Here is a 57671-nt window from a genome sequence, read left to right as displayed (position 1 = left end):
GAAACGGTGCGAGCCTCGATGACATTCGCACGGTCGCGGCGCACCCCGTCGCCTACGGCCAGTGCCGCGAATGGCTCGATGAGCGGCTGCCGGGGCACGTGCACTTTCCGGCTGCATCGAACGTGCAGGCCGCCGCTGATTTGCTCGAGCGTGAGCAGATTGACGCGGCGATCGCCCCGCCGAGCATCACCGAACACTACGACGTGACCGTGCTCGCCGAGCACCTCGCCTCGAACCGCGACGCCGTCACCCGCTTCGTGCTGGTCGCGCCCGCGGGCCCGCTGCCCGCCCGCACCGGTGCCGACAAGACGAGCCTCATCGTCGAGCTGCCCCGCGACGAGTCGGGTTCGCTGCTCGAACTCCTCGAACAGTTCGCAACCCGTGGAGTGAACCTCACCCTCATTGCCTCACGCCCCATCGGCGACCGCATGGGCCGCTACCGCTTCGTCATCGACGCCGAGGGCCACGTGCTCGACGAACGGGTGGCCGACGCCCTGCTCGGTGTGAAGCGCTTCAGCCCCCGCGTCGTGTTTTTGGGCTCGTACCCCCGCGCCGACGGCATTCGCGCCATCGCCCAGCCGAGCACTGACGACGCGTCGTTCCGCGATGCGCGCGCGTGGCTCGACGGCGTGCTGGGGGCGGGTTCGCCGCGCGCCTAGGTGGCGCTGCGGCGCTGTCGCTGTCGTCGCTGTCGCTCCGCCGCCCTCGCTGTCGCCCTCGCTGTCGCTGTCGCTCCGCCGCTCTGTCGCTGTCGCGCTTCACTGCCACTTTGCGCAAGCCCGCGGCCGTTTCGTTGCGCCCGATGACACTGGCGGTGCTGGTTTGACGAAAAGCAGGGTGTTTCGCCGAAAACACCCTGCTTTTCGTCAAGTAAACGCCGAAGCGGGGTAGCGCGATGCCGAAACGCGCAGGTGGGGTGCCATCACACGCGACGGAGTGCCAGCGCACGCAGGCTGAGCGCCAGCACGCGCAGCTACAGACCGAAGCGGCGGATCAAACGCCAGCCCACGCTGGGTGGAGTGCCGAAGGGCGCGGATCGGGTACCAGCCCACGCAAGCGAGTACCGCCACGCACCCCGCAGGCAGCGCACCCGCTCTGCAGCGCGCCCACTCGGCCGTGCGCCCCGGAGGCGCCCGCCCATGCGTCGGCCGCCGCGCGCCCCCGCCGCCCCTACGCCGTCAGCTCCGCCCGCAGCACGTGCTTCATGATCTTGCCTGATGGGTTGCGCGGCAGCTGGGTGCTGAACACGAGCTCGCGCGGCATCTTGTACTTCGCGAGTTGGGTGCTCAAGAATTCGCGCAGCTCTTCGATGGTGAGTGAGGCGCCGGCCTCGGTTGCTTCGATGACGGCGACGAGGGTCTCGCCCCACTCTTCGTGGGGGCGCCCGACAGCGGCGGCATCGATGATCTCGGGGTGCTGGCGCAGCGCCTCTTCGACCTCGGGTGAGTAGACGTTCTCGCCGCCCGTGATCACGACGTCTTTGAGGCGGTCGACGATCGTGAGGTAACCGTCTTCGTCGATGCGGGCGAGGTCACCCGAGAGGTACCACTCGCCGTCGAAGACGTCGGCGGTGGCCTCGGGGTTGTTGAGGTAGCCCTGCATGCGGGTGCTCGAGCGAATCCAGATCTCGCCGACCTCGCCGGCTGAGGCGGGCTCGCCGTCTTCCTTCACGACGCGAATGTCGACGCCCGGCATGCCGCCGGCCCCGATCGCTCCAGCCTTCTCTACCTGCTCCTCGGGGTAGAGGGCCGAGCCGACGGGGCCCATCTCGCTCATGCCGTAGACCTGGTAGAAGTTGTCGGTGTTGTAAGCCTGCTGCAGCATCTGCACGGTCTGAGCGCCCATCGGGGCGCCGCCGTATGCCCACAGGCGCATGCTCGTCAGGTCGAAGTCGCTCAGCTGCTTGTCGATGGTCGGCAGCACCTTGAGCGGTGCGAGGTACGCGATGGGCGCACCGAAGAAGGCGGTCGCACGGTGCTTCTCGACGGTCGCGAGAAAGTGCACGGGGTGGTATTCCTTGAGCAGCACGATGGTGCCCGCGAGGTAGACCATCGAGAGCATCCAGTTGTTGAGGGGTGAGGCGTGCCAGATGGGCATCGCGATCAAGAAGCGGTCTTCGCGGCGCAGCCCAACGGCCGCGGTCGTGTAGGCGGGAACGCCCGAGAGGCCTGCGTGGGTGTGCAGGCAGCCCTTGGGGCTGCTCGTTGTTCCTGAGGTGTACAGCACCTGGGCGATCATGTCGCCGGTCACCTCGACGCCATCCCACGGCGTGGCCGCAGCGACGAGCGTGTCGAACTCGCCGCTCGCGTCGTCGGTCGTCGTGAGCAGGCGTGCGTCAGGCGCACCCTTCGTGATCTGCGCCTCGAAGTCGGCGTCGCCCACGATGAGGCGAAGCGATGCGTGCTCGGCCACGTACTTCACCTCGGTTGCGGTGAACTTGTGGTTGATGGGAACGAGGGCCGCGCCAGCACGCCAGAGGCCGAACGCCGCGATGATGAAGGCGGGAGTGTTGTAGGTCATGACTCCCACGCGGTCGCCGGGGGAAACCCCAAGATCGCGAAACACCTGCGCCGCGCGCTTCGTCGTGTCAAGCAATTCTCGGTAGCTGAGCGTTTGTAGATCGCTCACGATCGCTTCTTTCTCGGGGAAGGTACGCGCAGCACGTTCGAGCATCCAATTGAGATTCACGGTTTCCTCACTTCACTGTGGCGGGGCTTGTTTCACGACTTGAATCGTGGTTCAATGCCTATTGAATCACAATTCAATGTGAGAATCTAGACACATGTCATTTCTCAGAGGCGGCGACCCCAAAGGGCAGCTTGGCAACACCAGCCAACCCAAACCAGAACGCTGCGCAGCCCAGCACCGCACACCGAAGCACCGCAACACCAGCAACCGCGAGCACACCGACCAGCGAAGGGAGCACGGCATGAACACCCCCGTTCAGCACGACCGCCGCTCTGCGCTCGTGAAGGCCGCAACCGAGATCGTGAGCGAAGCGGGCTTCCGCGGCGCCTCGGTCAAAGCGATCACCGGCCGAGCCGGCATGAGCGCCGGGTTGCTCTACAGCTACGCAACCGACGCCGACGAGCTGCTCACCGAGGTGTTCCGCCGATGCGCTGGCCAGGAACTCGCGCACGTCGCCGAGGCGGTTGACGCGGCAGGCCCAGGCGGATCCTCCGCGCAACTCACCGCGCTCATCGACGCCTTCACGGGACGCGCGCTCAGGGGGCGCCGGCTTGCGTGGTCGCTGCTCGTCGAGCCCGTCGGCAAAGCGATCGAGGCCGAGCGCCTCACCTACCGGCTCAGCTACGCGAGCCTGCTCATCGACATCGTCGAACGGGGCATCGCCGAGGGCGAGTTCCCCGAGCAAGACGCGAGAGTCACCGCGGCCGGCATCGTCGGGGCCATCAGTGAAGCGCTCACTGGCCCCCTCTCGCCGCTGCCGCCCATCGATACCCACGACGCGAATATCGGGCGCGACGAAACGAGGCTCGTTTCGTCGATCCACACCCTCTGCATGAGGGCGGTCGGCGCAGGCGCCGCGCACACCACACAGCAAAGGAGCGAAGAGTGAACACTCACACCGTCACCAACCAGTCACCCGAGCGGGTAGGCCTCGACGAATACGAGGCCAACGTTGCGCTGCGGGAAGCCGTCGAACGCTATGACGCGGGCTGGGCAACCGAGGCTCTGCACGAGACCGGAACCCACGTCGGCACCGCCGAGTTCCAGGCCGATGCTCGCCGCGCGAACCGCAACGAGCCGGTACTGCACTCGCACGACCGCTGGGGCAATCGCATCGACGAGGTCGAGTACGACCCCTCGTACCACCGGGTTATCGGGGCGGCAGTCAAGGCGGGTGCGCACACGAGTGCTTTCGCCGATCCGCGGCCAGGCGCTGGCGTCGCTCGCGCGGCCCACTTTATGCTCTTCGCGCAGATCGAACCCGGCCACGCCTGCCCCGTCTCGATGACCCACGCCTCGGCGCCCGTCATCGCGCAGCACCCCGAGCTTGCCAAGCAGTGGATGCCGCGGCTGCTCTCGACCGAGTACGACGGCGCGCTTCGCCCGGGCAAACCCGGCGCGATCTTTGGCATGGCCATGACCGAGAAGCAGGGCGGATCAGACGTGCGCGCGAACACGACGCATGCCGAGCCCGCGGGTGATGGCAGCTACCGGCTCACGGGCCACAAGTGGTTCTGCTCGGCTCCGATGAGCGACGGATTTCTCGTGCTCGCCCAGGCGCCAGGAGGCCTCTCATGCTTTCTCGTGCCGCGCGTGCTCGACGACGGCAGCCGCAACACGCTGCACATCATGCGCCTTAAAGACAAGCTCGGCAACCGCGCCAACGCGTCGAGCGAGATCGAGTACGAGAACACCGTCGGCTTCTTGATCGGCGAAGAGGGCCGCGGCGTGCGCACCATCATTGACATGGTCACCCGCACCCGCCTCGACTCGATGCTCGGGTCGCTCGCTGGCATGCGCCAGGCCACGGCCGAGGCAGCCTGGCACGTGCGCAACCGCGCCGCCTTCGGCAAAACCCTCATCGACCAGCCGGCCATGACCGCCGTGATCGCCGACCTGCAGCTCGAGACCGAGGCCGCAACCTCGCTCGCCATGCGCGTCGCCCGCGCCTACGACGACGATGCCCCGGCCGAAGACGTCGCGTTTCGCCGCCTCGCCACCGCCGTCGGCAAGTACTGGGTGTGCAAGCGCGCCACGAGCCACGCGGGCGAAGCGCTCGAGTGCCTCGGCGGTAACGGCGCGATCGAAGACTTCCCGCTCGCGATGCGCTACCGCGAGCAGCCCGTCATGGCCATCTGGGAAGGTTCAGGCAACGTCATCGCCCTCGACGTGCTGCGCGCCATCGCCCGCGAGCCCGAATCGCTCGAAGCCTTCGACGCCGAGGTCGCGCTCGCCGCTGGCGTGAACCCCGTCTTCGACGAGCACCTCGCGCGCACGCGCTCGCTCGCCCGTGACATCGCGGCGGATCCGCAACCCGATGCCCGTGCCCGACAACTCGTCGGCGCGCTCGCGACCTTGCTCGAGGCGTCGCTGCTCTTGCGCACGGCCCCCGATGCGGTGGCTGACGCCTTCGTGGCTTCGCGCCTTGGCGAGGGTGCCGGGTTCGGGCACCTCTACGGTGCGCTGCCTCGTGGCGTCGATGCGGCGGCGGTGGCGGCTCGCGCGTAGGTTGCTGCGGCCGGCGCTGCGGCGCTACCCGCGGTGCGTGCGCTGCTGTCGTGCGGCGCTGCGGCGCTGCCTGCCGCTTCGAGGTTTACTTGACGAAAAGCAGGGTGTTTTCAGCGAAACACCCTGCTTTTCGTCAAGTGGACGCGGAAAAGTCGCACAAGACGGTCGGCTCGCGCAGTTCGCGCGCCTGCCGGCATCAGCGGCCTATCGGCCGACCTCAGCGGGCTGCCGGCCGACTTCACTCACCAGTCGGCCGACCTCACCGGCCCGCCGATGCCGCCTTTGGCGCCGAAACGGCACCCGCCCCAGCACCCGCCGCACCCGCATCAGCCCCAAACGCCGTCGTGGTCCAGTGCTCGGCGACGCGCAGCACGAGCGCGCCCGGGTCGACCGCGCCCTTGACCGCGATCGCGAGGCCGAGGTCGTCGCCGTCGAGCTGCACGGGCTCGACGCCAGGCACGGTGAGCGCGAACTTCTTGGCGCGCAGGTACACCACGTTCTTGGTGTCGTGCACGAGGTCGATGATGCGGCGGCCGGTGCGGGTTTTGCGCAGCACGCCGTTTTCCCAGCCGATTTTGTTCCAGATCTTGAGCCACGCGAAGGCGCCCTGGGGGCGAAGCGCGACGACGTCGAGCTCGCCGTCGTCGATGCGCGCGTCGGGAATGAGCAGCACGCCGCCGGGCAAGAGGCCGCAGTTGCCGATCATGACGGTGTATACCTCGAGTTCGCGGGCCGAGTGCCGATCGTACGAATAGTGAATGCGCAGCGGTTTATCGCGGATCATCGTTCGCAGCCCGCCATCGATATAGGCGAGCCACCCGACGGCCTTTTTCCACGAGCTGCGGGTTGCGCGAATGGCGCGGGCGTCGAGGCCCATGCCGGCGAGCACGAGGAAGACGTGTTCGTCTTCGCTCTCGTCCTGGCGCACGATTGTTGCGATTCCGAGGTCGATGGGGCGGTCGACGCCCTCGAAGCCTGCACGCACGGCCTCGTCGGTGCGGCCTGGGGCGAGGCCGACGTTGCGGGCGAGAATGTTGCCGGTGCCCTGCGGAATGATCGCGAGGGGCACCCCCGTGCCGCGGAGCGCTTCGGCGGCCGCGCGCACGGTTCCGTCGCCGCCCGAGGCGAAGACGAGGTGAGGTTCGCGGGTAAGTGCCTGTCTGAGCGCTTCCGATCCGCCGTCATTGGGAGTGGTCTCGATCCACTCGCTTGGAGCCCAGCCAGCACGCTCTTCTTCGACGCGCATGAGTGCCCTGAGTGCCGGGAGATCGGTTTTCAGGGGGTGAAAAAGCACCGTCGCTCGGTGCCTCGAAGAGGGCGGGTCGGCCAAATCACGCATATGGTCAACGTTACCCTCTCGCTCCTGTCAGATGCGACGGGTAGACTGGCGTGTGTGATTGATCTTCAGCTGCTGCGCAATACCCCAGAAGTTATTCAGGCGTCTCAGGCAGCTCGCGGTGCCGATCCGGCAATCGTCGAGCAGGCCCAGGCTGCCGACGTGTCGAGGCGAGAGGCGCTGACCGCGTTCGAGTCGCTTCGATCGCAGCAGAAGGCGGCTGGCGACCTCGTGAAGAAGGCCACGCCTGAAGAGCGCCCGGCCGCGATCGCCGCGGCGAGCGAGCTTGCGGCGCGCGTTAAAGAGGCAGAGGCGCTCTCGAAGCAGCGCGCGGCCGAGCTCGACGAGCTGCTCATGAAGATCGACAACGTCATCATCGACGGCATTCCCGCCGGTGGCGAAGACAACTTTGTGACCCTGCGCACGCACGGCGAGGTGCCACAGTACGACTTTGAGCCACGCGACCACCTTGAACTGGGCGAGATGCTCGGCGCGATCGACATGGAGCGTGGCACGAAGGTCTCTGGCGCACGCTTCTACTTCTTGCGTGGCGTTGGTGCCCGCCTCGAGCTCGCGCTGATGAACCTCGCGCTCGACAAGGCAATGTCGAACGGCTTCGTGCCGCTGATCACGCCGACGCTCGTGCGCCCCGAGATTATGAGCGGCACCGGCTTTCTCGGTGAGCACTCCGACGAGGTGTACCACCTTCCTGCCGACGACCTCTTCCTGACCGGCACGAGCGAGGTCGCACTCGCGGGCTACCACTCGGGCGAGATCGTCGACCTCGACGAGGGGCCGCTGCGCTACGCCGGCTGGTCGACCTGCTACCGCCGAGAGGCCGGCTCGCACGGTAAAGACACCCGCGGCATCATTCGCGTGCACCAGTTCAACAAGCTCGAGATGTTCGTGTACACGAGCCCCGAAGAAGCCGAGGCAGAGCACGACCGCCTTGTCGGCTGGCAGGAAGACATGCTGCAGGCCCTCGGCCTCAGCTACCGCGTGATCGATGTGGCCGCCGGCGACCTCGGCTCGAGCGCCGCCCGCAAGTACGACATCGAGGCTTGGGTGCCTACCCAAGAGGCGTTCCGCGAGCTCACCTCGACCTCAAACTGCACGACCTACCAGTCGCGCCGACTCAAGACGCGTTTTCGCGGCGAGAACGGCAAGACCGAGCCCGTTGCGACGCTCAACGGCACACTCGCAACAACGCGGTGGATCGTCGCTCTGCTCGAAACTCACCAACAAGCCGACGGTAGCGTGATCGTTCCCGAGGCCCTTCGCCCGTACATGGGCGGGCTCGAAGTGCTGCAGCCGATCACGAAGAAGTAACCGACCGCCAAGCGATTCAAGGAAACCGTGACCAAACACCTCATTGCTCTTGACCTCGACGGAACCGTCTTAAACCACGGCTCGCTCGGCCAAAACAGCCATGAGCAGCTTGAGATCGACGCGAAGTTGGTGAGAGCCATTCGCGAGCTTCACGATTCAGAGCACGAGGTGGTCATCGCGACCGGGCGTTCGGTCGACGCGACGCTGCCCGTCGTTGAAGCGCTCAAGATCGACCCGACCTGGGTCGTCGCTGCTAACGGGGCGGTCACGCTGAAGCGCGATGCGCTCGCGCACCGTGCCTACCGCCGCGAACACGTCGAGTCGTTTGACCCGCGCAAGCTCCTCACGACCATCAGCCCGCAGCTCACCGGCGCGCGCTACGCGGTCGAGAGCGCCGAGGGAACGTTCTACTACACCGAGCCGATTCCCGCGGGAACGCTGCCCTCAAAACAGCTGCGCGTCACCTTCGACGAGTTGCTCGAGGTCCCGGCCTCACGCGTGATCGTGGTGTCGCCAAATCACCGCCTCGAAGAGTTCATCGATGCGGCGAGCACCGCTGGCCTCAAGAACGTGAGCTACTCGGTGGGCACCGCGACCTGGCTCGATATCGCCCCCGTCGGCATCTCGAAGGCCAGTGCGCTCGAACGTATTCGCGGTATCGAGGAGGTTTCACTCTCGCATGTTTTCGCCGCGGGTGACGGCTCAAACGATATCGAAATGCTCGACTGGGCAGGCCGTTACGGCACCGCGATCGTCATGGGGCAGGCCGATGACCGGGTCAAGTCGCACGCGACCCGCGTGACCGGAACGATCGACGAGAACGGCCTGTTTACCGCACTCACCGAGTCGTTCCCCTGGCTCGCCGAGGGCTAACGCGGTTCACGACACGGGCGAATTATGCGTGCGGGCCGCAAACCCACTAAGATTGTTCGCGGAGGGTTGTCCGAGCGGCCGAAGGAACTAGTCTTGAAAACTAGCAGGTGAAAGCCTCAAGGGTTCAAATCCCTTACCCTCCGCCACAAGCCCCCGACCGGTGTTCAGCCGGGCGGGGGCTTCTTTTGTTTGCCGGGAAAGCCGCGATCCGCAATCAGAGAGGCAGGCAGGAGCGGGAAATTACGCAACATTGCCACTTTGCTCGGTGTGCAAACTCCTGAGAAATGGCCGAGGCGCGGCGAGATCTCAGCACCTTCATAGGCGAACAAGGTACATTTACGAAGGTTATCTACCATCTGCCCAGGAAGAAGTATGAAGAAAACCAAGAAAGCCCCGAGTTTTTTCGGGGCGAGGCACGGCGAGCTACGACGCTCAAGTGCCGTGCGCAATGTTTTCAAGGGGATCCTTACTGGTGTGCTCGTTCTCGGACTGAGCGGCGTTGGGGTCGCCGCCTACGCGTGGTGGGACATGGCCGGCAGGCTCGAAACAGTCTCGCTCTCGAATGGTCCCGACGGGGAAGCCCGCATTGACGGCTCAGCAATCGACGGAGACTTCGCGATCGCGCTCGTGGGCTCCGATACCCGTGACGGCCAAGATGCGGTTCAAGACGACAACGAGGGCGAACTCAACGACGTGAACCTCGTGCTCTACGTTGACGAGGCCCACAAGAACGCGACCGTGATCAGCGTTCCGCGTGACCTCATGGTTCCAACGCCAACGTGCCCGGGGCCCAACGGCGAGGCCGACTACTACCCTGCCGCGAGCGAACGGCAGATCAACTCGACGCTCGAAACGGGCGGGCTCGCCTGCGTCGTGCGCACCCTCCAAGACCTACTCGACCTTGAGATCGAGTTCGCCGGCGAAGTGACCTTCGACGGCGTGATCAACATGTCGAACGCCATCGGCGGTGTCGACGTGTGCCTCACCGAACCCATCGTTGACCCGAAGGCCGACCTCGACCTTCCCGCGGGCGACGTGACCCTCGTGGGCACCGACGCACTGCAGTTCTTACGCACCCGCCACGGCGTTGGCGACGGCAGTGACCAGAGCCGCATCAGTAACCAGCAGGTGTTCATGGCGGCGATGATGCGCAAGCTCAAGAGCGCCGATACGCTCGGCGACCCGACCAAGGTGTTCCGCCTCGCGAAGGCCACGGTCGAGAACGTGAAGCTCTCAGACTCACTCGTGCAAATTGATGTGCTGCAGTCGCTCGCGTTCGCGGTCAAAGACCTCGACCTCGAGAACATCAACTTTGTGCAGTACCCGACCTTCAAACACCAGTACGACGTGAACCGTCTCACCCCAGACTGGGCCGCAGCCGAAGAGCTCATGGAGTTCGTGCGCGCAGGCCAGTCGTTCGAGGTCGGCACGCTGGGCGAGGGCGTACATGAGGCCGGGGGCGAGGGCACCGACCCCGCAACCGAGGGCGAAGCGCCCGTGCCCGACGCGCCGGAGGCTGGCGAAGGCGAAACTTCGCCCGAGGGTGAAGCAACCGACCCCGCGAACGGTGGCAAAGCCAAGGTAAACGACAATATCTCAGGGCAAAACGCCGCACAGGTGACCTGTTCGCAGGGTCGCACCCAGTGGTGATCTAGCCCAAAAACTCCCTCGCGGGCGAAATCGATTTCGTAAGTGCTTCGTTTTCGCCTAAGATGGAAAGCGTGCATTTTGCACAAGGAGACGTGCCGGAGCGGCCGAACGGACTTCACTGCTAATGAAGGGTCGGGGTTAAACTCGACCGGGGGTTCAAATCCCCCCGTCTCCGCCAATAACCCCCGCCTGATCCCGCCCCGAGCGGATCGGCGGGGGTTTTGCGTTGCGCACGTGCGCCGCCGCCCGCCGGCCGGCCCCGCCTGGGGTTCCGGCTCCGGGTTCCGGCTCGCCCAGCCCCGGGGTTCCGGCCTCCGCGCCCCCGTGTGGTCACTTTCCCCCGCTGTGTGGTCAAAAAGTGTCGAAAACCATGTCGGGAATCGACACTTTTTGACCACAGGGTGAGGTGGGAGAGGAGCCGGGGACGAGACTGCGAGGATCCGCACAAATCTTCACCGCGCAACCCCGCGAAATGTTGGCCGTCAACCGCAGAGCTCAACCGAAAGCGGGGCTATCACTCTTTCGAGGGCTAAGATGAGCAGAAATAACCGCTTGCACAGAAGGAGCCTAGGCGATGGCGCGACCGAGTGTTGAGGCTGAACGCCGCGAGCAGATCATGGCCGCGACGAGGCGAGTACTCGTGACGCGCGGCTTGACGCTGCTGCGGGTTTCTGACGTGGCGAAGGCCGCGAGCCTCTCGCCGGGCATCATCCACTACTACTTCGACAGCAAGGAAGAGCTGCTGCGGGCCACGTTCGACGACGCGTTTCACTCGTCGCTCGACCGGCGCAAATCGATCATCGCCAGAGACGAGCCTGCCGACGTGAAGCTGCACGCGCTGTTGCGCACGTACGTTCCTCGGGATGAGCGCACCGTCGAGTCGTGGCACGTGTGGCTTCAGCTGTGGACGGGCGCACTGCAAGATCCCGACCTGCGCAGCATCAATGAGCGAGCGTACGGCGAATGGCGAGGGCTCATCGGGGCGGTCATCGCGCAGGGCATCGAGACCGGCGTGTTCGCGTGTCCAGACACGGCGCTTGTGGTGAACCAGCTCATCAGCATGATCGATGGGCTCGCGGTGCAGGTGCTACTCGAATCGGGCGAGATCACGCCCGACGAGATGGCGCGGCTGTGCGACGAGTACGTTGATACGCTGCTCGCGGTCGAGGCGGGGTAGCGCGCGAGCGAATTCGCATCGCGGCGCGAGTTCTTGAGGGCGGCGGATCACCCGCAATGCTGTGCTCGCGACTGCCGGTACCTACCTGAGCACCCGTGGAAGCGAAATTGTTTGCACTTTTGAGGTGAAATCAGCCGAAAACGGCCCGAAAGTGTAAACAATTTCGCGAGTCAACGCGCCCGCGGAGGCGCGGGGCTCGGCGGGCGGCAAAAATTTCAGGGCCACGCTCTTGACAGAATGCCCCCGCAACTATTTAATTAACTGAAGAGTCAAATAAGATTCAAATCCTGGGGCGCTAAGCCCCTCAGAGCAATGATGCCGAGCCAAGGAGAACGATGAAGTTTTCTGCAACCCCCAACGCGCCAGAAGCGGTGCGTCGTGGGCTTGAGTCATTCCACGAGCCATCGTCGGTGGCGGTCGTGGGCGCCTCGAACGATGCCGCCAAATGGGGGCACTGGATTGCCCGCGGTGCACTCACCGGGGTTGACCGCCGTGGGGTGTATCTCGTCAATAAGAGCGGCAATCAAATCGCGGGCTACGATACCTTCACCTCGCTGCAGGGGCTGCCGGAGGTTCCCGAGCTGGTCGTGGTTGTTGTGCCGGGGCACCTCGTGCACTCGACCATCACCGAGGCGCTCGAGATGGGGGCGCGCTCGTTTCTCATCATCACGGCGAGGGTTCCCGATGAGGCGGCGCTCGTTGCCCTGATGCGCGAGCACAACGCCCGCATGATCGGCCCGAACAGCCTTGGCATTTTCTCGGGAGCATCGCAGCTGCAACTCATGTGGGGTGAAATGATGCCGGGCTCGCTCGCCGTGATCTCGCAGAGCGGGCAGCTCGGGAGCGAGATCGCCGCACTCGGGCGCAAGGCCGGAGTGGGTATTTCGCGCTTCGTGTCGCTCGGTAACCAGAGCGACGTACATGCGGCAGACGTGATCCGCTCGCTTGCCAATGATGAGCAGACGAGAACCCTCGCGATCTACATGGAAGATTTCTCGCGCGGTGAAGAGATCTTTGCCGCGATTCGCGAGGTGCGCGAGCGGGGAACCGCCGTCGCAGTGCTCACGACCGGCAACAGCGACGCAAGCCGCGACCTCGCCCAGTCACACACCGGAGCCATGACCTCGGCTATCGAGCTCGTTGATGCGGCTTGCCGCCAGGTCGGCGCGGTGCGAGTGAGTACCCCGAGCGAGCTCGTGCGGCTTGCCGAGCTCGTTGAGAAGGGCGTCGTGTGCCGGGGCCCGCGAGTTGCGGTTGTGAGTGATAGCGGCGGCCAGGGCGGCATTGCGGCCGACGAGGCGGCTCGTCTCGGGCTCGAACTTCCGGCCCTCAGCGCCCAACTGCGCGAGCATCTCGCCGCGGTGCTGCCCGAGGGGGCATCGACGCGCAATCCCATCGATCTTGCCGGGGCAGGCGAGGCCGACATGACGCTCTACGCCAAACTCACGAACGTGCTCGCAGCGAGCGGTGAGGTCGATGCGGTCGTGCTCTCTGGCTACTTCGGGAGCTACGGCTTCGACACCCCTGCGCTGCTCGAGGCAGAGCTCGCGGTCGCGGAGCAGATGATGAGCGATGCGACGGGAGATTCCGCCCCCGTGCTCATTCACGCGATGGAGGCCCAGTCGGTCGTGTCGCAGCAGCTGCGCGCGAACGGGGTGCCCGTGACCGATCGCATCGAAGACGTGCTCTCGGCGATCGCGCTCTCGTGTACGGCTTCGCAGGATCCGCGGCCTGATGTGCGCGATCGTGACGCGAAGCGCATCACGAAGGGCGCCGACAATATTCAGGTGCGTGAAGAGCTCGCGGCCGCCGGCATTGAGTTTCCCGAGATGCGGATCGTGCGAACTCGCGATGAAGCGGCACTCGCTGCGATCGAGTTTGGCGCGACCGTGGTGCTGAAGGCCGCGTGGCTCGCACACAAGACCGAGCACGATGGCGTGCGACTCGGGCTCGATACCGGCGAGGCTGCTGCCGAAGCGTTTGAAGAGATGCATGAGCGGCTGGGCGATGGGCCCTACACGCTCGAACTTCAAGATACGCGCCTCGACGTGGCCGAGTACATTGTCTCGGTGCGCCGCGACCCGGGCTTCGGCATCGTCGCGACCGTCGGGACCGGCGGCACCGCAACCGAGATTTGGGGTGACATCGCGATCGAGCTCGGCCCCGTGAGCGTTGCTGATGCACGCGGCATGATTCTCGGTCTCACGAGCGCTCCCCTGCTTGGCGAGTGGCGCGGGCGCGATGCGCTCGACGTCGACGCCCTCGCCCGTACCGTGTCGGTGCTCAGCTATACACTCGCAGCATCACCCGATGTTGCCGAGATTGAGCTCAACCCGGTGCGGGTCGGCGTGAAGGGCTCGCTCGCCGTCGACTGCCTTGCTTTGCCAACCCTAGAACCCACCGAAACTGCTTAACACGCTCTGTAATGAAAGGATCCCTCATGGATTTGATGGATGTCACTCGCTCAATCTTCACGCTCACCGACGAGCAAGAAGCCATTGTCGAGCTGTGCGATACGTTCGCAAAAGAGAAAATTCGCCCGATTGCGAAGTCGGTTGATGAGGCTGACAGCGGCTCACCGGTCGACCTGTTTCAGGAGGCTGCGAAGGTCGGCATCACCGACTTCATGATTCCCGAGCAGTTTGGCGGTGGCGGCTACACCGACCTCTTCACGCAGTGCCTCGTGCAGGAGCGGTTGTGCTGGGGCGACCTCGGTATCGGCAACTTCTTGTGCTCGAACGGGTTCTTCGCCGACCCTCTGCTCGTGCTCGGCACTGACGAGCAGAAGGAGGAGTGGCTGCGCCCGCTCACGGGAGACAACCCCCTCTACACGGCGCTCGCGACGACCGAGCCTGGCGCTGGTTCTGACGCGGCGTCGATGACGATGACCGCGACCCGCACCGAGGGCGGTTACCTACTCAAGGGCCAGAAAGTGTGGATCTCGAACGCTGGTATCGCCGACCAGTACGTCGTCTTCGCCAAGACCGACTCGTCGCAGCGCTCGCGCGGGGTCAGCGCATTCCTGATGCACAGCGATGCAGAGGGCTTTAGCTACGGCGAGCCCATGAAGAAGATGGGGCAGCGCGCGATTCAGTGCCGCGAGCTCTTCTTTGACGACGTGTTCATTCCCGAAGCGAACCGCCTCGGTGAAGAGGGGCAGGGCTTCCTCGGCCTCATGAAGACCTTTGACGCTTCGCGTATCGTGCTCGCGGCGGCGGCAACCGGCATTGCCCGTGCTGCACTCGAGTACGCGACGAACTACGCCCGTGAGCGCGAGACCTTCGGCAAGCCGATCATTGAGAACCAGGCTGTTTCGTTCCGTCTCGCTGACATGGCGACGCGCATCAACGCGGCGTGGTTGCAAACCCTGCAGGCCGCAACCATGTTCGACCAGGGCAAACCTGTCGGCGAGGTCGCCGCGATGGCGAAGCTACAGGCGTCAGAGACCGCGGCGTTCTGCACCTGGGCTGCCGTGCAAACGCTCGGCGGGTGGGGCTACTCGCGTGAGTTCCCGGTCGAGCAGTGGATGCGTGATGCGAAGCTCGAAGAGATCGAAGAGGGCACCTCAGACATCATGCGCCTCATCATCTCGCGCAACCTGTAAACACTGAAACCGTTCAAGCGAAGGAGTCAACGATGACCACCCCAACCGCAGCCACCATGACGGGTGGTGAGGCGCTCGTGAGGGCGCTCGCCGCCCACGGGGTCGACACGGTGTTCGGCATTCCCGGCACCCACAACCTCGCGGTGTTCGCGGCGATGCCGGCCCACGGCATTCGCAACGTGACGCCGAGGCATGAGCAGGGCGCCGGCTACGCAGCCGATGGCTACTCGCGTGCCTCGGGCCGCGTTGGGGTGGTCATCACGACGACGGGCCCTGCCGCGTTAAACGCGGCCGCGGCGCTCGCCCAAGCGAACTCAGACTCGGTGCCCACGCTGCTCATTGCGCCGGGCATGCCGACGGGGCATCCGAGCCACGGCAACGGGCTGTTGCACGAGCTCAAAAACCAGCGGGCGGTGTTCTCAGGCCTCGTCGCCGAGAGCCACCGGGTTGAGTCCCTGCAAGAGATTCCCGGGGCGGTGGCGCAGGCCTTCGCGCGAATGACGGCTGGGCGGCCCCGTTCTGAATACCTCGAAGTGCCGCTCGACCTGCTCGATGCCGTAGGCGAGATTGCGCTCGTTGCGCCGGTGCCAGCACCCGCTCCCCTCACCCCGGCAGCGACCGAGCTTGAGAGCGCTCGAGCGCTCCTGGACGGGGCCGAGCGCGTGTTGCTCGTCGTGGGCGGGGGAGCCCGTGGCGCGACCGGCGAGGTGCAGGCGCTCGCCGAGAAGCTCGGTGCGGGCGTTGCGACGACGACCAACGGCAAGGGCAACTTCGACGAGCGTCACCCGCTCGCGCTCGGCGCGGGCCTACAGCACCCGTCGATCGTTGCCGCCGCCGAAAGCGCCGATGCGGTTATCGCGGTCGGCACCGAGTTCGCCCCCTCAGACTGGTGGATCGGCGTGCCCGACTGCGCCGCGAAACTGGTGCGCGTCGACATCGACCCGGCCGCCGTCGTCACGAATATCACCCCGAGTGTCGCGCTCGTGGGCGACGCGGCCGCGACGCTCGCCGCGCTCACGGAGACGGTCGCAGAGCGCGGCCGCTCAGGGGCGGCAGCCGCTTGGTTCGAGCGCGCTCTCGTGGGGGCACGCGAGGAGCGTGCCGCCGAGGGAGGGACCTGGCTCGCGGCGATGCAGTCGCTCGCCGAAGCGCTTCCCGACGACGCGATCATCGCGGCCGACAACGCCATGGTGGCCTACTACGGGGCCCTCGGCCAGCTGCGGCTGAGGCGACCGAACGCCTTCATGTTTCCCACCGGCGTCGGCACCCTTGGTTTCGGGCTTCCCGCCGGTATCGGCGCGAAGCTTGCTCAGCCTGACGCACCCGTCGTCGTCATCCAGGGTGACGGGGGCATCATGTTCACGGTGCAGGAGCTCGCAACGGCCGCTGAGCTTGGTATTGCGTTGCCCGTGATCATCTCTGATAACGGAGGCTACGGCGAGATTCGCAACGAGATGGCCGATCGTGACGAACCGATCCACTCGGTCGCGCTCGGCGGCCCCGATTTCGTGCAGCTCGGCCAAGCGCTCGGCTGCCACGGCGTGCGCGTCGACCGCGACGAGCAGCTGGGCGAGGCGGTGCGTGAGGCGCTCGCAGCCGATCGGCCGACCGTGATCCACCTTCGTGAGGGCGGCCGTGCCGCCGCCGACATGCTCGCGTCACGAGACGCCTGACCCTCGAAAAACCTGTACAACCCCAACCCGAATGGAGGAGCCATGACGTTCCGCACCCGATTCACCGAAACCTTCGACATCGAGCACCCCATCATCTGCGGCGGCATGACCGCTGTGGGTAAGGCGCCGCTCATTGCCGCCGTGGCAAACGCAGGCGCCCTGGGGTTCCTCTCGGCGCTCACGCAACCGACGCCAGAAGAACTCACCCTCGAGATCGCACGCACCCGTGAGCTCACCGACAAGCCCTTCGGCGTGAACCTCACGATGCTGCCCACGATCAACCCCGTGCCGTATGACGAATATGCCGATGCGATTGTGCAGGCCGGTGTCAAGATCGTCGAGACGGCCGGCAACAACCCAGAACCGTTTTTGCCAGCGTTCAAAGCGGCGGGGGTCAAGGTCATTCACAAGGCGGTGACCGTGCGTCACGCGCTGAAGGCGCAGTCGATCGGCGTTGATGCCGTTTCGATCGACGGCTTTGAGTGCGCTGGCCACCCCGGCGAAGACGACATCGGTGGTCTCGTGCTTATTCCCGCGGCGGCCGATCAGCTCACCATCCCGATCATCGCCTCGGGCGGCATTGCCGACTCACGTGGCCTCGTGGCCGCCTTGGCTCTTGGCGCCGACGCCGTGAACATGGGCACGCGGTTCGTCGCGACGCAGGAAGCCCCCGTGCACGACAACATCAAGCAGCAGATCGTTGCGAATACTGAGAAGTCGACCAACGTCGTCTTTCGAAAGTTTCGCAATTCAGCCCGAGTCGCGAAGAACGCCGTGTCTGACGAGATCATCGAGATCGAGCGTCAAGACGGCACGACCTTCGAAAACATCGCGCACCTCGCTTCGGGCGCTCGCGGCCGCGAACGCGCCCTCGGCGGGGGCGAAGTCGATGGCGGCGTGTGGTGGGCAGGGCAGACCCAGGGCCTCATCGGCGATGTGCCCACGGTCGCTGAGCTCGTCGACCGCATGCTCGTTGAGGGGCGCGACATTATTGCCGAACGCCTCGCGGGGGTGCTCGCGTAAGACCAGTCGGGGTGGCGCGAGACGCGTGAATCTCGGGCCACCCCCTGGTACCCGCTGCAGAGCCCGGGCGGGGTGAGTGGTTGTGTGATTGTTGTATTTTTCAGTTGCGCATTGCTTCTTGCTTGGGCATGATAGCTAATAAGTTGATTGGTCAGCCAATCATTTACTGGAACGTCAAGGAGGACGAACCATGTCAGTACGTAGATTTCTCTCGGGCACGGCGCTCATCGCAGCCGGCGCTCTCGCGCTCACCGGCTGCAGCGGTGGCGGGGGAGGTAAGTCGGAAGATGCCCTCACCGTCACCATGTGGGGCGGCGGTGCTCAGCGGGCACACGTCTCGACCGTGTTCGAGCCCTGGGCCAAAGAAGCGGGCATGACGATCCGCCAGGATCAGCCGACCGACTACGCAAAACTCGATGCGATGGTTGATGCGGGAAAACCGAGCTGGGGCGTCGTCGAGGTTGAGCCGAACTACTCGGCAACCGCCTGCGCCGAGGGCAAACTCGAGAAGCTGAGCGACGAGGTTGTCGCAGCCGCGAAGGAAGCCAACGTCTCTGATGTGCAGGTCAACGAGTGTGGCATCCCGATTCTCCAGTACACCTTCAGCATTGCCTACAACACCGAGACCTTTACCGACGCGCACCCCACGACATGGGAAGAATTCTTTGACGTTGAGAAGTTTCCGGGTAAGCGCGGCTTCTGGCGCTATGTGACCGGCGGCGCTTTCGAAGCTGCTTTGCTCGCCGACGGCGTCGCACCCGAAGATCTGTACCCGCTCGATCTCGACCGTGCCTTTGCGAAGCTTGACACGATCAAAGACAACATTGTTTGGTACGACACCGGTGACGAGCAGGTACAGCTTGTCTCGAGTGGCGAGGCACCCCTGGTGCAGGCATGGAACGGCCGCATCACCCAGGCCGCGGGTGAAGGACTCCCGGTTGCCAACGAGTACAACGAAAACCTCATCTCGTATGACCACGTTGTGATTCCGGCCGGCTACGCCAACGCTGACAAGGCTCAGGAGTGGATGCTGTGGTTCCTCACGCACCCCGAAGCGCAGTCGAAGCAGGCCATCGAGTCAGGGTACGGAACCGCCTCACCCGATGCGCTCGAGTACCTCGACGACGAGGTGAGCAACGACCTCGCTGGTAGCGAAGCGGTCAACGGAGTCTCAGCCGCGGTGATCGACTACAACTACTGGGCCGAGAACTACGGCCCTGCAACCGAACAGTTCAACGTCTGGGTAGCCAAGTAACGTGAAACAGCCAACACTGCAGCACGAGCCGGGCGTGGCTGCCATGCCAGAGGCTCAGCCCCGCCGGTCGATGCGATCACTCTTTCGCATCGACGGGTGGGGCGCCCTCGCGCTCCCGCTCGTGCTTTTTCTCGTTCTCGTTTTTCTCATTCCCCTGATCGCGATGCTGTGGCGTAGCTTCGTCGACCCCGAACCCGGGTTCGGCAACTACGTCGCGATCTTCCAAGAATCGCTCTACACGAGGGTTCTGCTCAACACCTTTCTCATCGCCTTTCTCGTGACGGCGGTGACGCTCGTGCTCGCGTACCCCTACGCGTACCTCATGACGCTCGCAAAGCCTTTCTGGCGCAAGGTGATGCTCGTGCTCGTGCTCATTCCGTTCTGGACGAGTGTGCTCGTGCGCAGCTTCGCGCTCGTGATTCTCCTGCGCGACACCGGGGTGCTTAACACGCTCGCGATCGACGCTGGAATCATCGACGACCCCGTCACGATGCTGCGCACCGCAGGCGGCGTTGTCTTCGGCATGGTCCAGGTCTCACTCCCGTTCGCCGTACTGCCCATGTACGCGGCCATGTCGGGCATCGATCGAAAGCTCGGCCTCGCGGCGCAGAACCTTGGCGCGCGCCCCTCGGGTGCCTTCTGGCGCATCTTCGTGCCGCTCAGCCTGCCTGGCGTTGCCGCTGGCCTGCTGCTCACGTTTATTCAGGCTCTTGGCTACTACATCACCCCGGCATTGCTCGGCGGCCCCGAGAACATGATGATCGGTGAGCTGATCGTGCAACAGGTCTCGGCCGTCTTGCGCTACGGCTTTGCGGCTGCCCTCGCGACCCTGCTGCTCGCGACAACGCTCGTGCTGCTCGGCATCGCATCGAAGTTCCTGAACCTTGAGAAAGCATTGTTGAGGCAGTCATGACCAAGATTCTCACTCGCACCGGGCTCGTCGTGCTCGCGGCGCTCATCGGGCTCTACCTGCTCTCGCCGATTCTCGTCATCGTGCCGATGTCGTTTTCAGAGAGCTCGTTTCTCGCGTTCCCACCGAGCGGCTTCACGCTGCAGTGGTACGAAGCGCTCATCAATGATTATTCGTGGATCGAATCTGCCCTCAACAGCCTCACCATCGCGCTGCTCTCGGCGCTTTGCTCGGTGGTACTCGGAACGCTCGCGGCCCTCGCGATCGTGCGCGGCAAGATTCCCTTTCGTGGGCCCGTCATGGCGATTCTGCTCTCGCCGCTCATCGTGCCCTTCGTCATCGTCGGGCTTGCCGTCTACATCACCTTTTTGGGTCTCGGCCTCACTGAAACGATGATCGGTTTCGTGCTCGTACACACCTCGCTCGGGGTGCCATACGTCATGATCAACGTCATTGCTTCACTCTCGTCGGTTGACCGCCGGCTCGAGATGGCGGCCATGAACCTCGGCGCTGGGCCGATCGAAACGTTCTTTCGCATCACGATGCCGCTCATTTTGCCCGGCATGCTCGCGGGCGCACTCTTCGCGTTCATCACGAGCTGGGACGAGGTCGTCGTCGCGATCTTCCTGTCTGGTGCTGACCTCACGACCCTCCCGGTCAAGATGTGGTCGGGCATTCGCGTGCAGATCGATCCGACCATCGCGGCCATCTCGACCATCTCACTGTTTATTATTCTCGCGGCATTCGCTGCCTCGGGCATTGGAAAGGCCTTCGGTACGCTGCGTCGCAACATGCAGGCGAAGCGCATTCAGAAAGGAACGCTCTCATGACCGCCACTTACACGCAGCAGATTGCAACGGCAGCCGAACAGACGGGTGCCGCGATCCGCATCAAAAATGTGACCAAGCGCTACGGCGAGCACACGGTTCTCGACGAGGTGAGCCTCGATATCAACGCGGGTGAGTTCATTACCCTGCTTGGAGCCAGCGGATCGGGCAAGTCAACCCTGCTCAACATCATCGCCGGCTTCACGAAGGCCGACGGAGGCAAGATCGAGGTTGATGGCGTCGACATCACCCGAACGCCGCCCCACAATCGCGGGCTCGGCATGGTGTTTCAGCAGTACGCGCTGTTTCCTCACATGACGGTGTTCGAGAATGTCGCCTTTGGGCTTCGACGCCAGCGGGTCGCGAAGGAGGAAATCATTGAGCGCGTGAACTCGGTGCTCGACCTCATCCAGATGCGCCACCTCGCCGACCGCCGGCCCGACCAGCTCTCGGGTGGCCAGCAGCAGCGCGTCGCGCTCGCACGCGGCATCGTGTTTCAGCCCCGAGTGCTGCTCATGGACGAGCCGCTCGGCGCACTCGACAAGATGCTGCGCGAAGAGCTCCAGCTCGAGATTCGCAACATTCACTACGAACTCGGCATCACGTTCATTTTCGTGACGCACGACCAGCACGAGGCACTCACAATGTCTGACCGTATCGCGCTTCTTCGTGGCGGCAGCATCGTTCAGCTCGACGACCCGAAGACGCTCTATCAGGCGCCGACGTCGCGCTACGCGGCAGAGTTCATCGGCGAGTCGAACCTGCTCACGGGCACCGTGCAGGGCGACGTCTTTGCCCATGCTGAGGGAGGCGAACACTTTCGGGTACCCGAGGGCGGGGGCGAGACCATTCTCATTCGGCCCGAGCACATGCGGGTCGAAACCGCTGATCGCTACACGCCGATCGCCGGTCGCGACAGCGTCGAGGCCGTGGTGCAAGACACCGTCTTTATTGGCACCGACATGATTGTGTACGGCCAGACGGCGGGCCGCAAGCGCCTCATCGCGCGCGCTCCCGTGTCGAGCGAAACACAGGGAGTTGTGTTTGGCGCTAAGGTCGTATTCTCGTGGGATGCGGCGCACGCGCGTCTCATCAAGGAGGACTGATGGGGGCGCCAGGTGCGGCTCCCGGAAGCGGGGCAGCGTCTCCTTCAGACGCCGCCCCGCTCGCGGTTTACACTGACATCGTTGACACCGACCCGGGGCCTGGCATCACGCTGCTCGAAGCCGCGGGGTTTCGTGTCGAGGTCGCTCGCAGCGATGACCCCGAGGTGATCGCGGGCGTCGCTGCCGAGGCCGAGGCGCTGCTCATCGGCTACTCGCCGATCACCGCAGCCCTGCTTGATCGGCTGCCCCGTTTGCGCATCGTCGCGACACAGTCGGTCGGCGTCGACATGATCGACCTTGAGGCGTGCAAGGCTCGCGGCATTACGGTTGCCAACCTCCCGGCGTCGGCGACCGAGGAGGTCGCGAGCCACGCGCTTGCCCTCTCACTCGCGCTGGTGCGAGGCCTGCATACCTTCGACCGATCAAGCCGCTCGAGCGAGTGGAACGCTGGCATCGCCGACCTGTCACGCCCCTCGACGCTCACCGTCGGCGTGCTCGGTCTCGGGCGCATTGGCCGGGCCTTCGCCTCCTTCGCTGGCTCGGTGTATGGCGAGGTGCTCGGCTACGACCCGATCGACTTCGAGGTGCCCGGGGTGCGTCGCGTGAGCCTCGACGAGGTGCTCGCGCAGAGTGACATCGTGAGCCTGCACCTCCCGCTTACCGCTGAAACGCACCACCTGCTCGAGGCCTCGCGCCTCGCGCAGATGCGGCCCGGCGCACGCATCGTCAACGTGTCACGCGGAGCGCTCATCGACTCCGCGGCCCTCGTCGCTGCGCTCGACCGTGGAACCATCTCGGGCGCTGGCCTCGACGTCTTCGAAACAGAGCCGCCCGAAGCCGGTGACCCGCTCTGGCAGCACGAGCGCGTGCTCGCGACGCCCCATGCGGCCTACCTCTCGCCCCAGAGCCTGCTCGACTACGTCGTGCACCAGGCCGAGAACGTCGTGCAGTTCGCGCAAACGGGTCGTCCCGTCACGCCGTTTGTGTAGGCGAGGTGGCCGGGCTCGGCTTTGGCGGGTGGGCCATCTCTGCGGGTGAGCCGCTCCTTGGGCTGCTCGCCTCCGCGGTTTGGGCCTCGCGTTTGCGGTTTACTTGACGAAAAGCAGGGTGTTTCGCTGAAAACACCCTGCTTTTCGTCAAGTAGACGCGTTATTGCCCGTCACCGGCCGAGAACCGCGCCCGTCACCGGCCGAGAACCGCGCCCGTCACCGGCCGAGAACCGCGCCCGTCACCGGCCGAGAACCGCGCCCGTCACCGGCCGAGAACCGCGCCCGTCACCGGCCGAGAACCGCGCCCGTCACCGGCCGTGGTCGCGGGAAGCCGCGGATCCGCCGGCAACGAGCCGTGCCCTAGCCAAGCCGCGCGCCTCGCGAGCCGGCCAGCCGCCGCCTACGGCACCCGGGTGAGCCCCGTCGAGGTGGGCACCTCGAGGCCGTAGCCGCCCCAACCGAGGGGCTGCGAGACGAGCTTCGTGAGGATGTAGTAGACGAGGGCGCCGACGAGGCACGATGGCATCGAGGCGGTCGTGTACGGGAACAGCGGCGACGGCACGTAGGTGATCGGGTGCAGGAGCAGCGCGTAGGTAAGGGCGCCGAGGGCGAGGGCGACGAAGGCGACGGGGTTCCAGCCGCGCACGTAGCCGTAGGCCGAGGTCGCGACGGGGGTGTAGAGCTCGCGCACCTTTACCTTGCCGCGGCGCAGCACGAAGTAGTCGACGATTCCGATGCCGGTGAGGGGTGCCACGAAGATGGCACCCCACGAGAGGAAGCGGCCGTAGTTTTCGTAGACGACCTCGGGAAAGAAGACGAGCACGGCCGCGGGCCCGAGAATGACGAGACCCATGACGGCCCAGGGAAGGCCCCTGAAAATGCGGCCGCCGCCAGAGCGCAGGGCCACCATTGATCCGTAGCCCTGCGAAAGGATGGCGGTGATGTTCGCGAAAATGATCACGCAGAGGGCAACGACGCCCGCGCCGGCGCCGAGCAGCGGAATCAGCCAGTCGGTGGGCTCAGTGATCTTGAGCGTGAGGGCGGCGAAGGTGCCGACGATTGCCGCGAACACTGAGGCGAAGAAGATGCCGAGCCAGTTGGGCCAGTAGGCCGAGCGGGGGCTGTCGGTGAGGCGCGCGAGGTTACCCATGTTGGGCCACCAGGCGAAGCCGCCCGCGATGCCGAGTTCGATCGCGACCATGAAACTTGTGTGCGGGTTCTCTTCGGGGTCGAGCGGGGGAATCGCGGTGAGCTCGTCCCAGGTGATGTTGGTGAAGATAAAGATGGTGATGGCGGTGAGCACAATAATGAGCAGCGGAGCAACGATCATGCTCACCCGTTCGACCGAGATGGGGCCGCGCGAGAGGATCGCCCACGAGGCAACGACCGCGATAAGCGCGAGAACGCTGACGGCCGCACTCGTCTTACTCAGTTCGAGCCCGAAGGTGGCGTTCAGCGCGTTCACGAGGCCGTGGCCGAGCATGATGGCGAGAATGGCGGCCCAGGCGGCCGCGAAGATGGTCGACATGGTGACCATGACGAGTCTGGCCCCGTGGGTTCCGAAGATCGTGCGCAGCATGACAAACTGCTCGACACCGTACTTTGCCGAGGGAATGACCGGCGCGAGCGAGACGAGGAGTGTGCTCACGCCGTATCCGATGATGACGCTCGCGATGGCCTGCTTCGCGCCGACATAGTAGGCGACGGTCGCGCCCTGCAAAAACGCCCAGGTAGCGATGGCGAGGCCGATGTTGACCCAGCTAAACTTCCAGAATCCCCAGATGCGCTCTTTGGGTAGGAGGGGGAGCTCGTTGAGGGTTGCGTCTTCGGGAACCGACGCGACTTTGACGCTCGTTGTGTGAATCTTTTCAACCATGGTTACCACGCCCACCAGATGAGCAGGGCGCTCGCCGCAGCGAGCGTGCCAACGGTGATGAGAATGTCTGAGAGGGGCAGGTCTTGCTGCAGCATTCCGCCGCCGCCCTCTGATTCCATTCGGGTAAGGCGTCGCTCGAGTTCTTCTTCAAATTCGTTGTCCACATTGACTCCGTAACTTATTGACTGAGTAGTCAATTAATAGTTAACGCTAGGGTCGCCCCCGCTCAAAGTCAAGTGAGCATAATATTGACTAGCCAGTCAAGATTGCCTACGATTGCTCTCATGCAGACAACGAAGTCGACAGAAGTGATCGTTATTGGTGCGGGCTACGCCGGGCTCGCGAGTGCACTGACCCTGCACGACGCGGGAACGTGCGTGCTCGTGCTCGAAGCGAACGATCGCGTGGGCGGGCGCATCTTCTCAGAGGCCCAGCCCGACGGCACTATCGTTGACCACGGAGGGCAGTGGATCGGGCCCACCCAACACCGCCTGCACGCCTACGCCGACCGCTTCGATGTGGGGCGTTTCAAGACCTACACGGGTGGCGCGAATCTTGAGCTCTGGCACGATGGAACGGTTCGTGGCTTCGGGCTCGTGGGCCCAGAAGATGGCCCGGGCATTGAGGCCTACGCCGAGGCCACCGCTCGAATCGACGAGCTTGCCCGAACCGTGAACCTCGAACAGCCGGCCCTCACCCCGAACGCCGAGGCGCTCGACAGTGAGACGGCGCACTCGTACTTCGAGCGCACCGTCGCCGACCCCGATGCACGCCTGCGTCTCGCACTCGCCGTGCAGGGGGTGTGGACGGTCGAGCTGAGAGACCTCTCGATGCTGCACCTGCTCTTCTACGTTGCGGCGGCGGGAGATTTCGAGCAGCTTATGGAGGCCGAGAACTGCGCCCAGGACAGCCGCTTCTTTGGCGGCGCACAGGAGCCCGCCAACCGTATCGCCGCTCACCTCGGTGACGCCGTGCGGCTCGGCACCCGCGTGCTCGAGGTGCACCAAGAAGACGACCGGGTTCGTGTGGTTACCGACCAGGGTGAGTACACGGCGCAGCACGTCATCTCGACGTTGCCGCCCCAGGCTGCCTCGCGCGTGCGGTTTACGCCAGAGCTTCCGCTTGCGAAGCGTCGCTTCGTCGCGAAGAGCGTGATGGGAGACGTGGCGAAGATCCACGTTGGTTACCAGACCCCGTTCTGGCGCACGAAGGGATTTTCGGGCGAGGCCGTCACCTACGGCGCACCCATGGTCGGAGTGATCTTCGATAACTCCCCAGATGACGCGGCGAGCGGGGTGCTCGTCTGCTTCGTTTACGCCGACCGGTTGCGCGAGTGGCAGGCACTCGACGCAGAAGCTCGGCGTGAAGAGGTCATCGCGACCCTCGTGCGCATGTTTGGCGAAGAGGCCAGGGCGGCGCTCTGGTACACCGAGAAAAACTGGTCGAACGACGAGTTCGCTGGCGGCGGCTATGCCGCGACGCCAGCACCAGGAACGTGGATCGAGCACGCCGCAGCCGGCTGGCGCGAGCCCGTTGGCCGGCTGCACTGGGCTGGTACCGAGACCGCATCGGTCTGGAACGGGTATATCGATGGCGCGATCCGCTCGGGGGAGCGGGCTGCCGCCGAAATTCTCGGGTGACGAAGGCGCCCTTCTTCTCGCCGACTGAGCACCGATTCACCGAAAGTACATGCAAACCGCGCGGAACCGATGCTCATTCGACGAACCGGTGCTCAGTCGATGAATCTGAACCCCGCGCTCAAAACAACGGGCGATGAACGACCGAAGGGGCCCTACACCACGTGGTGTAGGGCCCCTTCGGGGTGCGGCCCCTGAGTGGGCCATCAAAAACTCGTTACTTCGTGCGCGAGGTGAACGCGGTGATGAAACCAATGGTTACCGCGAGGAGGCCGCCCACGAACAGCTCGATGCCCTGCTCAGGGTGCGAGAATGCGAGGCTGAAGACGTAGAAACCGCCGAATACCAGCACGAGTGCGAAAAGCAGCTGCACGAGCATGACGAAGCTCGCTCCACCGCCCTGAACCTCGGCGAACAGCTGCTCTTGGCCGTTGCTCTCGGCGTTCTTCTGTGACGATGCCATGTGATGCGCCAACCTTCCAGTCAAAACTACATACCGTTCTCGAGTGTACATGAACTCGTCGCGGGGCGAGAATCGCGCTCGCCCCGCGACGGTGCTCGTGCCCGGTGCCGCCTGTGCGCCGGAAGCCGCGCGTTACCCGAAGCGGCCCGAGATGTAGTCTTCGGTCGCCTGCACCTTGGGTGAGCTGAAGATCGTCGAGGTTTCGTCGACCTCGATGAGGCGGCCAGGCTGGCCGACGCCAGCGAGGTTGAAGAAGGCGGTACGGTCAGAGACGCGAGCCGCCTGCTGCATGTTGTGGGTCACGATGACGATCGTGTAGTTTTCGCGCAGCTGCGAGATGAGGTCTTCGATCGCGAGGGTCGAGATGGGGTCGAGGGCCGAGCAAGGCTCGTCCATGAGTAGCACCTGCGGCTCGACGGCGATGGCGCGCGCGATGCAGAGACGCTGTTGCTGGCCGCCAGAGAGGCCCGATCCGCTCAAATCGAGGCGGTCTTTGACCTCGTTCCACAGGTTGGCTCCGCGCAGTGAACGCTCGACGAGATCGTCGGCGTCGCTGCGCGAGAGACGCTTGTTCGAGAGGCGTACGCCGGCGAGCACGTTTTCGCGAATGGTCATGGTCGGGAAGGGGTTTGCGCGCTGAAACACCATGCCGATCTGCTTACGAACCTCGACCGGGTCGATGCCCGAGGCGTAGAGGTTCTGGCCGTCGAGCTCGAGCGAGCCGGTCACGGTGGCACCGGGGGTCATTTCGTGCATGCGGTTGATTGAACGCAAGAGGGTTGACTTGCCGCAGCCCGAGGGGCCGATGAACGCGGTGACCGACTTGGGTTCGATGTTGACCGTGACCTTTTCGACGGCGTGAAACTTGCCGTAGTAGATGTCGAGGTCGGTGATGTCGATGCGGTTTGACATGGTGGGTTCTTTCTACGTTTTGGGGCCTGTGCGCGGTGCCAGGGGCAGCACGCGTGGGGCGAGTATGGGTGGCTGCCTAGCGGCCGGTCTTGACGCCGAACTTCTTGGCGATGACGCGGCCCACGATGTTGAGCAACAGCACGATGAGAATGAGCACGAGGGCTGCGGCCCAGGCCCTGTCGAGAAACGCGTGCGCCGGGTTGCCCTGGTTCGTGTACTGCGAGTAGACGTATACGGGCAGCGACTGCATGCGTTCAGAGAAGATGTTGTAGTTCATGTTTGCCGTGTATCCGGCAGCGACGAGCAGCGGAGCGGTCTCGCCGATCACCCTCGCGATTGAGAGCAGCACACCGGTGACGATGCCTGGCAGCGCGGTGGGCAGCACGATCTTGGTGATGACGACCCACTGCGGGGCGCCGAGCGCCGAACCAGCCTCGCGCAGATCCTGTGAGACGAGGCGCAGCATTTCTTCGCTCGAGCGCACGACGACCGGAATCATGAGCACGGTGAGGGCGATCGCGCCCGCGATGCCGAGCTTCGTGCCGGGGCCCAGAATGAGGGCGAAGAGCGCGTAAGCGAAGAGGCCCGCGACGATCGAGGGAATACCCGTCATGACGTCGACGAGGAAAGTGATGACCTTGGCGGCCCGGCCACGGCCGTACTCGACGAGATAAATCGAGGTGAAGAGGCCGAGCGGCACCGAGATAACCGTCGCGGTGAGGGTGATGAGCAGCGTGCCCACGAGGGCGTGGAGTGCACCGCCGCCCTCGCCGATGACGCCGCGCATTGACTGCGTGAAGAACTCGAGGTCGAAGCGTGCCGCGCCGCCAGAGATGGTCGTGATCATGACCGAGATGAGGGGCACGAGGGCGAGCAAGAAGGCGAACGAGACGAGTACGGTCGCGAGACTGTTCGAGAACTTGCGCCTGAACGAGATGCCCTTGCCGAGACCGGTCGAAGTCGGCTTCGGGGCAGGCGCCTTGCCGGCTGCCTGTGGCGTGAGCGTGTTAGTCAACTGAAAGCCTCCTCACGACCCAGCGAGCGGCCGCGTTGACCGCGAAGGTCACGATGAACAAGATCATGCCGGTCGCGATAAGAACGTTGATGTTGGTTTGGTAAGCCTCGGGAAACGTGAGCGCGATGTTCGCTGCGATCGTCGATGGGTTCTGCGAGGTGAGCAGGTTGAACGTGACGGTGCCGGTTGCCGAGAGCACCATGGCGACGGCCATCGTCTCGCCGAGCGCGCGGCCGAGACCGAGCATCGCCGCTGAGATGATGCCAGAGCGGCCAAACGGAATGACGGCCATGCGAATGGTTTCCCACTTCGTCGCACCGAGGCCGTAAGCGGCCTCTTCAGTGAGCTTCGGGGTTTGCAGAAAGACCTCGCGGTTGAGGGCGGTCATGATGGGAAGCACCATGACGGCGAGAACGATTGCCGCGGTAAGAATGGTGCGCCCGGTGCCAGAGACCGGGCCTTGGAAAATGGGGATCCACCCGAGGTGTTCGGTGAACCACGCATAGACCGGTTGAATCGCGGGTGCGAGAACGCCGATGCCCCACAGGCCGAAGACGACCGAGGGAACCGCGGCAAGCAGATCGACCACGGCGCCGAGCATGCCGGCGAGGCGGCGCGGGGCGTAGTGCGTGATGAACAGCGCGATGCCGAGCGCGACGGGGGCGGCGAGAGCGAGGGCGAGAATCGAGACCCAGACCGTGCCGAAGATGAGGGGGAGTACGTAGCTCCAGAAATTTGTGGTGAGGATCGAAGCGTCCTCATTGGTGGCAGTGAATGCCGGCAGGCTATTCGCGAGGAGGAACAGCGCTACTGCGGCGAGGGTGACGAGAATCGCACCTCCCGCGGCCTTCGCCGCTCCTTGGAAGACCCGGTCGCCCATGCGGCGCGGAATCTTCGGGGTATTCACGGTTGTCATCGGTCCCTCGTGATCGTAGTGGTAGTGAGAGCGTGAGGTGTTGGCGAAGCGTGTGGGGGAGCGCACCCGGTCTCAGGTGCGCTCCCCCTACGGCTTACTTGATGGTGTCGATTGCCTTTTCGATCTGGGTGCGAAGCTCGCTCGAGATCGGTGCCGAGCCTGCGTTGTCGGCCGCGATCTTCTGGCCTGCCTCGCTCGCTGCGTACGAGAAGTACTCCTTCACGAGGGGTGCGACAGCCGAGTCATCGTAGGTTTCGCAACCGATGAGGTAGCTGATGAGCACGATCGGGTATACGCCCGCTGCCTCGGTGGTGCGGTCGAGAGCGATCGCGAGGTCGGCATCGCTGCGGCCCTCTTCGAGCGGTGATGCGTCGACAACCGCGGCTGCTGCCTCGGGTGAGTAGGCAACGTACTCGTCACCGACCTTGATGCTTACGGTGCCGAGGTCGCCAGCGCGCGATGCGTCAGCGTAACCGATGGTGCCGTTGCCGCCCTCGACCGCGCTCACGAGACCCGAGGTCTGTGCGGCTGCCTCGCCGCCGTCTACCGGCCACTCCTCGACTGAACCGTGAGTCCAGACGTCGGCTGCCGCGGCACCGAGGTAGTCGGTGAAGTTGCCGGTCGTGCCCGACTTATCTGAGCGGTGCACCGGGGTGATTGCGAGGTCAGGAAGGTCGGTTCCCTCGTTCTGCGAGGCGATTGCCGGGTCGTTCCACTTCGTAATGTCGCCCACGAAAATCTTCGCGAGGGTCTCGGCGTCGAGGTTGAGCGAGTCAACACCGTCGAGGTTGAAGATCACGGCGATGGGTGAGATGTAGAGGGGCAGCTCGACGAGGCCGCTGTCGGCAGCACACGTTGCGAAGGGACCCGCCTCGATCTCTTCGAGCTTGAATGCGCGGTCTGAGCCGGCGAATGATGCAGCGCCCTGCTGGAAGTTTTCGCGGCCTGTGCCCGAGCCAGCCGGGTCGTAGTTGATCGTGACGTCTGGCTGCTCCTCGAGGAACGAGGCGATCCAGGCGGTCTGTGCCTCGCCCTGTGACGAAGCGCCCGCGCCGACGAGTGACCCCGAGAGTGAGGTTTCGGGAGCCTTGGCGTCGCTGTCGGTGTCGGGAGTCGACTCGTTCGTTGCGCAGCCGGTAAGCCCTACGAGCGCTGCAACGGTCAGAGCGCCGATCTGCAGTGAGGTCTTGAGTTTCACGTGTGTTTTTCCAATCGATGTTCGATGTTGGTTTCGGGTGTGTGGTGTACCACCTCACACCGTCAAAGCTAGGAGCCCCGGGTGACGAGGCAGAGGCGTGACGGTGAACGCGAGGTGAACGGTTGTTGTCATCTTGGCCGCGGTGCGACTGAGGGTCTCAGCGCCCAGCGTCGATGCTCGTTATTCAGAAGGAATGAGTTCGATGATGCGCTGCGCGATCGACACCGCGTGGTCGCCAAAGCGCTCGTGGTAACGGCTCGCGAGGGTCGCGTCGACGATGCTCGCGGTGTCTTCCATACCGTCGCTCAGCACCTTCTCGAAGACGCGTACGTGCAGGTTGTCGACCTTGTCGTCGAGCTCGTCGATCTCGGTGAGCAGTGCCGGATGCTGTTCGCTGAGCATCTGTACGAGCAGGCCCGCGATCTCGACATCGATCGCGCCCATCTCGGTGAAAATCTTTTTGAGGCCCTTCGGAATCGCTCGCTCAGGAAAGCGGTACCGGGCGAGGTTCGCGATGTGCAGCGCGAGGTCACCCATGCGCTCAAGGGACGATGAGATGCGCAGCGCGGTGACCACGAGCTTCAGATCGCTCGCGACCGGGGCCTGCCTCGCGAGAATGTCGATCGCGGTCTCGTCGAGCGCGCGGCACTTCTCGTCGATGCGCGAGCCAAGAGTGAGCACCTCTTCGGCGAGCTCGATATCAGTGTTGCGAAACGCGGTGGTCGCGTCGGTGATCGCTAACTGTACAAGTTCACCCACTTCGACGAGGGCGTCACTGAGCTCTGAGAGCTCGTGTTGAAAAACGGTGCGCATGGTGTCCTTTCGCATACACTGTGTTGAGTGGGTTCACCGACAGTGTGAAGCCCTCGCGTGAACGCGGTGCGGCGCCTCGGTGAACACTGTGTGAACAGCGAACAACGGTTCGGCAGGTGCAATACGATGGGCAACATGACACCGCACGTAGAGCTTGGAGTAGGCATTCTCCTGGGTGCCATCGTCGTGCTCTTTATCGTCTGGGCGACGAGGGTGCAGCAAACCCGTATGACCTACACGAGCGCCGACAGTGCCGAAACGCTCAAGGTCGCGAAGCGCATTCTCGAAGAGATTGACATGTTTTGCCTCATTCTCGACGAGACCGGCAACCCCGTGTACGCGAATCACGCCGCGAGAGAGTATGACGGTTCGACCGACCTTGACCGGCTGCTGCGCCAACCACGCATTCAGTCGACGGTCTTTCGCGTGCTCGCGACCGGCGAACCCTACATGCGCGACCCGAAACGCCCCGATGCTCCCGACGCGGTGAGCCTGCGCATCGCGCCACTCGACGATTATCACGTTGTGGTGTTTGCGGCTGATCAGGGTGAGGCGCAGCGCGTGCACGCCCTGCGGCGTGACTTCATCGCGAACATGAGCCACGAGCTCAAAACCCCGATCGCGGCCATCGGTCTCCTTTCCGAAGCGATTGGCGAGGCCTCCGACGACCCGGCGATGGTGAAGAACTTCGCAGAGAAGCTCGGGGCCGAGAGCCGGCGCCTTGGCGAACTCTCGCGCGACGTGATCCGCCTCTCTGAGGCCCAGGCCTCGCTCTCAAAAGAGGCGCGCGAGCGCATCGACCTGCGCGAGCTCGTCGTCGAGCAGGTCGAGCAGCACACCGAACTCGCGAGCGGCCACGGTGTGAGCATTGTGCTTGAAGACAACACCCGTAAGCCGCAAGAAACCGTGATCTTCGGCCGCCGTTCTGCGATTGGCGTCGCCGTCGCAAACCTCATCACCAACGCGATCGCCTACTCTCCCGAGGGCGGCGAGGTGCGCGTGGTGATCGGCGACCACGACGGGGCCTTCGCGGTGAGCGTGAGCGACGACGGGCCCGGCATTGACCCGGAGTTTCAATCGCGCATTTTCGAGCGCTTCTTTCGCGTCGACGAGGGCCGAAGCCGCAAACTTGGCGGATCGGGTCTCGGGCTGAGCATCGTTCGCAACACCATGCGAGCGCACGGCGGCGACGTGACCGTGAGGTCGGTGCCCGGCGAGGGCGCGACCTTTGAACTGAGTTTTCCGCTCGCGCTTTCAGCGACGATGCGGAAGAAGAAAAAGACACAGAAGAATCGCGTCGATAGGGCGCGTCAAGCCGGACAGGCTACACACGTGAAGGAGAGTGACGCGTGACCGCACGCATCTTGCTCGTCGAAGACGAAGATTCGATCGCCGACCCGCTCGCGTTCTTGCTCGAACGCGAGGGCTACCGCGTACGTATTGCTCGAGACGGGCGAGCCGCTCTCGAGGAGTTCGCGAAAGACACGTTTGATCTCGTGCTGCTTGACCTCATGCTGCCCTTCGTGCCGGGCACCGAGGTCTGTCGCGAGATCCGCCAGACCTCGCAGGTGCCCATCATCATGCTCACGGCCAAAGACACCGAGATTGACATCGTGGTGGGGCTTGAACTCGGTGCCGACGACTACATTACGAAGCCCTACTCGTCGCGCGAGCTACTCGCACGCGTTCGGGCAATGCTGCGACGCAGCGACACGCCGCGACCCGAGAGTGTCGAGGCAGAGCCACTCGACGACAGCGTGATCGAGGGCCACGGCATCGCGCTCGACACCGAACGACACGAGGTGCACGTGCGCGGTGAGCGCACCCAGATGCCCCTGCGCGAGTTCGAATTACTGAGCCTGCTCATGCGCAACCAGGGCCGCGTGCTCACCCGCGGGCAGCTCATTGATCGGGTCTGGGGAAGTGACTATTTCGGTGACACGAAGACCCTCGACGTGCACATTAAACGCATTCGCGCACGCATCGAAGAAAACCCAAAACAACCGCAGATCGTGCACACGGTTCGAGGTGTCGGTTACCGTTTCGGATGACTTCCTTTTTCGGCTAGGAAAACTGGATTAAAAGAGAGTACACTCGTGCTCGTTGTGCTCAAGAAAATCCAGGAGGATCATCGAAATGGCTGAAACGCCACCCAAACAGCATGTCGTCATCGTAGGCGGCGGTCTCATCGGTCTGTGCTCGGCTCACGCGCTGCTGCGCGAAGGCCACACCGTGACCATCGTTGAGAGCGACCACCCCGGTGCGGGCGCTGCGATCGGAAACGCGGGTGAGATCACCCCTCAGCAGGTAGCCCCACTCGCTTCACCCAACATGGTGAAAGATGTGGTCAAGGGCGTCTTTACCCCGACCCACTACCTCACGATCGCGCTCTCGAAGATTCCTTACCTGGCCTTCTGGGGCCTCGACTTCATCTTCGCCTCGGGCAAGAAGCGCATGGCCAGTGGTAGCGCTGCCCTCGCGCAGTTTGCCGACGGTATCTTCCCGTCGCTCGACCGCCTCACCGAGGCCGGCATCGACACGACCGGTCAGCAGCGTGACGGCTTCCTCATGACGGCGTCAGACGAAGATCTGCTCGTTGGTTCACACCGTGCCTATCAGGAGCGCGCAAAGAAGGGCTGGGGCACCGCACCCGGACCGATCATGCGCGGCAAGGAGCTGCACGAGTTCGAGCCGGCTCTCCAGCCTGGCATCACCGGCGGCTACCTGCTTCCCGCTGAGCGTTCACTCGACCCCGTCACCTTCGTGGCGAGCCTCGTCGAAGACCTCAAGAAGCAGGGTGTTGACTTCAAGGTTGGCTACAAGGGCGATCGCCTCACGGCCGATGGCCGCGGCATCATCGCCGTTGACGCCAACGGCGTCGAGCACACCTTCTCAGGCGACAAGGTCGTGGTCGCTGCAGGCGCCTACACCACCCCGATTCTGCGCAAGTCAGGCGTGAAGCACAAGAAGGTTGTTTCGGGCAAGGGCTACAGCTTCTCGGTTCCGGTCGAGACCATGCCCCGTCACCTCATCCACTCGAAGGACCGCAACGCCGTCATCATTCCGATGCACGAGCGTCTGCGCATCGTCGGCATGATGGAGTTCGACGAGAAGCCAGACCAGTTCAACAAGAGCCGCATGGAGGTTCTTGAGAAGGCTGCCCGCACCGTGATTAAGGGTGCCGACTGGGATAACAAGTACGAAGAGTGGGTTGGGCCTCGCCCGATGACCTCTGACGGTCTGCCCCTGCTCGGCGCGGTCAAGGGCCGCCCGAACACGATCGTCGCAACTGGCCACAACATGCACGGCCTCTCACTCGGCCCCATCACGGGCGAAGTGGTTGCCGACCTCGTTGCAGGCCGCACCCCGACCTCAGACGGCAAGCCGCTCGATATCGCACCGTTCGCGGTTCAGCGCTAGCACCTCCGGGTTCTGCTCACAGCGGGCGTTCCAACGTTTCGGCGTTGGGGCGCCCGCTCTGTGTTTTCAAAGGACTCTGCCTGAACGCGGCGCACTTGATGCCGCCGGGCGCGAAGCGTACCCTGGAAGCATGAGCGAAGCAGATAAGAAACCCCAGTATGACGATCCGCAGGGTGAGCAAGAACTTCGTGCCCAGCTCGAAGAGACGTGGCAAAACGAGTCACCGCTCACCGCAGAAGACACCGACGTTGCCGACGAGGTTGACGGCATCGATAATACCCGGCATCGCGAGCACGACGGCCGGTAACGAAGGGCGGCTGGCCACGGGCTCTGCTCTCGATGATTGAGAGCAGAGCCCGGCCTGCGGCCTGGGCAAGTGAAAGCCTGCGCGATCCGCCGGGTTAGGAAGCTTGCGTGCCCGCGTCGAACCCTTCGCCCGGCACAACGCCGAGAGCCTCGACAAGTGCGCCTAACGCCTCAGTCGCGCCCGACTCGATGCGGAGGTCAGCCTTGTGATCGACCGCGGTCGGGCCACGGTTGATGACGATGAGGGGTACGCCGCGCTGCTCGGCAATGCGAACGAGGCGAATGCCCGTGTTGACCGCCAGCGATGAGCCGATGACGGCGAGAGCCCCCGCGCGTTCGACGAGATCGGCTGCGGCGGTAAAAACGGGCTTCGGCACGGTCTCGCCGAAATACACGACCTCGGGGCGCAGCACCCCGGTGCAGATGGGGCAGACCGGCACCGTGAGGTGCTCGATCCCGGTCACCTGAGCGTCACCGTCGGGCGCGATCTCGGCGGCTTCTTGGGACTCCACGTACCCCGGGTTCGCCTGCTCAAACCAGTCGATGACGGCGGCTCGCGAGAAGCGGCCCGTGCACGAGGTGCAACGAATGGAAGCGCCACTGCCGTGCAACTCGACAAGGTGCTTCGTGCCTGCGTCGCGGTGCAACCCGTCGACGTTCTGCGTGATGACCCCCTCGGCGTAGCCCTGCGCCTCGAGGGCTGCGAGCGCGAAGTGGCCGGGGTTTGGCGAGACATTCCAGCCGCGCCTCGCGTTCACGCTCGCCCCTGCCCAAAAGCGCTTGCGGTACAGCGGGTCATTCATGAACTCGGCGATGTTCATGGGTGTGCGGGGCGGGGTACCAGCGCCGCGGTAGTCGGGAATGCCCGAGTCGGTGCTGATGCCCGCGCCGGTGAGGATCGCGACGGGGCGCGAGTCTGTTATCACCTGGGCAAGTGTGGCGATCGTTGCTGGCTGCATGGCAGAAACCTTACAACTGTGGCGAGAAGAAAGACTGTGAGGGATGCTGAGACAGGTGTGGGGCGACCAGCGAACTGGCCACCCCACACCTCAGCCCGCGAGCTTAGCTCGGGATTACCGCGTTTCGTTTCGTATTGAGGTACGTTTCCTTGCGCGATTCAAGGGCGATCTCTTGCGTGTTCCACTCGAGGTACGCAGGATCGTTCTTGAAGTGCTCGGCGACCTGATCTGCGGTGGCCGTGAGCTTCGGGTCGAACTTGATGTACGCCTTCGTCTCACGGGCGATGAGACCCGAGAGAATGAGTAGACCGATCAAGTTCGGAATGGCCATGAGGCCGTTCATGACGTCTGAGAATGACCAGACAACCTCGAGCTGCGTGGTCGCGCCAATGAACACGACGGCAGAGAAGATGATACGGAAGGGAATCGTAGCTTTACGGCCGAAGATGCGCACTGCGTTTCGTTCGCCGTAGTACGACCAACCGAGAATCGTCGAGTAAGCGAACATGATGACGCCAATGGTGACGATCCAGTGGCCCCACTCGCCCGGGAGACCGTGCGAGAATGCCTCGCCGGTCATGAGCGCCTTCGAGATTTGCTCTCCGGTGTCAGGATCGACCATGCTCCAGGTGCCGGTCGTGATGATCACAAGGCCGGTCATGGTGACCACGATGATGGTGTCGATGAAGGTCTGCGTCATCGAGACGAGGCCCTGGCGTACAGGGTGGCTCGTCTGTGCCGAGGCCGCGGCGATTGCAGCCGACCCCATGCCCGACTCGTTCGAGAAGATACCGCGGGCAAAGCCGTACTGAATAGCAATGATGAAGACTGACCCGAGGAAGCCGCCAGTTGCGGCCGTTCCGGTGAAGGCTTCTGAGAAGATCTGGCCGAAAGCGGCAGGAACATCGCCGACATTGACGAAGAGGATGTAGAGGGCGGCGACCACGTAGAGCAGGATCATGATGGGAACGAAGCCGGCGGTCACCTTGCCGATTGACTTAATGCCGCCAACGAGTACGAGCCCGGTGAGCACGGCGAGCACGATGCCAACCCAGAAGGGGTCAACGCCGAATGAGCGCTCTGCGTTTTCAGCGATCGCATTAGCCTGGGTCATGTTGCCGATACCGAAGCAGGCGAGCACCGTGAAGATGGTGAAGGCCCAAGCAAGAATCTTGCCGACGGGGCCCTTGATGCCCTTCTGGAGGTAATACTGTGGGCCGCCGTTGCGCTCGCCATGTTCATCGGCCGAGCGGTAACGCACGCCGAGAAACGCCTCTGCGTACTTCGAGGCCATGCCGAGCAGGCCGGTCACCCACATCCAGAAGAGGGCGCCTGGGCCGCCAATGCCGATTGCGCCGGCCACGCCCACGATGTTGCCCACGCCTACGGTTGCGGCGAGAGCGGTTGTGAGCGCCTGGAACTGGCTAATGTCACCCTTCGCGCCGGCATCTCGGCGCTTGATGATGCCGAGGTTTAGGGCAGCGCCCAAGCGAATAAACTGGAGGCCTCCGAGTCGAATTGTGAGGTAGAGGCCTGTGAGAAAGAGGAGGGGAATCAGAACAAAGGGTCCCCAGATGACAGAGCTTGCGCTGTCAAGAAATCCCTGAATGGTATCGAGCACGGTGTGTTACCTATGGTCTTTCGCGTCGTTGCGGAACAAACATGTTGTGCGTTGTGTGAGACCAGGAAGTCCTCACTACTTCGCCAAATATATTCGGTTCTTGACGCGTGTCAACCGGCTCACAATAGCTCTGAGGAGTGGGGTGAGCTGCGGGATCCGCATAAAATCAAGGCGAACGCAGTGAGGGGTCCCGCAACAGGTGTCGAAATGATACCCAAAAGAGACATTTCGTCGCCCACGCTCTGACAATTTGCGAGTGGGTCGAGTAGATTACCGAGTGGCCGAGAAGGCGAAAGGACCGCTATGAGTGTCGAAAAGAATACCCGCAAGCTTGAAGAAGGCATCGTCACCGATCTGCGTGACAAGATGACATACGGCTCGTACCTTGGGCTCGATGCGCTCCTTTCAGCGCAGCACCCCGTGAGTAGCCCTGAGCACCACGACGAACTCCTGTTCATCATTCAGCACCAGACCTCTGAGCTGTGGCTCAAGCTCATTCTGCACGAACTGCGGGCCTCGCGGGAATTCTTGAAGAGCGACAACCTGCGCTCGGCGCTCAAGCCGCTCGCGAGGGTGAAGCACATTCAAGAGGTGCTCATTCAGCAGTGGTCGGTGCTCGCGACGCTCACGCCTTCTGAGTACGCAGAGTTTCGCGACTCGCTCGGCAACTCGTCGGGCTTTCAGTCGGTGCAGTACCGCGCGATTGAGTTTGCGCTCGGCAACAAGAACGCGAAGATGCTCAGGGTGTTCGAGGCCGAGCCAGAGAACCATGCCTTGCTCGCCGCCGAGCTTGCCGCGCCAACGCTCTACGACGAGTTCTTGCGGTACCTCAGCCGTCGCGGCTTGCCCGTGCCGAGCGAGATTCTCGAGCGTGACGTGACCGAGGCGTATGAGCACAACGACGGGCTCGTTGACGTATTTCGCACGATCTATGAGAACCACGAAGAGCACTGGGATCTGTATGAGGCGTGCGAAGAGCTCGTCGACATTGAAGACAACTTCCAGTTTTGGCGCTTCAGGCACCTGCGCGTTGTGACCCGCACGATCGGCATGAAGACGGGAACGGGCGGATCATCGGGCGTCGATTTCTTGCAGCGCGCACTGAGCCTCACCTTCTTTCCCGAGCTGTTTGCCGTTCGCACCGAGGTCGGTAAAGGGTAGCTCGTGGGCGCTGAGGGTTTTAACACCGGCGGGTTTCGCGATTGGCACGTGCACCTCGAGCTCATGCGGCCCGAGCCCTCGCCCGTCACGCGCGTGCTCGATCTCGGCTCGAACGTTGAGCGGCTGCGCGGCATTGCTGACGGACTGAGGGGAGTCACGGTGTCGTATGCCGGCGCTTTCATTACCGCGCCCGGCGGCTACCCCTCTGACCGTTCGTGGGCCGGCCCCGGCAGCGTGATCGAGGTCGATGGGGCAGCGGCCGCACGCGAGGCCGCGCTCAGTATGCGTGAGGCTGGGGCGAGCGTGTTCAAGGTCGCGATGAATAGCGTCGCTGGGCCGGCGGCTTCGAGCGACGTCGTGCGCGCCGTCGTTGCGGCCGCGGCGGGGCTTCCGGTGGTCGCGCACGCCGAGGGGCCCGGTGAGGCGCAGCGGGCACGGGAGTGCGGTGCGACGATGCTCGCCCACACGCCGTTTACCGAGCGTCTCGATGACGCCGAGATCGCGGCGCAGGCCGAACATGTGGTGTGGATCTCGACGCTCGATATTCATGGCTGGGGAACCCCCGACGACGAGTTTGGCATCGCGGTCGATAACCTTCGACGCTTTCACCGCGCGGGTGGGGTGGTGCGCTACGGCACTGATATGGGCAACGGGCCGACGGTCGCGGGGTTCAACACCCGTGAGATCGCGGCTCTTGCCGAGTGCGGGCTCTCTCGCGCCGAGATTCTTGCGACGCTTACGCCCGCGGCACCCGCGCAGGGCGGCCCGGTCGTCTTCGTGCCGGGCTCGCCGGAGCGCCCCGACGTTGCCGCGGCTGTGCTCGTTGATACGGCTGCGCATTGATTGTCGTCGCGAGGTGGTACTATGAATGCCATATGTGAATATCGGCCAATACGCCCTCGCGGGAGAGCCCACACGATTGAGTGTGGCGCCGTAGGAGCAACTCCTCCCCGAGAATCTCTCAGGCACCCGTACCGCGGGGCGTGGCAACTCTGGAAAGCGAGGTAGGGCGCAAGCTCTGCCTCCACCGACGGTGCAATGGCGCGCAAGCGCCGGAATCTCTCAGGTCTGCAACAGAGTGGGGAGGGTACCTGTAGTTGTTGTGCCCAACCCCTGTGAGGAACCCTCAATGAGCATCACCGCCGATCCAACCCACTTCGCCAACCGTCACACCGGCGTGCACGGTGCCGACGCCGAGCACCTGCTGAGCGTCGTTGGCTACGAAACCCTTGACGCCCTGGTCGACACCGCTGTTCCGCGCGATATTCGCATGGATAACGCGCTGCAGCTGCCCTCGGGCCGCACCGAGCCCGAGATTCTCTCAGACCTGCGCGCCTTCGCCTCGCAGAACGTGCTCAAGACCCAGATGATCGGGCAGGGGTTCTACGACACCCACACGCCCCCCGTCATTCTGCGCAACGTGCTCGAGAGCCCCTCGTGGTACACGGCGTACACGCCATACCAGCCTGAGATTTCACAGGGCCGTCTCGAGGCGCTGCTCAACTTCCAGACGATGGTGAGCGATCTCACTGGCCTGCCCATCGCGAATGCCTCGATGCTCGACGAATCGTCGGCCGCGGCTGAGGCCGTGCTGCTCATGCGCCGTGCGAACAAGGCGAAGGCAACCGCGAAGACGGTGCTCGACGCCAACATCTTCCCGCAGACCCTCGAGGTGATTCGCGGCCGCGCTGAGGCGCTTGACTTCGAGATCGAGATCGTCGATCTGGCCCAGGGCCTTCCCGAGGGCGAGATCTCGGGCATCGTGCTGCAGCAGCCCGGGAACGATGGCAGTGTTGCGGATCACGCCGGCATCATCGCCGAGGCGAAAGAACGCGGCGCGATGGTCACCGTGATCGCCGACCTGCTCTCGCTCACGCTCATCACCTCGCCTGGCGAGCAGGGCGCCGACGTCGCCGTCGGCAACACCCAGCGCTTTGGCGTTCCACTCTTCTTCGGTGGCCCGCACGCCGCCTACCTCGCGGTGCGCGACGGGCTGACCCGCTCGATGCCTGGCCGCCTCGTCGGTGTCTCATACGACTCGGCCGGTGACGTCGCGTACCGCCTCGCGCTGCAGACGCGCGAGCAGCACATTCGCCGCGAGAAGGCGACGAGCAACATTTGCACCGCGCAGGCATTGCTCGCGATCACCGCGTCAATGTATGCCGTGTACCACGGCCCGCGGGGGCTCAAAGCCATCGCAGAGCGTGCGCACGCACACGCCCGCACGATCGCCGCGTCACTCACGGCTGCCGGCTTCGAACTCGCCTCGACCGAGTTCTTCGACACCGTGCTCGTGAAGGCTCCAGGTAAGGCCGCAGAGTTCGTGCGTGCCGCAGAGGTTGCGGGCGTCAACCTGCGCCTCGTGAACGACGACACCGTCGGCATCTCGACCGACGAGACCACGACGCCAGAACACGTCGACACCGTCGTGCGCGTCTTCGGCGCGAGCCCGGCAGCGGCCGTCGCCGCCGGTGACTACGGCTTCGCGGCTGCCCTCGTGCGCGAGAGCGAATACCTCACGCACCCGATCTTCAACACGGTCAACTCAGAGACGCAGATGATGCGCTACCTGCGCCGCCTCGCAGACCGCGACCTCGCGCTCGACCGCACGATGATTCCTCTCGGTTCGTGCACCATGAAACTCAACTCGGCCGCCGAGATGGAGTCGATTTCCTGGCCAGAGTTCGCCGGGATTCACCCGTACGTTCCGGCGGATCAGAGCGCCGGCTGGCGTGCGCTCATCGCCGACCTCGAGGCGCGCCTCATCGAGATCACGGGCTACGACGCCCTCTCGATTCAGCCGAACTCGGGAGCAACGGGTGAGTTTGCAGGGTTGCTCGCGATCCGCCGCTATCACCAGTCGAACGGTGAGACGCAGCGCGACGTGTGCGTCATTCCCGCCTCGGCGCACGGCACGAACGCGGCCTCGGCTGTGCTCGCAGGCATGCGCGTCGTCGTGGTGAAGAACACCGAGACGGGGCTCATCGACATTGCCGATCTCGACGCCAAGATCGAGAAGCACCGCGACGAGCTCGCCGCCATCATGATCACCTACCCCTCGACGTACGGGCTCTACGACGCCGACGTGCGTGAGGTGTGCGAGAAGGTGCACGCCGCCGGCGGCCAGGTGTACATCGACGGCGCCAACATGAACGCGCTCGTTGGCCTCGCGCAGCCCGGCAAGTTCGGTGGCGACGTTTCGCACCTGAACCTGCACAAGACCTTCGCGATTCCCCACGGAGGCGGTGGCCCGGGTGTTGGCCCGATCGGTGTTGCTGAGCACCTCGCGCCCTTCCTGCCCGGCGACCCGACCGGCCGCGTGAGCACCCCCGGTGGCACGCCGATCGTCGCGACCCTCTTCGGCTCGGCCGGCGTTCTCCCGATCTCGTACGCCTACATCGCCATGATGGGCGGCGAGGGGCTCACCCACGCGACCAAGACCGCGATTCTCAACGCAAACTACATTTCGAAGCGCCTCGGCGATTCCTTCCCGGTGCTCTTCACGGGCAACGAGGGCCTCGTCGCGCACGAGTGCATTCTCGACCTTCGCGAGCTCACCGCCCAGTCGGGCGTGACCGCTGAAGACGTCGCGAAGCGCCTCATCGACTTCGGTTTTCACGCGCCCACCCTCGCGTTCCCGGTTGCGGGCACGCTCATGGTTGAGCCGACCGAGTCAGAGAGCATTCCCGAGATGGATCGCTTCATCGAGGCGATGATCACCATTCGCGGCGAGATCGACCAGGTCATCGCGGGCGACTTCACGGTTGACGAGTCGCCGCTGCGCCTCGCACCGCACACCGCGAAGGCTGTCGTGACCTCTGAGTGGGATCGCAAGTACACGCGCGAACAGGCCGCCTTCCCGGTCGACTCGCTTCGCGTTGACAAGTACTTCGCTCCGGTTGGCCGCATCGACGGCGCGCACGGCGACCGCAACCTCGTTTGCAGCTGCCCCGCACCCGAAGCGTTTGAAAGCTAGGCCAAAGACGGCCCGAAAGGAATCAAGACTATGACGTTGAAAAACACTCCGCTGCACGCGACACACGAGGCGCTCGGCGCACACTTCACCGATTTCGGTGGATGGGACATGCCCCTGCGCTATGCCTCCGAGCTCGACGAGCACCGTGCTGTGCGCGAGGCCGCGGGCATCTTCGACCTCTCGCACATGGGCGAGATCTGGGTCGATGGCCCCGATGCAGCACGCTTCTTGAACACCGCCTTCGCCGGCAACTTCGCAGTGACGGCTGTTGGTCGCGCGAAGTACTCGCTCATGCTGCAAGAAGACGGCGGCATCATCGACGACCTCATCGTGTACCGCATGGGTGAGGAGCGCTACCTCGTCGTGCCGAACGCGGGCAACGCTCCCGTGGTCTCGTCTGAGCTTACGGCGCGTGCTGAAGGCTTCGACGTAACGCTGACCGACGCCTCGGCTGACACCGCGCTCGTCGCGGTGCAGGGCCCGGCCTCGGTTGCCGTGCTCACCGAGGTCATGGCCGACGTTGAGGCGATGCGTGAGATGAAGTACTACTCAGCCATCGAGGCGAACGCTGCCGGCATTGACGTGCTGCTCGCACGCACGGGCTACACCGGCGAAGACGGCTTCGAGCTGTACGTCACGAATGATAAGGCAGAGGCGCTCTGGAGCGCGCTCATGAAGACCGGCGAAGCCCACGGCATCACGCCCTGCGGCCTCGCCTCACGCGACTCACTGCGCCTCGAAGCTGGTATGCCGCTCTACGGGAATGAGCTCAGCCGTGAGGTTGTTCCCGCGCAGGCTGGTCTTGGCCCCGTCGTCTCGTTCAAGAAGGAAGAAAACTTCGTTGGCCGCAGTGCGGTCGAGAACGCTGCTGCGCCGGAGCGCGTGCTCGTCGGGCTCAAGGGCCTCGGCCGTCGTGCAGGCCGCAGCGGCTACGATGTCGTTTCTGAGGGAGAGGTTGTGGGCACCGTCACGAGCGGCCTGCCCAGCCCGACGCTCGGGTACCCGATCGCGCTCGCGTATGTCGCGCGCGACCTCGCCGAGCCCGGCACGAAGCTCGACATCGACCTGCGCGGTAAGCCGCAGCCCTTCGAGGTGGTCGCGCTGCCGTTCTACAAGCGCGCATAACCCGCACACTTCATATCCTTTTACCAAAATCGTAGAGAAAGAGAAACCATGACCCAGAACCTTCCCGAAAACCTTCGCTACAGCGCTGAGCACGAGTGGATCGACGAGGCCTCACCCGCCAACATCGGCATCACCCGCCACGCCGCAGACGCGCTTGGCGAGGTCGTTTACGTCGAGCTGCCAGAGGTCGGCGACGAGGTGACCGCTGGTGAGGTGTGTGGCGAGATCGAATCGACGAAGTCGGTTTCAGATCTCTTCTCACCCGTGACCGGCAAGGTCACCGCGATCAACGAGGCCCTCGAAGACGAGCCCGGCCTCGTCAACGAAGATCCCTACGCCAACTGGCTCTTCCAGGTTGAGGTAGCGAGCGAAGGCCCGCTGCTCTCGGCTTCAGAGTACGAAGCGCAGCTCTAACGAGCCCCCAGAGGCCGGGGTGTACGTCGCCCCGGCCTCTTTCTTTTCTGATACCCATTCCCTAATGACAGCGAGGTGAGGGACCATGGCAGTTAGCGTGTTTGACCTTTTTAAAGTGGGCATCGGCCCATCCAGCTCTCACACGGTAGGCCCGATGCGAGCAGCGCAAACGTTCGCTCAGCACCTTGAGAGCAAAGGCGCTCTCGAAACCACCACAGCAATCGCCGTTGACTTGTACGGCTCACTTGCCGCAACCGGCGCGGGCCACGGCACCTTCACCGCCGTGATGCTCGGACTTGAAGGCTACGCCCCCGATACCGTGCTACCCGACGAGGTCGAAGTCGCCCTCGAACGCATGCAGCAGACCGGGGTTGTACGGCTCGGCGACAGGGTCGCCCCAGCACCGACACTCATTGACTTTCGCATCGAAGACATGACGCAGAGGCCGCTCACCGTGCTGCCTTTTCACACGAACGGCATGACCTTCAAAGCCTTCGATGAGCGCGGCGAGACCCTGCTCGACGAAACCTACTTCTCGGTAGGCGGCGGCTTTATCGTGCGCGAAGGCACCGAAGACGTCGTGGCTGACCGCCTTGAGGAGGCCGTGAACGAAAAGCCCTTCCCGTTTACCACCGGGGCTGAGCTGCTCGAGCACTGCGAACGCAACGACATGACCTTCGCGAGCGTCATGCTCGCCAACGAGCTCGTCAAGCGTGACGAGACCGAGGTGCGCGAGGGCCTCACCCACATTTGGCGCGTCATGGAGGGCTGCAAGGACGCGGCGCTCACGCGCACCGGCGTGCTGCCCGGCGGCCTGAACGTGCGTCGCCGCGCCCCGGAATGGCACCGCAAGCTCTCAGAGAGCGATCCCGACCGCAACCCGATCTTCTGGCAGGAATGGGTCAACCTTGTTGCCCTCGCCGTCAACGAAGAGAACGCGACGGGTGGCCGTGTCGTGACCGCCCCAACGAACGGCGCCGCCGGCATCATTCCCGCGGTGCTCTTCTACGCAACCCACTACACGCCGGGCGCGCGAACCTGGAACGAAGAAGAGAAGCAGGCCGTGATCGCCGACTTCTTGCTCGCGGCCGGAGCCGTCGGCGTGCTGTACAAGGAACAGGCCTCGATCTCGGGTGCCGAGGTGGGCTGCCAGGGCGAGGTCGGATCAGCCTCATCGATGGCGGCAGCGGGCCTTGCGCAGGTACTCGGCGGATCCCCGCAGCAGGTCGAAAATGCGGCCGAGATCGCGATGGAACACAACCTCGGCCTCACCTGCGACCCGATCGGTGGGCTCGTGCAGATCCCGTGCATCGAACGCAACGCGATCGCCGCATCAAAGGCCATCAACGCCGCAAAGATGGCCCTCATGGGTGACGGTGATCACCACGTCACCCTCGACGAGGTCATCATCACGATGCGTGAGACCGGTAAGGACATGTCGTCGAAGTACAAGGAAACGGCGATGGGCGGCCTCGCGGTCAACGTTATTGAGTGTTAAGGGGGCCGGCTGGCTCCGGTGCCGGGTTATGGCTTGGATTTGGGCCTGGAGAGCTTGAATCGCGAAATTGTTTGCACTTTTCGGTGCTTTTCGCCCGTTTTTGGCCCAAAAGTGCAAACAATTTCGTGGTGCAGGGGCCAGCTGGACTGAAACATGGGTCTGGCAGGCATATCTGCCGGGAAACCTAGGCATACAGGCAGGCCAGGGCTGGGCAGGGCAGGCCAGGCTAGGGCGCGGCAAGCGTGCCACCACCCCAGGGCCCAGGCGGAAAGGGAATAACAGACGGCGCAAAGCGCCGCCGCCCTTTTCAGGCGCCAAGGCGCCGCTCCGGGGCACCACACTCGCATCTGCCCAGAGTGCGCCAGCCACACGCCTCTGCCGTGAGTGCTCCCGCAACGCGCCCATACCGGGAGCGCGCCAGCCGCACACCTACGCCGCGAGCGCGCCCATAACCGCCTGGCTCATGGCCGCGATCTCGTCGTCACGGCGGGCCGGGTTGACCCACTCGAGGTGTTCAATCTCGGCGTCGGGGCCTGCGAAGTCGATGAGGGGGTGCGCGAAGACATGACCCTCGACCTCGAAACCCGCCTCGTTTGCGGCGGGAGCACGGAAGGTGCCGACCTCGGTGAGGTGCTCAGGGCTGAGTGATCCGCCGAGTTCTTCAGCAAACTCGCGCATGGCTGCCGCAGCGAAAGATTCGCCCGGCTCAGGTTTGCCTCCTGGCAGCATGAGTTTTGAGGTGCCGCGTTTGCGCACGTGCAGGATGTTTCCGTCGGCGTTGTGCATGACGACTGCGCTCACGATGATGCGCTGACTCACGAGTTGTTCTCCTTTGCAGGGCCACCGGGGTGGCGGGTCAGCTTGGTGGGCTGGGCTGGTGGGCGGCAGGCTCGGCTAGTGGTCGGCGGGCTCGGCCTGCTCAGCGGCCTCGGCGAGCAGCGCCGCCGGGTCCTGGAAAGCCGTCTTCGGGACGAAGAGCAGCAGCGCGGCGGCGATGAGGGCGGTGACGCCGCAGATGATCCACACGGTGAGGTAACCGGTGAAGGAGCCTGCGGTGCCGCCCGAGGTTCCGCTGATGAGGGCGATGCCGAACATGGCAGAGGCGATCGCGCCGCCGACGGTCTTGACCGAGTTCGTGAGGCCGGTGGCCACACCCGTTTGGGTGGGTGGCGCGGCGGCAGCGGCGGCCGAGGGGAGCGCCGCGACGAGCGCGCCCGAGCCGATGCCCGCGATGAACATGTTCGTCGTCACCTGCAAGTAGCTCGAGTGCAGCGGCACGAAGAGTAGGTAGCCGATGCCGACGAGGCAGGCCGCGATGATGAGGGTGTTGCGCGGGGTGATCGCCCTCGCAACCTTCGGGAATACGAGCGCGCCCACAATCATGCCGATGAGGTACATGCCGATGAGCAGCGAGGTCGCGAAGCCAGCAGTGCCGAGCCCGTAGCCATACACGGTCGGGTCGGTGCGAGCGTAGGTCGAAAGCGGGGCCTGCGCGCCGAGTACGCTCACGCCAAAGAGGCCGGCGGTGAGGAACACGGGGGCGAGGCTCGGTGAGCGGAACATGCGCACGTCAATGAGCGGATCATCCTTGCGCAGTTCGACGAGCACGAAGGGCACGATGAGCAGCACGCCGAGCAGCGTCACGGCCCAGGCCGCGAGACTATCGGGGCCGTTGAGGCGCAGCAGGCTGAGCCCGCCCGTGAACGCGATAAGCGCGAGGCTGATGAGCACGAGGCCCTGGAAGTCGAGCACGCCGCCGGTCTTGACGGGCGACTCTTTCACGCCGAAGAACACGACGACGAAACAGGCGACAACGAGCAGACCAGGGATGAGCAGCACCCACATGAGCGGCAGCGAATCGATGAGCATGCCACCCACGAGCGCTCCGATGATGGCGCCACCCTCGAGGGCAGCGACGAGCAGACCCGCCGCCTTCGCGGTGAGCAGCGACGACCCCTCGGTGCCGCGCGTGCGCGACCAGATGAGGGCGATCTCGAGCGGCAACCACACGACGTAGACGCCCTGCAGCGCCCAGGCTGCGAGAAAGAGCCAGAACGAGTCTGTGAACGGCAAAGCGAGCGTCGCAATCGCGGTGATGGCGGTCGACCACAGGAGCATTCGCTTGTGGCCAACCATGTCGCCGAGCTTCGCGAATGCGGGCACGACGAGGGCCGACAGCATGAGCTGCGAGCCCTCGAGCCAGTTCACGTCGGCGTCATTAACGCCCAGGTGCCTGGCGATATCGGTGAGCATGGGGGTGTAGTAGCCCTGAATCACGCCCGACGTAAACTCTACGAAGGCGAGAAACCCGACAACACCGGCGAGCGCTCCTAGCGTGATTCGTGACTTTTGCATTACAGCCCCTTGATGAGAGATCGGTGAAACACTTCGCCGCGCTCGAGCTCGGCGACCTCAACCTGCTCGTCAACCGCGTGGATCGTCGCGCGTTGCGCCGCGGTCATTTTGAGCGGCGCGAAGCGATATACGGCGGGGGCGAAGCGGTGGAACCAGCGTGAGTCGGTTGCAGCCATAACGAGGTAGGGCACCGGCTGCGTGCCGGGGTGTGAGACGCCGATGGCCTGCTCGATCAACGCAAACTGCTCGTTATCGGTGGCCGACTCTGGCGACGGGTCACTACCCTCAACGAGTTCGACCGTGATGAGCGGATCACGCACCTGCGCACGCACGCGGCGCACGGTGCTCTCGACGGTCTCGCCGAGGGCGATCCGCAGGTTGACGATCGCACTCGCAGCTGAGGGCAGCACGTTGTGGGCGGTGCCGCCAGAGAGCATGGTCGGTGAGATGGTGGTGCGCACCATGGCGGGCATCTCGCCGCCCGCAGCGGTGAGCACGCGTGCCGCTACCTTCGGATGCGCCGCGAGCTGGCGAAGCGGGGCTGCGAAGCGCGCGGGCGCCTTGCGAGCGAACGCCTCAAGCATGCGAATGACGCCCTCGGGAGCCCGCGAGGCGAAGGTGCTTGGCTGTAGCCGGTTGACCGCTCGGGTTACCCGGCTCACCGCGGTGAGGCCCTTCGGCGTTGAGGCGTGACCGCCCTGGCTGAACGCCGAGAGGCGAACCGTCGCGATGCCCTTTTCGGCGACACCGATCATGGCGGCGTCGCCCTTGAGGAACGGCAGGGGAGGGTCGACGACCGCGCCGCCCTCGTCGATGACGAGCCATGGGGTGACCCCGCGCTCGTGCAGGGCCTGTGAGATGACCTTGGCGGCGTTGCCGTGCACCTCTTCGTCGCCTCCGAATGAGAGGTAGACGCTGCGGCGCGGCGTGAAGCCCGAAGCGAGCAGGTTCTCGACGGCATCGAGAACAACGACGAGCGGGCCCTTGTCATCGAGCGCGCCGCGGCCGTACACCCAGCCGTCGGTGATGCGCCCCTCGAAGGGCGGGTAGGTCCAGTCGTCGTTCTCGTCGACCGGAACCACGTCGTAGTGCGCCATGAGCACGGCGGGGTCGAGCGATTCGTCGCTGCCCTGCCAGAAGTACAGGAGACCGAGGTCGGTGATTTTTTCGCGGCTCAGCTTTTCGTGCACGAGCGGGTAGAGCTCTGCAATGAGCGCCTCAAACGCTTCGAACGGTTCAAAGCCACGTGTCTCACGTTCTGCCGAGACCGTGGGCAATTGAATCATCGCCGAGAGGCGATCTGCGATACCGGGCCTTGGGGTCAGATCTTTCTCCATGCGATAACGCTATCGCATGGAACGGGTGCGTGTGGCACCGCTGTTGATACCCTCTCAAACCACGGGACGAGAGGCCTGCAGCGTGTGTTAGGCCGTGCGGTGTGACTCTTGCGAGCCCGCGATGAAGCCGAGCACGGCGCCGATAACGCCGTAGGCTGCGGCGATGATCCACGACACTCCCATGTCGATGGCGGCTGCCACGGCAACGGCCAGGAGCAACAGCTCGATCATGCTCTGGGCGAAGCGGTCAACGCCCTTGAGCGCGGGCCTCGGTGAGAGGAACAGAGCCCAGAGGAGTACTGAGAGCACGAGTGCGCCAACGCCAAAGGCTATGCCGGGCATGGGCAGATTCCAAGCCGTAAAACCCCATACGGTAACGGCAATGACGGCGATGAGGTGCCACACCGAACGGGTGGTGAACACGATCGCGTGTAAGCGCTGAGTTTGAGGTACGGATTCGATCACGAAATGAAGTGTATCCCTTGCATCGGAGTAGATTCTGAGAGTGCTGGCCCGGGTGCGGTGGGCTAGCGGAAGATGACGGTTCGGTCGCCGTCGAGCAGCACGCGGCGCTCGGCAAACCACTGCACCGCGCGGCGAAGGGTACGCGCCTCTTCGTCCTGGCCCAACTGCATGAGCTGCTCGGGTGAGTAGCCGTGATCGACGCGGGCCACGTCTTGCTCGATGATGGGCCCCTCGTCAAGGTCGGTCGTCACGTAGTGGGCGGTCGCGCCCACGAGCTTGACCCCGCGTTCGTGCGCCTGACGGTACGGGTTGGCGCCCTTGAACCCGGGCAGGAACGAGTGGTGAATGTTGATGGCGCGGCCCGAGAGAAACTCGCAGAGCTCGGGCGACAGGATCTGCATGTAGCGGGCGAGCACCACGAGTTCGATGTCGTGCTCTGCGACGACCTCGCGCACGCGATCTTCGAAGGCCTGCTTCTCGGCGGCGTTGGTCACGGGGCGCGACTCGAATGGGGCGCCGTAGAACTCGCTGATATCGCGGGGCGTCTCGTGGTTTGCGAGCACGAGGGGCACCTCGATGGGAAGGGTGCCGCCGTGCTTGCGGAAGAGGAGGTCGTTCACGCAGTGCGTTGCCTTCGACGCGAGAATGAGCGTGCGCACGGGACGGCCGACGGCGTCGAGGGCCCAATCCATCGCGAAGTGGTCGGCGACCTTCGTGATAGCACTGCGAAAGCGCTCTTCAAACGAGTCGGCTGCCTCGGTCGCTTCGACCTGCAGACGCATGAAAAACTTGCCGGTGTCGTGGCTCGCAAACTGCTGGCTCTCGAGAATGTTGCCCTTTGCCTGAACGACCGCACCACTGATGTCGTGCACGATACCCGGACCGTCAACGCAAGAAAACGTGAGCACCCACTCGGTTGGGGTGTGCGAGCGGGCTGCGGCGGGACGGGGGGCATCGGTTGAAGCGTTCACCCGACCTATTGTAGACACCGCAGGCACACGGCTCGCATATAGCAGCACCCCGCGCGCTTGGGTATGATTGTGGTGGTCGTGACTGGCGTATAGATGGATACCATCGGGGAGCGACTACACCGATGAAATAAAGGCCGCTCGCCTGGGTCAGTGAACCTCGTATTGTTGCGAGAAAACTATAAGGAGGAACCTGGTGTCAAACCAGCCCGATTTCATGAATGACGCCCTCTCGGTCGTAGACCCAGAAATTGCGAAGGTACTTGAGCAGGAGCTCGGTCGCCAGCGCGATACCCTCGAGATGATCGCGAGCGAGAACTTCGTGCCGCGCGCCGTGCTCGAGAGCCAGGGGTCTGTGCTCACGAACAAGTACGCCGAGGGTTACCCCGGCCGTCGCTACTACGGTGGTTGCGAATACGTTGACGTTGCCGAGAACCTCGCGCGTGATCGCGCCAAGGAGCTCTACGGTGCGAAGTACGCAAACGTGCAGCCCCACTCGGGTGCCTCGGCTAACGCCGCGGTGCTCTCGTCAATCGCTGAGCCCGGCGACACCATTCTCGGTCTCGAACTCGCTCATGGCGGCCACCTCACGCACGGTATGCCCCTGAACTTCTCGGGCAAGCTCTACAACGTCGTCTCGTACGAGGTTGACCCCGAGACGCTGCTCATCGATATGGCCGTGGTGCGCAAGCAGGCCATCGAGCACAAGCCCAAGGTCATCATCGCCGGCTGGTCGGCATACCCCCGCCAGCTCGACTTCGCCGAGTTCCGCGCCATCGCCGACGAGGTTGGCGCAACGCTCTGGGTCGACATGGCGCACTTCGCAGGCCTCGTTGCCGCAGGTCTGCACCCGAACCCTGTGCCATACGCCGACGTTGTTTCGTCGACCGTGCACAAGACCATCGGCGGCCCCCGCTCGGGCTTCATTCTCACGAACGACCTCGAGCTCTTCAAGAAGATTAACTCGAGCGTGTTCCCTGGCCAGCAGGGCGGCCCGCTCATGCACGTGATCGCAGCGAAGGCAACCGCCTTCAAGATCGCCGCATCGCCAGAGTTCAAGAACCGTCAGGAGCGCACCCTGTCGGGCGCGAAGATTTTGGCGGATCGCCTGAGCCAGCCCGACATGAAGCAGGCCGGTGTCGATCTGCTCACCGGTGGTACCGATGTGCACCTCGTGCTCGTCGACCTGCGCAACTCAGAGATGGACGGCCAACAGGCAGAAGATGCGCTGCACGAGGTCGGCATCACCGTGAACCGTAACTCGGTGCCCTTCGATCCGCGCCCACCAATGGTGACCAGCGGTTTGCGCATCGGCACCCCTGCCCTCGCGACCCGCGGCTTCGGCGATGCCGAGTTCACCGAGGTTGCCGACATCATCGCTGAGGCGCTCAAGCCGGGCGCTGACAAGGCGGCGCTCGCTGCCCGCGTGCAGAAGCTCGTCGAGGCGTTCCCGCTCTACACCGGCCTCGAGAACTGGTAGCCCGCGTGAGCGCAAACCTGCTCAACGGAACGGCTGCAGCAGCAGCGATCAAGCACGAACTTACCGACAGGGTTGCGGCGCTCGCCGAACGCGGAGTCACCCCGGGGCTCGCCACCGTCTTGGTTGGCGAAGACCCGGGGTCTCAGTGGTACGTCGCGGGCAAGCATCGCGACTGTGCCGAGGTGGGTATCTCGTCGATCCGCAAAGATCTGCCCGAGAACGTCACGCAGGAGCAGCTTGAGGCCGTCATTGACGAGCTCAACGCTGACCCTTCGTGCACCGGGTACATCGTGCAGCTGCCGCTGCCGAAGCACATCGACACTGACCGCGTGCTCGAGCGCATCGACCCTGAAAAAGACGCCGACGGCCTGCACCCGACTAACCTCGGGCGCCTCGTGCTCAACGCCAACACCGAGATCACCTCGCCGCTGCCCTGCACGCCGCGCGGTGTGATCGAACTCGTTGAGCGCAACGGCATCAGCTGGGCTGGCAAGAACGTCGTCGTGGTGGGCCGTGGCATCACGGTCGGCCGCCCGATCGGCCCGCTGCTGACCCGCCGCGAGTACAACGCCACCGTGACCCTCACGCACACCGGCACGACGAACCTGCCAGAGCTCTTGCGCGCGGCCGACGTGATCGTCGCAGCCGCAGGTGCCGAGGGCATCGTGCGCGCCGAAAACGTGAAACCCGGTGCGATCGTGCTTGATGTTGGCGTATCGCGCCGCGTTGATCCCGAGACCGGCAAGAGCCGCGTGGTTGGCGATGTCGCGCCAGAGGTCGCTGAGGTTGCCGGTTGGGTCTCGCCGAACCCCGGTGGCGTTGGCCCGATGACGCGTGCTCTGCTGCTCAAGAACGTCGTCGAGATGGCCGAGCGCCAGACGGCCTAAGCGTTATTATCAGTGGATCTCTCGCCGCTCACCGCGCCGAATGCACACTCGGTTTTTGCTGAGCGGCGGGAGCCTGTAAGATACTCGGTGGGCCTATAGCTCAGTAGGTAGAGCATCGGACTTTTAATCCGCGGGTCGCCGGTTCGAGCCCGGCTGGGCCCACATCAGAGAAACCCCTGGTTCTTCGGAACCGGGGGTTTCTTCGTCCAGCGGCAATGCATTTTCCAAAGCTCCTTCACCGTAGAAGTAGCCAACCGGGGTTTTGAAAGCTGCACTGAGGAGAAATACCTCCTCGGCGCTCCATTTACTTACGCCGTTTAGTTTGTTGTTTACGGCGGTATGAGAAATGCCTAATTGTAAGGCAACGCTTCTGCGGGTTGCCCGGTTGATGAAAAGAAGATGGTTGATGCGATAGCCAATGATTTCATCAATTGTGTGTTCTAGCTGTAGTTCTCCCATGTTTTTATTCTAAATGGTTCCTGATGCAAGAAGTTGTGACGTTGAAAGACTCCCAGGGGCAAATGTTCCAGCGGAACGGAAACGTTCCATTTGTGTTAGTGTTTGAACATGGCACGAACAAACGATGAAGCAATAGCGGAACTTACCGCGCTCTTGGAGCGTGAGGAACGTGATTACGCGTGGGTCGCTCGAAAGATCGGTAAGAGCTTTCAGTGGGTCAGGCGCAGGTTTCGAGGGGTGACACCCATGCACGTAGACGATTACGGACTAATCATGTCTGCGCTCGAAGAATCTTTCGTCGACGCGTAAAAAAGAACCCCCGGAGTTCCAGCTCCGAGGGTTCCTATCCAAGAAAGGATATTTTATGTCTCATCCAATAGACATATTCTCGCGCGCAGTTGCACCTGCGTTCGAGGCTTCAATCCTCCCACAATCGCTTGTCCAAGCGGTGGGGAGTATTGCAGCACAGTTCGGCGTCATCATTCTGGTGGTACTCGGTATCGCCTCGTTGGTGCTTGCAGGGAAAGTTGCAGCACTTGCTCCATTGGGCACGAAGAGGCTTGCAGGCGGGACAGTGTTTTTCACACTGATCGGCATTGTTATGGTCGCGGCGTATGCCACGCTGCAGATGCATGACATCGCGATTGACTTCCTGCGGGAAGGGAATGTTCTCCCGTGATCGCTCCATTAAATCTTCCGGTTGTGACTGTACTTGCTGTCGTTGGATTGATCTCGGGCATCGCTGGCGTACTTATCACCGCTTCTGCTCTGGAACGAAGCATTCAGAACCAGAGGCCAAATTCCGAACGGAAACCGGTCACGCTTTATTACTTGACTGGTGTGTTCCTCGCAGTCGCCGGGTATCTCGGCATGGCCGGCATTAACCCAGTGGGGGAGGCGCTGCTGTGAATGCAGATATGCCAATCATTCGTCCACGGCTTACTTTCGAACAGGAATTTGGAACCCACCGGAATTGGTGGGTTCGGGACTCGCGACTGACGGGAAACCCTCTAAGCATCCTCTTGTACCTGCTGTCTCATGACCAAAACCATCGAGTCACTCAGACAGAAGCACAGGCGGACCTCGGTCTTGGGGAATCTGCGTGGCGAAGTGCTAAGCGAAAGCTCATGGAAGCGGGCTTCTTAATCGAGATTCGTGACCGCTACGCAGAAGGGCAGCGCAAAGGCCAGAGGCGATTTAGGCTCGTGCTTCAAGACCCAGAACCGGGCGTTTACATCGACGCTGAAGAAGCGATTTTAGATGCAGATGAGCATCCCGAAATCATGGATTATCTGGTGAACGAGAGCCAGTCGAGAAAATCAAGAGTGGCCCCAAAACCCACTCTTGAAAATCAAGAGTGGCCTGGAAAACCCCAGGTCAGAGCCAGTCGAGAAAATCAAGAGTGGCCTGGAGCCAGTCTTGAAAATCAAGAGTCCTTAATAGGAAGAGAAAACCAGGTTAGGTTAGGTAAAGGTTTATTAAATAACCAACCTCACCAGACCAACCAGCGCGCGACGAATGAACGAGTTTCGATCAACGCCGAGCTGGAACGAATGGTTCCTGGTCTCGGGCTCACTTTCGAAGCAATCTCAGCTGCCGTCAACGGTCGGGTCGATCTCGAAAATATCGACGTGGTTTCTGCAGTGAAGGACACGCTACTCAAATCGAAGAGCCCAGTTGCTCGTCCCGCAGACTACATCGCTTCTTCAATTGCGAAGAACCCCTTCAAGTGGGTTCAGGGTCAGCCACAGCCCGGTGTGTACCAGCCCCGTCCAGAGTCAGCAACGGTGCAGCCGGTAGCAGGTCACCTTATCCATCATGAGCGTGACTTGTGTGAAGCCGGTGACCATGACTGGGGGCCGACAGTCTGGGCAGAACACGACCGAGCATGGTGTGTTCGCTCGCACTGCAACATCAGCCGACGAAGCATTGATTCTGCCTTTGCGGCTTTCCAAGATCAGCACGATGTCACGGAGGTGAACGTCTAAATGGGGCGCATCATCGAGAAGAAAATGATCGGTTACCGCTGCGAAGTGCGTAGCTGCCGCAACAAACTTCACACCATGCCACAGAGCAGTGAAGTTACGTGGGAGGAGCAGCTCACCGACCTGGTGAAGCTGATCGATAAAGGGTGGGCTCTCGTCCTTTTGAACCAACTTCGGGCGTACTGCCCTGAGCATGCGGTAAGGGCATCGCGATGCACTTGCCGCACTAATCCAAACCGCTCTCACCTTTGTGTGGAGCACAGTGAAGAAGCATCGGCAGCTTTGTGGGTCCGGGGGGACACGCCTGCAATGGTCGCCAAAGAGTTAAACCGAATTGGAGTGTTCTCATGAGTATCATCAGCAAGGATATTAAGCAGGACTGGCAGACATTGCCTATCGAAAGCGTGATCGTGGAACAGCGGTTACGCGATCTGAACGAGGAACATGTTCAGGCAATCATGCGCTCGTTTAAAGACCTCGGCGGACAGCTGCAACTTCAGCCAATCGTTGTCGACCAGGACTTCCGGCTTGCTGATGGAGCACACCGCCTTGAAGCAGCAAAGCGTTCAGGTTGGGAGCACATTTCCGCTCTCGTCGTTAACGGGGTTAACGAGCAAGACCGTCGTGTAATTGAGGTCGAAGCTAACCGGTTGAGGCTCGAATTCACGATGCTTGAACTGCACGATGCGTGGCAGTCATTCTACGAACCCGAACACGAAAGAAAAGCGACAGCTCGGAAGACTGAGGGTGCTCGTGAGCTTGGGCTGGGCAACGGGAATGCAGCAAACCTTATTGGAAATTCCAATAAGGTTGCTGAACCATCAGTATCAAAAGCTACTGCAGCGAAGGAATCGGTTGGATTATCGATTGACACGCTCAACAAAATCAAGGACATCAAGGAAGCGGCTCAATCGGATAATCCCGAACTCCGTGAAGCTGCTCTCAGCGGACTGAAAAAGCTCAACCGCCCCGGTGCGGCAGTGAATCCCGTTCACAAGAGCCTTCTCGCGCTTCAGTCACGAATCAAGACCACCGCGCTGAGTCCTGACGAAGCTCGTGAGAAGTTCCTCGACAAACGACTCTCGTCGCTTGTCGAGCAGACTACGGGCCTCTCGATCAAACTCGCTGGCGATTGGGGAAGTGAAATTTCTGAGGCTGCATCTGAATCGCAGCTCGCATTGGAAGACCTGCGAGGAAGTCGGAAGGCTCTGACAAAGGCCCTGATGCAACTGATGGTTATCGAAGTTAAACACACCCCCGGAGACCCAGGAGAGAGCCTGCGCAGGCTTGGGAGCGAAGTCTCTCGTCAGCTTGCTGAGGAGAGCCTACGTTTACTCAATGGTGGTGGGACTGATGCTTGAAACTGTTGAGACTTGGCCAGTTGCTCGTCAACGCGAAGCGTTTGCCCTCTTGCCGCAGGCAGATTTCCGCGATTCATCGGAGTTCGTGGCTCTTCTCGAGCAACTGCACCTAAACC

The 57671-nt window shown here is 63.5% G+C and carries 52 protein-coding genes, 3 tRNA genes and 3 riboswitches (2 of these 58 running past the window's edge); of the genes, 37 read left to right on the top strand and 18 right to left on the bottom strand.

What is annotated here, in order from left to right:
- Positions 1-659, top strand: the 3' portion of a protein-coding gene (pheA, locus tag JSO19_RS04230; RefSeq protein ID WP_270909953.1) for a prephenate dehydratase. Its footprint begins 295 nt before the window's first position; 659 of the gene's 954 nt are visible here — the last part of the coding sequence; its start codon lies beyond the left edge, outside the window; it ends in the stop codon at positions 657-659.
- A 511-nt stretch (positions 660-1170) separates the two neighbouring features.
- Here pheA and JSO19_RS04225 read toward each other — a convergent pair.
- Positions 1171-2688, bottom strand: a complete 1518-nt coding sequence (locus JSO19_RS04225) for a class I adenylate-forming enzyme family protein (RefSeq protein WP_270909951.1) — start codon at positions 2686-2688, stop codon at positions 1171-1173.
- Between the two features lie 94 nt (positions 2689-2782).
- Between JSO19_RS04225 and JSO19_RS04220 the strand changes: the two genes are divergently transcribed.
- Positions 2783-3577, top strand: coding sequence for a TetR/AcrR family transcriptional regulator (locus tag JSO19_RS04220; protein ID WP_270909950.1), 795 nt, complete (start codon positions 2783-2785; stop codon positions 3575-3577).
- Positions 3574-5196 (top strand): acyl-CoA dehydrogenase family protein, encoded by a 1623-nt coding sequence (locus tag JSO19_RS04215; RefSeq protein ID WP_270909948.1) that lies wholly within the window; start codon positions 3574-3576, stop codon positions 5194-5196. The genes JSO19_RS04220 and JSO19_RS04215 overlap by 4 nt, the downstream gene beginning before the upstream one ends.
- 259 nt (positions 5197-5455) lie before the next feature.
- On the opposite strand, the gene JSO19_RS04210 is transcribed toward JSO19_RS04215, so the two are convergent.
- Positions 5456-6490: a diacylglycerol/lipid kinase family protein gene (locus JSO19_RS04210; protein WP_270909947.1), complete on the bottom strand. Its 1035-nt coding sequence runs from the start codon at positions 6488-6490 to the stop codon at positions 5456-5458.
- Between the two features lie 99 nt (positions 6491-6589).
- On the opposite strand from JSO19_RS04210, the gene serS reads away from it, so the two are divergent.
- The 3 genes from serS (at position 6590) to JSO19_RS04195 (ending at position 8880) form a co-directional block, all read left to right on the top strand.
- Entirely contained in the window at positions 6590-7861 is a 1272-nt protein-coding gene (gene serS, locus JSO19_RS04205) for a serine--tRNA ligase (RefSeq protein WP_270909946.1), read from the top strand.
- 27 nt (positions 7862-7888) lie between these two features.
- Positions 7889-8734 (top strand): HAD family hydrolase, encoded by an 846-nt coding sequence (locus JSO19_RS04200; RefSeq protein WP_270909945.1) that lies wholly within the window; start codon positions 7889-7891, stop codon positions 8732-8734.
- A gap of 60 nt (positions 8735-8794) precedes the next feature.
- A tRNA-Ser gene (locus JSO19_RS04195) sits at positions 8795-8880 on the top strand.
- 18 nt (positions 8881-8898) lie between these two features.
- On the opposite strand, the gene JSO19_RS04190 is transcribed toward JSO19_RS04195, so the two are convergent.
- On the bottom strand, positions 8899-9192 hold the full coding sequence (locus tag JSO19_RS04190) for a hypothetical protein (RefSeq protein WP_270909944.1): 294 nt from the start codon (positions 9190-9192) through the stop codon (positions 8899-8901).
- Positions 9193-9208: 16 nt separating this feature from the next.
- Between JSO19_RS04190 and JSO19_RS04185 the strand changes: the two genes are divergently transcribed.
- The 12 genes from JSO19_RS04185 (at position 9209) to JSO19_RS04130 (ending at position 22948) form a co-directional block, all read left to right on the top strand.
- Positions 9209-10384 carry an LCP family protein gene (locus tag JSO19_RS04185; RefSeq protein WP_270909943.1) on the top strand — a complete coding sequence of 392 codons (1176 nt, stop codon included), beginning with the start codon at positions 9209-9211 and terminating at the stop codon, positions 10382-10384.
- A gap of 86 nt (positions 10385-10470) precedes the next feature.
- Positions 10471-10562 (top strand) — tRNA-Ser (locus JSO19_RS04180).
- A 396-nt stretch (positions 10563-10958) separates the two neighbouring features.
- Positions 10959-11561, top strand: coding sequence for a TetR/AcrR family transcriptional regulator (locus tag JSO19_RS04175; RefSeq protein WP_270909942.1), 603 nt, complete (start codon positions 10959-10961; stop codon positions 11559-11561).
- Between the two features lie 335 nt (positions 11562-11896).
- On the top strand, positions 11897-13975 hold the full coding sequence (locus JSO19_RS04170; RefSeq protein ID WP_270909941.1) for an acetate--CoA ligase family protein: 2079 nt from the start codon (positions 11897-11899) through the stop codon (positions 13973-13975).
- A 26-nt stretch (positions 13976-14001) separates the two neighbouring features.
- Positions 14002-15165, top strand: coding sequence for an acyl-CoA dehydrogenase family protein (locus JSO19_RS04165; protein ID WP_270909940.1), 1164 nt, complete (start codon positions 14002-14004; stop codon positions 15163-15165).
- Positions 15166-15197: 32 nt separating this feature from the next.
- Positions 15198-16838 (top strand): thiamine pyrophosphate-binding protein, encoded by a 1641-nt coding sequence (locus tag JSO19_RS04160; RefSeq protein WP_270909939.1) that lies wholly within the window; start codon positions 15198-15200, stop codon positions 16836-16838.
- 42 nt (positions 16839-16880) lie between these two features.
- Positions 16881-17861: an NAD(P)H-dependent flavin oxidoreductase gene (locus JSO19_RS04155; RefSeq protein WP_270909938.1), complete on the top strand. Its 981-nt coding sequence runs from the start codon at positions 16881-16883 to the stop codon at positions 17859-17861.
- Between the two features lie 190 nt (positions 17862-18051).
- Positions 18052-19116 carry an ABC transporter substrate-binding protein gene (locus JSO19_RS04150; RefSeq protein WP_270909937.1) on the top strand — a complete coding sequence of 355 codons (1065 nt, stop codon included), beginning with the start codon at positions 18052-18054 and terminating at the stop codon, positions 19114-19116.
- 1 nt (position 19117) lies between these two features.
- Positions 19118-20029 (top strand): ABC transporter permease, encoded by a 912-nt coding sequence (locus JSO19_RS04145; protein ID WP_270909936.1) that lies wholly within the window; start codon positions 19118-19120, stop codon positions 20027-20029.
- Positions 20026-20856, top strand: a complete 831-nt coding sequence (locus JSO19_RS04140) for an ABC transporter permease (RefSeq protein ID WP_217135640.1) — start codon at positions 20026-20028, stop codon at positions 20854-20856. The genes JSO19_RS04145 and JSO19_RS04140 overlap by 4 nt, the downstream gene beginning before the upstream one ends.
- Positions 20853-21959: an ABC transporter ATP-binding protein gene (locus tag JSO19_RS04135; protein ID WP_270909935.1), complete on the top strand. Its 1107-nt coding sequence runs from the start codon at positions 20853-20855 to the stop codon at positions 21957-21959. Before JSO19_RS04140 ends, JSO19_RS04135 begins: the two co-directional genes overlap by 4 nt.
- Positions 21959-22948 (top strand): C-terminal binding protein, encoded by a 990-nt coding sequence (locus JSO19_RS04130; protein ID WP_270909933.1) that lies wholly within the window; start codon positions 21959-21961, stop codon positions 22946-22948. Before JSO19_RS04135 ends, JSO19_RS04130 begins: the two co-directional genes overlap by 1 nt.
- Positions 22949-23348: 400 nt before the next feature.
- Here JSO19_RS04130 and JSO19_RS04125 read toward each other — a convergent pair whose 3' ends face one another.
- Together JSO19_RS04125 and JSO19_RS04120 are read right to left on the bottom strand one after the other, a co-directional pair.
- Positions 23349-24824 (bottom strand): purine-cytosine permease family protein, encoded by a 1476-nt coding sequence (locus JSO19_RS04125; RefSeq protein WP_270909931.1) that lies wholly within the window; start codon positions 24822-24824, stop codon positions 23349-23351.
- A gap of 2 nt (positions 24825-24826) precedes the next feature.
- On the bottom strand, positions 24827-24988 hold the full coding sequence (locus JSO19_RS04120; RefSeq protein ID WP_217135632.1) for a hypothetical protein: 162 nt from the start codon (positions 24986-24988) through the stop codon (positions 24827-24829).
- A gap of 120 nt (positions 24989-25108) precedes the next feature.
- Here JSO19_RS04120 and JSO19_RS04115 point away from each other — a divergent pair, with 120 nt between their 5' ends.
- On the top strand, positions 25109-26464 hold the full coding sequence (locus JSO19_RS04115) for a flavin monoamine oxidase family protein (protein WP_270909928.1): 1356 nt from the start codon (positions 25109-25111) through the stop codon (positions 26462-26464).
- Positions 26465-26678: 214 nt separating this feature from the next.
- Here the strand turns inward: JSO19_RS04115 and JSO19_RS04110 are convergent, their stop codons facing one another.
- The 6 genes from JSO19_RS04110 to phoU all read right to left on the bottom strand — a co-directional run bounded on the left by JSO19_RS04110 (position 26679) and on the right by phoU (position 31778).
- Positions 26679-26924: a hypothetical protein gene (locus JSO19_RS04110; protein WP_270909927.1), complete on the bottom strand. Its 246-nt coding sequence runs from the start codon at positions 26922-26924 to the stop codon at positions 26679-26681.
- Positions 26925-27056: 132 nt separating this feature from the next.
- Positions 27057-27836 carry a phosphate ABC transporter ATP-binding protein PstB gene (gene pstB / locus JSO19_RS04105; protein ID WP_270909926.1) on the bottom strand — a complete coding sequence of 260 codons (780 nt, stop codon included), beginning with the start codon at positions 27834-27836 and terminating at the stop codon, positions 27057-27059.
- A 76-nt stretch (positions 27837-27912) separates the two neighbouring features.
- Positions 27913-28773 (bottom strand): phosphate ABC transporter permease PstA, encoded by an 861-nt coding sequence (gene pstA / locus JSO19_RS04100; protein WP_442915705.1) that lies wholly within the window; start codon positions 28771-28773, stop codon positions 27913-27915.
- 70 nt (positions 28774-28843) lie between these two features.
- Positions 28844-29767 (bottom strand): phosphate ABC transporter permease subunit PstC, encoded by a 924-nt coding sequence (gene pstC, locus JSO19_RS04095; protein WP_270909924.1) that lies wholly within the window; start codon positions 29765-29767, stop codon positions 28844-28846.
- A gap of 94 nt (positions 29768-29861) precedes the next feature.
- The gene (pstS, locus tag JSO19_RS04090; RefSeq protein ID WP_270909923.1) at positions 29862-30965 is read right to left on the bottom strand and encodes a phosphate ABC transporter substrate-binding protein PstS; all 1104 of its coding nucleotides are present in this window, start codon (positions 30963-30965) and stop codon (positions 29862-29864) included.
- A 180-nt stretch (positions 30966-31145) separates the two neighbouring features.
- Positions 31146-31778, bottom strand: coding sequence for a phosphate signaling complex protein PhoU (phoU, locus tag JSO19_RS04085; protein ID WP_217135608.1), 633 nt, complete (start codon positions 31776-31778; stop codon positions 31146-31148).
- Positions 31779-31913: 135 nt separating this feature from the next.
- On the opposite strand from phoU, the gene JSO19_RS04080 reads away from it, so the two are divergent.
- From JSO19_RS04080 to JSO19_RS04065, 4 genes are all read left to right on the top strand, one after another.
- Positions 31914-33131 carry a sensor histidine kinase gene (locus JSO19_RS04080; protein ID WP_270909919.1) on the top strand — a complete coding sequence of 406 codons (1218 nt, stop codon included), beginning with the start codon at positions 31914-31916 and terminating at the stop codon, positions 33129-33131.
- Positions 33128-33829, top strand: coding sequence for a response regulator transcription factor (locus JSO19_RS04075; RefSeq protein ID WP_270909917.1), 702 nt, complete (start codon positions 33128-33130; stop codon positions 33827-33829). Before JSO19_RS04080 ends, JSO19_RS04075 begins: the two co-directional genes overlap by 4 nt.
- Positions 33830-33914: 85 nt before the next feature.
- A complete protein-coding gene (locus tag JSO19_RS04070; RefSeq protein ID WP_270909915.1) occupies positions 33915-35198 on the top strand; it encodes an NAD(P)/FAD-dependent oxidoreductase in 1284 nt (427 codons plus the stop codon).
- Between the two features lie 130 nt (positions 35199-35328).
- Complete coding sequence (locus JSO19_RS04065; protein ID WP_270909913.1) at positions 35329-35505, top strand: hypothetical protein; 177 nt, start codon at positions 35329-35331, stop codon at positions 35503-35505.
- A 94-nt stretch (positions 35506-35599) separates the two neighbouring features.
- On the opposite strand, the gene JSO19_RS04060 is transcribed toward JSO19_RS04065, so the two are convergent.
- The gene (locus tag JSO19_RS04060; RefSeq protein ID WP_270909911.1) at positions 35600-36463 is read right to left on the bottom strand and encodes a Sir2 family NAD-dependent protein deacetylase; all 864 of its coding nucleotides are present in this window, start codon (positions 36461-36463) and stop codon (positions 35600-35602) included.
- A 103-nt stretch (positions 36464-36566) separates the two neighbouring features.
- The gene (locus tag JSO19_RS04055) at positions 36567-38084 is read right to left on the bottom strand and encodes an alanine/glycine:cation symporter family protein (protein ID WP_270909909.1); all 1518 of its coding nucleotides are present in this window, start codon (positions 38082-38084) and stop codon (positions 36567-36569) included.
- A 303-nt stretch (positions 38085-38387) separates the two neighbouring features.
- On the opposite strand from JSO19_RS04055, the gene kynA reads away from it, so the two are divergent.
- From kynA to JSO19_RS04025, 6 genes are all read left to right on the top strand, one after another.
- Entirely contained in the window at positions 38388-39245 is an 858-nt protein-coding gene (gene kynA / locus JSO19_RS04050) for a tryptophan 2,3-dioxygenase (protein ID WP_270909908.1), read from the top strand.
- Positions 39246-39248: 3 nt separating this feature from the next.
- A complete protein-coding gene (locus tag JSO19_RS04045; protein WP_270909907.1) occupies positions 39249-40088 on the top strand; it encodes an amidohydrolase family protein in 840 nt (279 codons plus the stop codon).
- A 49-nt stretch (positions 40089-40137) separates the two neighbouring features.
- A riboswitch (glycine riboswitch) is annotated at positions 40138-40232 on the top strand.
- Positions 40233-40332, top strand: a riboswitch (glycine riboswitch).
- A gap of 42 nt (positions 40333-40374) precedes the next feature.
- Positions 40375-43221, top strand: a complete 2847-nt coding sequence (gene gcvP, locus JSO19_RS04040; protein WP_270909906.1) for an aminomethyl-transferring glycine dehydrogenase — start codon at positions 40375-40377, stop codon at positions 43219-43221.
- Between the two features lie 30 nt (positions 43222-43251).
- Positions 43252-44346, top strand: a complete 1095-nt coding sequence (gcvT, locus tag JSO19_RS04035; protein WP_270909905.1) for a glycine cleavage system aminomethyltransferase GcvT — start codon at positions 43252-43254, stop codon at positions 44344-44346.
- Positions 44347-44394: 48 nt separating this feature from the next.
- Positions 44395-44760 (top strand): glycine cleavage system protein GcvH, encoded by a 366-nt coding sequence (gene gcvH / locus JSO19_RS04030; protein ID WP_270909904.1) that lies wholly within the window; start codon positions 44395-44397, stop codon positions 44758-44760.
- Positions 44761-44845: 85 nt separating this feature from the next.
- Positions 44846-46258, top strand: coding sequence for an L-serine ammonia-lyase (locus tag JSO19_RS04025; RefSeq protein WP_270909903.1), 1413 nt, complete (start codon positions 44846-44848; stop codon positions 46256-46258).
- A 429-nt stretch (positions 46259-46687) separates the two neighbouring features.
- Here the strand turns inward: JSO19_RS04025 and JSO19_RS04020 are convergent, their stop codons facing one another.
- The 5 genes from JSO19_RS04020 to purU form a co-directional block, all read right to left on the bottom strand.
- Positions 46688-47077, bottom strand: coding sequence for an NUDIX hydrolase (locus JSO19_RS04020; RefSeq protein WP_270909902.1), 390 nt, complete (start codon positions 47075-47077; stop codon positions 46688-46690).
- Between the two features lie 75 nt (positions 47078-47152).
- A complete protein-coding gene (locus tag JSO19_RS04015) occupies positions 47153-48613 on the bottom strand; it encodes an MFS transporter (RefSeq protein WP_270909901.1) in 1461 nt (486 codons plus the stop codon).
- Complete coding sequence (locus JSO19_RS04010) at positions 48613-49950, bottom strand: M20/M25/M40 family metallo-hydrolase (protein WP_270909900.1); 1338 nt, start codon at positions 49948-49950, stop codon at positions 48613-48615. The genes JSO19_RS04015 and JSO19_RS04010 overlap by 1 nt, the downstream gene beginning before the upstream one ends.
- A gap of 87 nt (positions 49951-50037) precedes the next feature.
- The gene (locus JSO19_RS04005; protein ID WP_270909899.1) at positions 50038-50415 is read right to left on the bottom strand and encodes a DUF2568 domain-containing protein; all 378 of its coding nucleotides are present in this window, start codon (positions 50413-50415) and stop codon (positions 50038-50040) included.
- A gap of 62 nt (positions 50416-50477) precedes the next feature.
- Positions 50478-51386: a formyltetrahydrofolate deformylase gene (purU, locus tag JSO19_RS04000; RefSeq protein WP_270909898.1), complete on the bottom strand. Its 909-nt coding sequence runs from the start codon at positions 51384-51386 to the stop codon at positions 50478-50480.
- Between the two features lie 68 nt (positions 51387-51454).
- Positions 51455-51541: riboswitch (ZMP/ZTP riboswitch) on the top strand.
- A 59-nt stretch (positions 51542-51600) separates the two neighbouring features.
- Here purU and glyA point away from each other — a divergent pair.
- From glyA to JSO19_RS03960, 8 genes are all read left to right on the top strand, one after another.
- Complete coding sequence (gene glyA, locus JSO19_RS03995; protein WP_270912095.1) at positions 51601-52863, top strand: serine hydroxymethyltransferase; 1263 nt, start codon at positions 51601-51603, stop codon at positions 52861-52863.
- A gap of 5 nt (positions 52864-52868) precedes the next feature.
- Positions 52869-53750, top strand: coding sequence for a bifunctional methylenetetrahydrofolate dehydrogenase/methenyltetrahydrofolate cyclohydrolase (locus JSO19_RS03990; RefSeq protein WP_270909897.1), 882 nt, complete (start codon positions 52869-52871; stop codon positions 53748-53750).
- 89 nt (positions 53751-53839) lie between these two features.
- Positions 53840-53912: transfer RNA gene (locus JSO19_RS03985), tRNA-Lys, on the top strand.
- A gap of 661 nt (positions 53913-54573) precedes the next feature.
- Positions 54574-54888 carry a hypothetical protein gene (locus tag JSO19_RS03980; protein ID WP_270909896.1) on the top strand — a complete coding sequence of 105 codons (315 nt, stop codon included), beginning with the start codon at positions 54574-54576 and terminating at the stop codon, positions 54886-54888.
- Complete coding sequence (locus JSO19_RS03975; RefSeq protein WP_270909894.1) at positions 54885-55118, top strand: hypothetical protein; 234 nt, start codon at positions 54885-54887, stop codon at positions 55116-55118. Before JSO19_RS03980 ends, JSO19_RS03975 begins: the two co-directional genes overlap by 4 nt.
- Before the next feature lie 218 nt (positions 55119-55336).
- Positions 55337-56197: a hypothetical protein gene (locus JSO19_RS03970; protein WP_270909893.1), complete on the top strand. Its 861-nt coding sequence runs from the start codon at positions 55337-55339 to the stop codon at positions 56195-56197.
- Positions 56198-56541: 344 nt separating this feature from the next.
- The gene (locus tag JSO19_RS03965; protein ID WP_270909892.1) at positions 56542-57555 is read left to right on the top strand and encodes a ParB N-terminal domain-containing protein; all 1014 of its coding nucleotides are present in this window, start codon (positions 56542-56544) and stop codon (positions 57553-57555) included.
- A protein-coding gene (locus JSO19_RS03960; RefSeq protein WP_270909890.1) for a hypothetical protein crosses the window boundary here: on the top strand, positions 57548-57671 show its 5' portion. 659 nt of this gene lie beyond the right edge of the window; only the first 124 of its 783 coding nucleotides appear in the window; its start codon is at positions 57548-57550; the stop codon falls past the right edge of the window. The genes JSO19_RS03965 and JSO19_RS03960 overlap by 8 nt, the downstream gene beginning before the upstream one ends.

The organism is Leucobacter sp. UCMA 4100 (assembly GCF_027853335.1).
In the GTDB taxonomy this organism is placed as follows: Bacteria; Actinomycetota; Actinomycetes; order Actinomycetales; family Microbacteriaceae; genus Leucobacter_A.
Note: the sequence above shows the minus strand (reverse complement) of the source record. Positions and strands in the feature narration are given on the sequence as shown.

What these genes read in the sequence shown, in the direction of transcription:
- JSO19_RS04130 (WP_270909933.1), top strand. Translation starts at nt 21,959, where the DNA reads ATGGGGGCGCCAGGTGCGGCTCCCGGAAGCGGGGCAGCGTCTCCTTCA.
- phoU (WP_217135608.1), bottom strand. Translation starts at nt 31,778, where the DNA reads ATGCGCACCGTTTTTCAACACGAGCTCTCAGAGCTCAGTGACGCCCTC.
- JSO19_RS04175 (WP_270909942.1), top strand. Translation starts at nt 10,959, where the DNA reads ATGGCGCGACCGAGTGTTGAGGCTGAACGCCGCGAGCAGATCATGGCC.
- gcvP (WP_270909906.1), top strand. Translation starts at nt 40,375, where the DNA reads ATGAGCATCACCGCCGATCCAACCCACTTCGCCAACCGTCACACCGGC.
- JSO19_RS04170 (WP_270909941.1), top strand. Translation starts at nt 11,897, where the DNA reads ATGAAGTTTTCTGCAACCCCCAACGCGCCAGAAGCGGTGCGTCGTGGG.
- JSO19_RS04220 (WP_270909950.1), top strand. Translation starts at nt 2,783, where the DNA reads ATGTCATTTCTCAGAGGCGGCGACCCCAAAGGGCAGCTTGGCAACACC.
- JSO19_RS04060 (WP_270909911.1), bottom strand. Translation starts at nt 36,463, where the DNA reads ATGCAGCCAGCAACGATCGCCACACTTGCCCAGGTGATAACAGACTCG.
- gcvH (WP_270909904.1), top strand. Translation starts at nt 44,395, where the DNA reads ATGACCCAGAACCTTCCCGAAAACCTTCGCTACAGCGCTGAGCACGAG.
- glyA (WP_270912095.1), top strand. Translation starts at nt 51,601, where the DNA reads ATGAATGACGCCCTCTCGGTCGTAGACCCAGAAATTGCGAAGGTACTT.
- pstB (WP_270909926.1), bottom strand. Translation starts at nt 27,836, where the DNA reads ATGTCAAACCGCATCGACATCACCGACCTCGACATCTACTACGGCAAG.
- JSO19_RS04140 (WP_217135640.1), top strand. Translation starts at nt 20,026, where the DNA reads ATGACCAAGATTCTCACTCGCACCGGGCTCGTCGTGCTCGCGGCGCTC.
- JSO19_RS04080 (WP_270909919.1), top strand. Translation starts at nt 31,914, where the DNA reads ATGACACCGCACGTAGAGCTTGGAGTAGGCATTCTCCTGGGTGCCATC.
- gcvT (WP_270909905.1), top strand. Translation starts at nt 43,252, where the DNA reads ATGACGTTGAAAAACACTCCGCTGCACGCGACACACGAGGCGCTCGGC.
- pstC (WP_270909924.1), bottom strand. Translation starts at nt 29,767, where the DNA reads ATGACAACCGTGAATACCCCGAAGATTCCGCGCCGCATGGGCGACCGG.
- JSO19_RS04155 (WP_270909938.1), top strand. Translation starts at nt 16,881, where the DNA reads ATGACGTTCCGCACCCGATTCACCGAAACCTTCGACATCGAGCACCCC.
- JSO19_RS03980 (WP_270909896.1), top strand. Translation starts at nt 54,574, where the DNA reads ATGTCTCATCCAATAGACATATTCTCGCGCGCAGTTGCACCTGCGTTC.
- JSO19_RS04025 (WP_270909903.1), top strand. Translation starts at nt 44,846, where the DNA reads ATGGCAGTTAGCGTGTTTGACCTTTTTAAAGTGGGCATCGGCCCATCC.
- JSO19_RS04150 (WP_270909937.1), top strand. Translation starts at nt 18,052, where the DNA reads ATGTCAGTACGTAGATTTCTCTCGGGCACGGCGCTCATCGCAGCCGGC.
- JSO19_RS04160 (WP_270909939.1), top strand. Translation starts at nt 15,198, where the DNA reads ATGACCACCCCAACCGCAGCCACCATGACGGGTGGTGAGGCGCTCGTG.
- JSO19_RS04010 (WP_270909900.1), bottom strand. Translation starts at nt 49,950, where the DNA reads ATGGAGAAAGATCTGACCCCAAGGCCCGGTATCGCAGATCGCCTCTCG.
- JSO19_RS04135 (WP_270909935.1), top strand. Translation starts at nt 20,853, where the DNA reads ATGACCGCCACTTACACGCAGCAGATTGCAACGGCAGCCGAACAGACG.
- JSO19_RS04115 (WP_270909928.1), top strand. Translation starts at nt 25,109, where the DNA reads ATGCAGACAACGAAGTCGACAGAAGTGATCGTTATTGGTGCGGGCTAC.
- JSO19_RS03970 (WP_270909893.1), top strand. Translation starts at nt 55,337, where the DNA reads ATGGAAGCGGGCTTCTTAATCGAGATTCGTGACCGCTACGCAGAAGGG.
- JSO19_RS04125 (WP_270909931.1), bottom strand. Translation starts at nt 24,824, where the DNA reads ATGGTTGAAAAGATTCACACAACGAGCGTCAAAGTCGCGTCGGTTCCC.
- JSO19_RS03965 (WP_270909892.1), top strand. Translation starts at nt 56,542, where the DNA reads ATGAGTATCATCAGCAAGGATATTAAGCAGGACTGGCAGACATTGCCT.
- kynA (WP_270909908.1), top strand. Translation starts at nt 38,388, where the DNA reads ATGAGTGTCGAAAAGAATACCCGCAAGCTTGAAGAAGGCATCGTCACC.
- JSO19_RS04110 (WP_270909927.1), bottom strand. Translation starts at nt 26,924, where the DNA reads ATGGCATCGTCACAGAAGAACGCCGAGAGCAACGGCCAAGAGCAGCTG.
- JSO19_RS04165 (WP_270909940.1), top strand. Translation starts at nt 14,002, where the DNA reads ATGGATTTGATGGATGTCACTCGCTCAATCTTCACGCTCACCGACGAG.
- JSO19_RS04070 (WP_270909915.1), top strand. Translation starts at nt 33,915, where the DNA reads ATGGCTGAAACGCCACCCAAACAGCATGTCGTCATCGTAGGCGGCGGT.
- JSO19_RS04065 (WP_270909913.1), top strand. Translation starts at nt 35,329, where the DNA reads ATGAGCGAAGCAGATAAGAAACCCCAGTATGACGATCCGCAGGGTGAG.
- JSO19_RS04015 (WP_270909901.1), bottom strand. Translation starts at nt 48,613, where the DNA reads ATGCAAAAGTCACGAATCACGCTAGGAGCGCTCGCCGGTGTTGTCGGG.